The sequence below is a fragment of the Oceanobacter sp. 1_MG-2023 genome (genome assembly GCF_030689025.1).
GTDB lineage: Bacteria > Pseudomonadota > Gammaproteobacteria > Pseudomonadales > Oceanobacteraceae > Oceanobacter.
Map to the genome: position 1 here is coordinate 1 of NZ_JAUYWA010000028.1, position 41,071 is coordinate 41,071.

The window sequence follows — 41,071 nt, forward strand, 5'->3', positions numbered from 1 at the left end:
TGAGTGACTATCTGGCGTTAGTTGATGCAACCGGGCGGATAGCTCGCGGCGATAAACGTGGCGCGATTGATACAAGCGTATCGCCGATCCTCAGCCGAATTGGGCTGGATGACAATCAGTGGCTGACCATTAGTCAGCAATTCGAGCAGTGCTTCACAACCTTTGTTGGTAGCGAATCCAATGTTCGTTCTGCCTGCGAACGACTCGGTTACAAACGACCGACCGGGATAGCACCAGCCAGGAAGCTGTTGGCGGGCTGATCCGAATCACTCACCGCGAATTTCCCAAACCAGGTACGACGATCAGAGACATACTCTGAGGCTTGATCACGTGCAACGATCAAGATTTATCCTTTTTATCACTAGTTCGCCCTGCCAATGACCACCAAAAACAGGCAGATTAGTCTGGCAAAGCCTGAAGTGGGATACCGCAGCTTGAAAATAAAAATGGGTGTCCCAATTTATTCCGGTGTCCCAATTTCAGCCAATTTCACCGGAAAATAAAAGTGGGTGTCCTAGTTACTACTAGTTACTAGTTAAAGTGGGTGTCCTAGTTAAAAAGATGTCCCTGACCAGAGTGGCTCAGGGCAAGCCGGTCATCAGTAGTTTGATCCCGTAGGACATCGAAAAAACGGCGGTAAAACCGATTAAATACAGCAGTAAAAACCATTGCCAGGATTTGAGCCTGGCTACCTTGTTTTTAATAGTGGTTACATTCATTAATAACCCTCCTGATAATCTTCTACCTTGCCGGAAAATACCCGGTAACCCCATAAGGTATAAAGGCAAATCAGCGGGATAAAAATACACACGCCGGGTAATAAAAAGTACAGGCTGCTGTCGGGGGATGCTGCTGCCATAAAGGTTAGCTGGCCCGGTATCAGATAGGGAAACAGACCAACAACCAATCCGGCAAAGCTGAGCAAAAAGATGATGGCGGCACACCAGAAGGGGCGGCTTTCGTGTTGGTGGTTGTGCAGTCCTCGCCAGGCGAATAATGCTGCCAAAAAGGTCAGTATCGGCAGTGGCGACAACAATAAAAAGTGGTTGTCGGTAAACCAGCGATCCCTTATAGCTGGCTGACTGATTACGGTCCATAAACTCACTGCCACCATGGCGAACAGGGTGGTCATCAGCAGGTATTTTCCCAGTTTGGCAGCGTGTTGCTGAATCTGGCCACGACTTTTCATATAGAGATAGCAGGCGGCTAATAAAGCGTAACCTGCCATAACCGCAAAGCCCGTCAATACCGAAAAGGGTGTTAGCCAATGCAGGCTCGACAGGCTGTGACTACCTGCTGGAATACCTTGCACCAGAGAGCCTAGCAGCATGCCCTGGCAAAAAGCGGCAATGGCAGAACCGGCGCTGAAGGCAAAATCCCAATAGGGTCGCGAGGTGTCGGATTTGAAACGATATTCAAACGCCACTCCCCGGAAAATCAGCGCAAACAGCATCAGCATAATCGGCAGGTAAAATACCGTGGTAATCGCGGCATAGGCAGCAGGGAAGGCTGCAAATAGCATGACGCCGCCAAATACCAGCCAGGTTTCATTACCGTCCCAGACGTGTGAGATGGAGCGCATCAGGTGGTCACGTTCGCCATCCTGATCAAACCAGGGGTAGAGAATGCCGATCCCCAGGTCAAAGCCATCCAGCAACACATACATAAAGATGGAAAATCCCAATAACAGAAAATAGAACAAGGCCAAATCCATTATTTTGCTCCTCGTTCTTGTTGGTTCAGGTTTTTGACCCAGGCGAGGGCATAGCCGGGGGCATCCATACCAATCAACTGTTCTTCCAGTGCGTTCATGGTGGGTGGGCCTTTTTTAATCAATTTGCGCATGAAGTAGAGGTAAACACCCAGCAGGGAGGTATAGATCAACACAAACATGATCAGCGTGAACAACACCCGCTCGGCTGGTAGTGGCGATACGATGTCTGCGGTACGCACCAGGTTATAAACAATCCAGGGCTGGCGACCGACTTCCACCACATACCAGCCAGCGAGCACCGCAATCACTCCACTGGGAGTAAACAGCGTTACCAGTGCCAGAAGGGGTTTGCTTTCAAACAAGCGCTCTTTGCGACGTAAAGCCAGCGCCAGCAGGGCAATACAGATCATGCCGAAGCCAATACCGACCATTACCCGGAATGACCAGAACACCAGTGGTACGTTGGGACGATCTGCTGCCGGTACGGCTTTCAGGCCTTGCAGCGCGCCATCCCAGCTATGGGTCAACAGCAGGCTGCCAAGGTTTGGAATCGCAATTTCATAATCGTTGGATTCGGTGGCCATGTTCGGCATGGCAAACAGCAGTAGTGGTACGTTGTTTTCTTCCGCAGGCCAAATGCCCTCAATCGCCGCCAGCTTGGTTGGCTGGTGCTCCTTGACGTTTAAGCCGTGCATATCACCCACCCATGCTTGTAATGGCGTCAAGACCAGAGCGAACCACATGCACATGGACAAGCCTTTGCGGGCGAAGGGAATATGCTGTTTTTTTAATAGGTAGTAAGCACTGATACCGGCGACCACAAAGGTGGCGGTGATCAACGAGGCCATCAGCATATGCATCAGGCGGTAGGGCATGGAGGGGTTGAAGATGACTTCCATCCAGCTGGCCACCTCAAAGTGGCCATCGACAATGATGTAACCGGCAGGGGTTTGCATCCAGGAGTTGGCAACAATAATCCAGAATGCGGAAAACCAGGTGCCGACCATCACCACCGTGGTGGCAAAGAAGTGCAGTTTGCGGCCAACCCGCTGCCAGCCAAATAGCATCACCCCAAGAAAACCGGCTTCCATAAAAAAGGCCGTTAGCACTTCATAAGCCATTAATGGCCCTAATACTGCGCCAGTCATTTCCGAAAACCTGGAAAAATTGGTGCCGAATTCATAGGATAAAACAATACCGGATACGACGCCCATACCAAAGGTAATGGCAAAGGGTTTTATCCAGAATTTGGCCAGTTGCAAGTAATAAGGGTTGTGGGTTTTTAACCATAAACCTTCCCAGATAGCAATTAATGTGGCCAGGCCAATAGTAATGCTGGGGAAGATAATATGAAAGCTCACCGTAAAGGCGAACTGCAATCTGGATAATAGAGCGACGTCGAGATCCATAGCCATTCCAATAGTGTTAAACCAGAGCTTTTATTATTTTATAAAAAACAAAAGCCGTGAATGATAAAATGATTGATCAAGTCGTCCGCTAGTTGGCCTTGTTGCTGGCCAGTGTGCGCATTTTCTGGATGGCCAAAGGAAATAATGCCAAACCAGCAATGCTGAACAGTGCGATGACTTCCGTCATGAAAAATCCAGTATTCATTTTGCTTTCTCCAAAAACAGATAAAATTTTGAGATAGATCAAGAAATATGATTTGCTTACAAGCAATCGATAGGCCAATTTTTATTGGTTTTTATCTTGTTGATTTTTAAGGATAAAAATCAATTTTTGTGTGAACTGTAAAGTAAGTTTACGATTGTTTGCTATGGTGGTGTAAGCGAGGTTGACAGTTTGAAGCTCTCATTGATGTTTGAAATCGCCATGTTGGTCTCCAGTGTTTGCGGTTTTTTGGTCGCGGCCTGGCTACTCTGGCGTGCTCGCAAACAAAGCGACCTGCAAGCCTTGGCTGGTTTTGCCATCATGATGGCGGTGTGGTGTTTTGGCCATGTGGTGCTGTTTCATGGTTATGAACGTATTGGTATTTATATAATTCTGGCCAATCCACTGATGCCTACTTTTTTCCTGCACTTTGCGATTCGGTTTGTAAACTCCGGTGCTGCCAGAGAAGATAAACTTGATCGTCTTTATCAAACGGTTCCCTGGTTTTATGCCACCAGTATTGCCGTGGTATTACAAAGCTGGTGGGTGGGTGCCGGAGATTCTATTGGCACCTTGGATATCCGTTACTTTTTTGTCTTTACCGACGTGGGTGTCTGGAATTTATCTTATACCGTACTGATCGGTATACTGGCACACGCAGTATTATTGTTTGGCTGGTATCGTCATTCGGGTAATAAAAAGCGATCGATTCTGGCGATGTTTGGTGTAGGAGCCTGGGGGCTGCTACTGGCTACCAGCTTTGTTTTTCCTTCTTTTGGCATCAGCTGGTTTCCCTATCCGATGTTGCTGCTGCCTACCTACTTGCTGCTGCTGGTGTATGCCGTGGTGCGTTATCAGATTCTGTCGGTCAATGCTTTTGCCAACCGGGCACTGTTGTGGGTGTCCATGATGTTGGTGATTCTGTGTCTGATTGCGGTGATCGGGGTGGTGTCCGGGCGTATCGGTTTACAGGCATTGGCGAACGTGCCCAGTTGGCAACTGTGGTTGTATTCGTTGCTGGTATTGGTGGTGGCTGCATTTATCTATCAGCCGTTAAGTCGGATGGTATCGCGGTTGATTTATCCGGGGGCTTCGCTGAACGAAACCGTGTTGGAGACTTGGTCAACCCGGTTAAAGGAAGCGGAAGACTGGTCTCAGCTGGTCAGTCTGGGTGAGCAGTTGCTCTCACAACAAATACGCCACAAGGTCGCTATCCAGCTGGATAAGCCGGTTCCGATGGAGCCATCCCACCACACTGCGCTGGCGCTGCGGCTATCACGATCAGCGTCTGGCTGGCATTTTGTGTTGGTGGGTTGGGACGATGCCAGCCCTGGTATGCGTCTGACGGCGGAAGTGTTTGCGTCGCTGTTCTCGACCAGTTGTGGTTTGTTGGAGCATTCGCTGGCGCTGGCGGCGGCGGAGCGTAAACGGCTGGATGAACAGCACCTGGTCGAGCTGGGTAGCCTGTCGGCAGCGATGGCGCATGAGTTGCGTAATCCCCTGAATATCATTGCGATGGCGGCTTATGATGCACCTGTTGCCACCCGCCAGCATATTCAAACCCAGCTTAAGAGAGCAGACCGGCTGGTCAGCGATATGCTGGTGTATTCCGGCGGTCTGACTCTGCAAATCAGCGTTATTCCCTTGCGGGCGTTAGTGGCGAATGTCTTGGCGCAAGCTCCGTCCGACGGAGTGGTGTGTGAGCTGAAAATCGCCGAGACACTTGAGCTGGAAGGGGACCCGCAACGACTGCAGCAGGTGTTTATTAACCTGATCGATAATGCCCTGTCGTTCCTGCGTAATGCGGCCGATGGCCACTTGTGTATCGAGGCTGAGAAAGAGGGGCAATATCTGCTGGTGCGTGTTCACAACAACGGGCCGGAAGTGGATGCCGGACTGCAAGGGGATGCTCTGTTTCAGCCATTTGTCACTCGGCGGGCAGGCGGCAGTGGTCTGGGGTTGGCGATTGTGCGGCGTATTGTCGATGCCCATCAAGGCCAGATTTATCACCGCAAGGATAGCGATTGGCCGGTAACGTTTGAGCTGCGGTTACCGTGCCGCCCGGCAACGGCATCTGCTGTCGAACCGGCTGCCGTGGTTACACAGAATAATGACTTTTTGCCAGAGCAACTTTTATGACACGTGCCAAGACACAACAACGCATATTACTGGTGGATGACGAGCCGGCATTTCGGGAGCTGGCCAGTCGCTGGTTGGCGAATCAGGGTTATCACGTCAAAACTGCCGTCAGCCTGGACGATGCCCGTCAGGCGCTGGTGTCGTTTGAGGCTGACCTGGTGTTACTGGATTTATCCATGCCGCCGCTGTTTGACCCCCAGGTTACCCTGGCGGCGATGGCTGACTTTGACGGTCGGCCAGTGATTATTATCACCGGCCATGCCGATCGTGATCTGGCGCTGCAAGCGGTGGCGCAAGGAGCGTGGGATTTTATCGCCAAGCCGATTGATCCTGACATGCTGGCGGTGGTGGTGCGGCGGGCGCTGATCAAGACGACGCTGGAGCGAGAGCTACAGCAGCTGAAACAGTCCAGCCAGCAGCCATCAGGGGCGGCGGCCTATCTGGGCCTTTCGGCCAGTGCACAAAAAGTGCGGGCCTTGATTGAGCGTATCGCGCCCACGGACGTGCGGGTGCTGGTCACCGGGCCATCAGGAACGGGCAAGGAAGTGATCTCGCGGGCATTACACGACCTGAGTCATCGCTCGGACAAGCCTTTTGTATCGGTGCATTGTGGAGCGATACCGGCCGACTTGCTGGAAAGTGAATTGTTTGGCTACGTCAAAGGCGCGTTTACCGGAGCCGAAAAAGACAAGGCCGGTTTGTTAAGCCTGGCCGATGGCGGCACATTGTTTCTGGATGAAATTGGTGAAATGCCATTGGCAATGCAGGTGAAGTTATTACGCGTGTTGCAGGAAGGCACGTTTTTCCCGGTGGGAGGGCGCGAGCAAAAGCATATCGATATCCGGGTGGTCTCTGCCACCAATGCCGATTTGGCCGAAAAGGTACGCGGTGCTGAATTTCGCGAAGATCTGTATTACCGCATTAAAGGCGTCAATATAGAAACCCGGCCACTGTCGGAGCGACAGGAAGATGTACCGGTATTGCTGCAGGCATTCCTGTCGCGTTTGCAGCAACAGCAAGGTAAAAGCTGGCAGCTCAGCCCGGAGGCGATGCACTGGTTCCGGAGCCAGACCTGGCCTGGTAATGTTCGGGAATTAAGGAATGCCCTCGAAAGCGTGGCGTCCATTTGCCCAGAAGGGCAAATTACCCTGGAGGATATTCAGCTGCTGTATCCTGCGACGGCAGGAGCGGTGGCCGGAAATCCGGCGTCCGCCATCGAGTGTACGGTCGCTGAGGTGCCTCTCAGTGAAGCGAGCCTGGATGAGCAGGTCAGGGCGCTGGAGATCCGACTGATCGGGCAGGCGCTGTTGCAATGTAGCGGCAACCGTACCCGGGCCGCCCGGCAATTGGGTATCTCCCGGCAAGGGTTAATCAAGAAAATAGAACGTTATGGGCTATAGGCCTGCGGCTGGTGACGTTGCCATCAGGCTGACTTGACCTGATCGTGCCAGTCTGATCGGGCAAAAATCACCCCTTCAACGGCGAGGACATTGCCGTTACTGCTATAGACGCCATGGCCTTTTTCCGTGACATGGTTCATCTGGCCGCTGGTATGAAACAGCCGATAGTTCAGTTCAAAGCTGCGGCGCTGTGACAGGGCTTCCTGTACCTGCTGCCAGACGTAGTCGACGTCCGCCGGATGAATCAGCCGGCCATAACTTTTCTGAGTCATTCTGACCAGATCGTCGGCACTGTACCCTGTCAGGGCCAGACAGCCTTCACTGACGTATTCCATGGTCCAGTCGCGGTCGTTACGAGAGCGGTAAATCATTGTTGGCAGGCGCGACACCAGAGCATTGAGGCCACGCTGGGTCGCACGGTTTTGCTGGTCTTCCTGCTCCTGAAGAGAGATATCACACAGGGTGGCAGAATATTGCCGGGTCTTTGGTGATTGTGGCCCCAGGGTTTGCAGGCGTAATTCACACCAGAGTGGCTGCCGGTCCGGGCTGGCGAGGCGTAACTTGAGCGGCGGATACGGACCACTGGCAGTCAGGTCGCTGCTGCCGTTAAGCAGCTGTAGCCAGGCGGCACGATCCTGCGGGTGCAGAAAATCAGCCAGTGGTTGGTTCAGGCTACTCGTAATGGTGTGGCCACTCAGTTGCTGCCAGGCCTGGTTGGCGTAGGTCAGGCGGCCGAGCTGGTCGAGCTGCAAGACGGCATCGCTCAGGCTGTCGAGCAACTGTTGCAGATCGGTCGTCGCAGACTCCGCGTGCCGCAATGATCGGGACTGACGGCGCAGCCAGCTCACAGCGTCAGGCTCACGGCATCCGGATGCTGGTGTACCCAGGCAGCCAGCTCCAGCCGCGAATGCAGATTCAGTTTACGCAGCAGGCTTTTGACATAGACCTTGACGGTGCCGTCGCTGATCCCCAGTTCGCGGGCAATCAGTTTGTTGTTCAGCCCTTGGGCAATCAGGGTCAGAGTCTGGCGCTCTCGTGCTGTCAGATCAACGCCGCCCGGGAGCCGTGTGTCGGATTCGGTGGTGGCAGGGCTGATATCCTGGTCGCCTGGCCCTGGTTGCCGGAAGGCTTGAGCCAGCAGGGTGACGCTGTGATTGTTGAGGGCGACTTCGCCACTTAACACCCCGTCCAGCTGGGACAGCATGTCGTCGGGGGCGGTGTCTTTCATCAGATAGCCATCGGCACCACTGCTGAGGGCTTCAAACAGGTCGCTGTCATGCTCGGAGGCAGTAATCACCACCACCTTGGTATCGATCTCGTGCTGGCGAATCTGACGAAGTAAATCGAGGCCGCTGATTGCTGGCATATTGAGGTCGAGCAGTACCAGTTGTGGCCGATGTTGCGCCAGCACGGCCAGCAGGTCGCCACCGTGTTCGAGGTCGGCGGCAACGCTGAATTGGTCGCTGTCGTTCAGCAGCTGGACAACACCACGGCGAAACAATGGGTGGTCATCAACCACCACCACACGGGCGGCAGCCTGGGGGATGGATGAGTGGCCGGGTGGACTACCAGGTGTCATACCGGATGACGGAGTCATAATGCTATTTCCGAAAGGATGGTTCAGCCAGGCGGTCGTGTCGGGCCTGAGTGAGTGGATGGGTCAGTGGCAGCTGCAAGCGGACACAAGTACCGCTGGGCTGGCGGGAACCGATCGTCAGGCTGGCACCGATACGCTGTGCCCGCTCCTGCATGATCTGTAGCCCGAAGCTGCCATTGTTGGCGGCTGCCTGAATGCCGCGCCCATTATCTTCTATCGCACAAACCAGTGTGCCGTCTGCTTCCTGATAGAGACGAATACGGGCATGACTGGCATGAGCGTGGCGCACCAGATTACACACAGATTCCCGCACAATATAGAGCAACTGGGTGGCCTGGTGGTCATCCAGTGGCAGATTTTCGCAACGATTATCCAGCTCAAACACCAGTGCTGAACGCTCTTCAAATTCTTCTACCAGCTGATTGAGTTCATTACCGAGTTCACTGGCCAACGTTGACAGGCGGGAAGTTGCAATCAGTTCCCGGGTCTGGCGATAGGCAAACAGACATTGCTCGGAGAGGTCCTGGGCTTCAGGTAACAAAGCTGACAGTTCGGCACTGTTATCGCAGCGTTTGGCCAAGCGGGCGCTGCTCATGCGCAGGTATCCCAGTACCTGGGCGACAGAGTCATGTAATTCGGCGGCGTGCCACTGGCGCTCATCTTTCAGTGCTTGTTGCAGCCGTTGTTGATGTTGCTGCCAGCCATTCAGACCACGACACAGTTGCTCGCTGAGCAGCGACAGGCATTGCTCCAGCGATTCCTGGTCTCGGGATTTGATATGTTGTCCGTTCACCAGTAACCAGGCTGTCCCTTGTTTCAGGGTCAGGGATTGCATCCGGTGGCCAGCAGGCAACAGCACATGGACAGGGTCGCTAACCGGAGTGATCTCCGCGCTATTGGCCAGCATGACGCAGCGGTAACCGTTGTCCTGGCTACCGGGTAACCACAGTGCTTGCAGCAGGCTGTCGGGGCGGGTCGGATGAAACTGCTGTTGCAACCAGGATTGTAGTGGCACCAGCAGTGTGGCCAGTTCGGTTGCCGGCTGAGTGCAGCTGGAGATATCACAAGCGAGATCAGGCAGCAGGCGCTGGGTAAATTCCGGTGCATCGGCAGGCACAGGTCGGGGAGTGATGTAACGGCTTTGTTGTGATGAAATCACCCATTCCAACAAGCGCTGCAGTCGGCCAGATATTGGCTGGGCCATGCCATTCGATTGAATCACTGTCATCGAATTTCCCTCCGATTATGGTCCCGGCCGCGACGTGATCGACGACCAGAGAATACCTTTGGGCAAGACAGGTAGCAGGTGCTGTGCCAGTTTCGATATTTTGGCTGATATTTGTCCCGTTATATCCCCCTTGATAAGGAATATTCTCAAGTGAGTATCCCTTCCTGAGTATTGAGACCAACAATCCCTTGAGTAAATATTTTTAACCGAAGGGAAACAGCAACACCCGCTCTGTTTCCACCATTTGTTAACCAGGCTTTGTGTATGTCTGACGGCGAATATGCACCAGAGTGACTCCGGACGGCCGGAATTGCACTGGGTTGACGCACAGAATGACGTGAGAGCCAGCAGGAGTTGTTATGGCGTTTGCTTTGCAACCACAGACTCAATCCCGGATTCCAGACCATTGTCGCCGTTATCGGCTGTGTGGCCAGATGGTGTTGCGATTGCTGTTACGACCAGGGGATACCCTGATACTGAGCGGCAGCGACCCACTGCAAGGCGTCGAGATCATTCGTTGTGATGACGTGTCAGCGCCGGCGCTGACCGCCAACGATAGCACCCTGGCGCTGACACCGGTTGTGGCCGACGGCACCCTGAGTCTGCTGGAGCAGGGCGACAGCCGCTCGCTGCAGGCTCGTCAGCAGTTGCAAGACTGGCAGGTGGCCGGGCATCTGAGTGATGTGCTGAGCATCCCTGCCGAGACCATCATGGCCGGCTGCACCTTGACCGCGCAACGGGAACAGACCCTGGTGGTGGTGGCCCCGGCGGCCCCGATGGCGGTGGACAGCCAGATTGCCCCCGGAGAAGTGGAAATTGGCCACGGCAGCACGCGATTTGCGGGTAACCTGCCGGAACCGTTGGCACCACCGGTACAGGATTTACATATTCCCGACAGCACAGCCCGGGCCTATACCGTCAAGGCCGGGCAATGGATTCAGGTGATTGATGTCGAGGGCAAGCAAAGCTCCGATTTTATCGCCTTTGACCTGGACGCTGTAGAAGCCGCCAGACGTGGTGAAATATCTCCGCATGACATTCCCATGCTGGATGCTGTGGCGACCCGTACCATGATGGGGCACAGCTTGCCGACGCCGGGTCTGCACTCGCGTTTTTATGACCAGAATCTGAAAATCATGCTGGAAGTGGTGCAAGACACCGTCGGTCGCCACGACAGCTTTATGCTGGCCTGTACGCCACGTTTTTATGAAGACGCCGGTTATTTTGGTCATGCCAGCTGTACCGACAATTTCAATACCCAGCTGCGCGACTGGCAGATTGCCCCCCGTGCTGGCTGGCCTGCGATCAATTTCTTTTTTAATACCACTGTCAGTGACTGTGGTGCGGTGTATGGCGAGGAACCCTGGTCGCGGCCGGGGGATTACGTCCTGATGCAGGCACAGCGCGATTTGCTGTGTCTCAGTTCCGCCTGTCCTGATGATGTTGACTCCGCCAATGGCTGGTGCCCGACCGATATTCACGTCCGGGTTTACGATGCCGAGCAAACTTTTCCACGATCTGTCGCCTGGCGGGATATTCCCGAGGAGCTTCCACGTATGACTCAGCAAACCGGTTTCCATTCCCGCACTTCCGCCCTGACCACACACTTCGGTGAGTACAAGGGTTTTTGGCTGGCTGACGAATATTCCGGCTGGGGTGCCACTGCCGAATACCTCGCCTGTCGCGAACGGGTGGCGATGATCGACCTGACCGCGTTACGCAAATTTGAAGTGGTTGGCCCGGATGCCGAACGGCTGTTACAGCTGGCGCTGACCCGTAATGTCCGGCGGCTGTCGGTGGGAGAGATCTCCTACACCGCGCTGTGTCATGTGACCGGTGGCATGATCGATGACGGCACCGTGTTCCGCATGGGGCCGCAGGCATTCCGTCTGGTGACGGGTGATTCGTTTGTCTGCACCTGGCTGAAGCAGCTGGCCAGTGAGCATCAGTTTGCCGTGCGGGTACAAGAATCCACCAGCCAGCTGCATAACGTCGCCGTACAAGGCCCCAATAGCCGTGAGCTGCTCAGCCAACTGATCTGGACGCCGGAGCATCAGCCGGATATTGCCGACCTGGCCTGGTTCCACTTCACCATCGGTCGTCTGGGTGGCGAGAGCGGACAACCGGTCATGGTGTCACGTACCGGTTACACCGGTGAACTGGGTTTTGAAGTCTGGACCCACCCGGACGATGCCCCGGCCATCTGGGACGCCATCTGGGAAGCTGGACAAGCGTTCGATATTGCGCCGATGGGGCTGCTGGCACTGGATATGCTGCGTATCGAAGCCGGGCTGATTTTTGCCGGTTATGAATTTTGCCCACAAACCAGCCCTTACGAAGCCGGTATCGGTTTTACCGTCCCGATGAAAACCAAGGAAGAAGATTTTATCGGCCGGGCGGCGCTGGCGCGTCAGGCACCGGAAAGCCGCCAGAAACTGGTCGGGTTGCTGATCGACAGTACCGAGACCGTCAGCCACGGTGACGAGGTGTATTTCCCACTCGCCAAAGGCGGCCGTTTCCCGGTCGGCGTGGTGACCAGCGCGACCTTCTCGCCGTTGCTGAAACAGCAAATTGCCCTGTGCCGGGTGGCACCAGATGCCGCTGCGCCCGGAACCGACCTGGAGGTCGGCCAGCTTGACGGGGTGCAAAAACGTATTCCGGCGATGGTCACGACCACCCCGTTTTATGACCCTGAGCGCACCCGGGTACGCTCCTGATTGGCTTATTGTGAACGCAGAATAATTAATGACTGTGAGAGTACAACCATGTCAATGACCCACTTTTCACAAGCGATCAAAACGCCGCAAGCGGGAATCAGCCGCCCCGGTATCCATACCTGGTTGCAGGGTGTCAGCCAGTTGGACGATACCGACAAGGCCCGTCTGGACGGCTGCTCGCGTATGGAAAAATCCGATGAGCCGCTGGTTTGTGAATACACCGACCATGAGATGAAAATCATCGTCGAAGGCGGCATGGTCATTAGTGATGAAACCGGTTACCGCGTTGAAGCCAAAGTGGGTGACGTTTTTTATTTTGAAAAAGGCAGCATCATCACCTTTAACCCACCGAGCGATGGCACAGGTTGTTTCTTTGGCCAGCGCCGTGAAGGTGGTGGTTGAGCTGCTGCTCACACCCGCATCCCCGTCGCCGGATAACACTGGCAGGCGGACGTCTGTGAATGAACACTGGAGCCAGCGATGACCCCGACCGAATCGATTGAGCTAGACGAACGAATCAAAAGCCGCCCATCCTATAAACCACTGACCTTGCTCAGTGGCAAACAGTGGCAAATATTTATTGCCCAGAATGAAGACCAGCAAGGCCTGAAACAAATGCATGATGAATGTGTTTCGATCGCCGACCCTGACAATACCGTTCTTTGGGTGGTGGTTGGTGACGACCAGGCGGAGAGCTTCAAACTGTTAGAGGATGCTCCGGTAGCCGCTGCGGTATACGTCGCTGGTGATGAACCCTTCCTCTGGGATTGCCGGAATACCCTGTTGGGGATGGACTTTGCTCCCGACCAGATTCAGTTGATGGCGCCCAGCAGTCATCGCCGTCGCCTGTTTTGCACCCACTGTTACACCCTGATGGAAGACGTCACGCACTCACCGCATACCTGTTCGGGTTGTGGTGAACAGTTGCTGGTACGGGATCATTTCTCGCGCCTGTACGGTGCTTACGTTGGCGTATCGATTAATGCCGAAGATCGCAGCGAGACTTTCGAACCTGAGGAGATGCAGTAATGACAGCCAATACCCCCAGCCATCATCTTATGGTCCGCGTCAGTGATATGAAGCTGGTCGCACCGACCATCAAGGAATTTACCCTGGTTGCCGTCGACGGCGCTTTGTCGCCGTTTTCTCCCGGTTCCCACGTCGTGGTGACCATGTCGGGCACCGATGCCAATGGCAAAGCCAAAAAGTGGAAAAATGCTTACTCGCTACTGAGTGATCCAAGCAACACCGAGGCGTATAAAATTGCCGTCCGCTTGCAGGAAGTCTCCCGAGGTGGCTCCGAATTCATGCACAGCCAGGTACAGATTGGCGACGTACTGGAAATTACCCCGCCTGCGAACCTGTTTGCACCGCTCTGGCGGGCCAAGAAACACCTGCTGATTGCCGGTGGTGTGGGCATCACACCGTTTATGTCCTACTTGCCGGAAATGCAGCGTCAGGGTGCCAATTTTGAATTGCACTACTGCTACCGTGGCAAGCAGACCGGCGCGTATGCCGACCAGCTGCAACAACAGCTGGGTGATGCCTGTGTGCGTTACGACGCCGATGCCGGTAATCGCTGTGATCTGACGGCGTTGCTCAAGCAGCAGCCACGCGGCACCCATATTTACATCTGTGGCCCAGAGCTGCTGATTGAAGGCGTGCGGCAGAACGCTGCCCAGATCGGTTACCCGGCGAGCCTGATTCACTTTGAAGAATTTGCCGCGCCGCAACCTGGTGAACCCTTCAGCGTGACGCTAAAACGCAGCGGTCAAACCATCGATATCGGTGCCGAAGAAAGCTTGCTCGAAGCGCTTGAGGCTGCGGATCTCGAGATCCCCAATATGTGCCGGGGCGGGGTCTGTGGCCAATGCCAGACCAAAGTACTCGAAGGCGATGTTGAGCACCGGGATAATTACCTCGGAGCCGCAGAGAAAGCCGATTGCATCATGCCGTGTGTATCACGAGCCAAAAGCAAAACCCTGGTGTTGGATCTATAGTCCAAGATTGTCATAACCAATCACCAGAACAAGAACAGGGCATTTGCCCATCAGGGCCAATGCCAACCAAGAGGGATACGTAATGCGTGTGACACCGACCAAACTTGAAACTTTCCGGGACGATTTTACTTACACAAACAGTGAATTTGCCATTCAGCGTTTTCCGTTCCCTTTTCCGGAAGATCAATACAACTACACGGTGAATATCGAGCCACATGCTCTGCCGGGAGAGCCGGACAGTGTGTATGAACACCTGTTCGATGTTGATGAACACTACCTGTCAGAAATGCACGAGCGCGGCCTGGTACTGGCTGAAAGCCCAAAACGCTGCTTGGCCATGCCGCATATGGATCTGGCCTGCTGGGATTTGATCGAGCGTGCCATGAACGCCTTGTCGGCGGATTACCCGGACTGGTTCAAACTCAGCAAAGAGGGTGACCAGTGGCACTGGCAGAACACTCTGCTGGACATCGACGATACCTTTACCTTTGGTGACAGCAGCACCTTGCCGATGCCGCCGATGGAATACATCGGCCGTCAGGTTCAGGGTGACCTTGCCTTGATGGATCAACGCGACGGCGACCTGTTTATGGACGCCGGTATAGTCACTTGTCCGGCCGACTGGTCGCTGGCCTTTGATGCGGGCATGAGCTTCAGCGAATGGCATGGCCCGGTTCCCATGGCTCACGAGCTGGGAATTTTTGAACGGGCATTAAAATATCTGACCGCCATGCAGGTTAATCGCCCGGTACGCCGCCTGAATTGGACGTTAACGGTGAATGCCCGTATGGATACCTCTCCTGAGGAATACCCTCACTGGGGTAACGACAGAGCGTCCGTAACCCCGGACAATGTGGGTGAAAAGGTTTACTTGCGAGTCGAACTGCAAGTGATCGACCGGATGCCACGTTCCAACGCCCTGTCGATCAATATCCGGACCTACATGGCCAGCATGAACGACCTGTGTGCCAATCCGGATTGGGCCAGACGGCTGCACCGGGTCATGAAAGATTTGCCAGCGCCACTGATTGAGTACAAGGGGCTGACCCGTTACCACCCGATGTTGGTTGAGTGGTTGTCGCAGTTTGATCGCGAGCAATAAACGGCAGCAGCAAGCGCCAGCGGTTGATCAGGGGATGGCGACAGCTCCCTGACCGCTGGATGATCGTCCTTATTCCATTACCGGTATGTCTGGCCGTGAGCCAGACGCCACATGGATGACAGCTCAGACTGTATCCACACCGAGTTTCAAGCCCGCAAGTTTTACCCGCCGAGAGGCGGGTTTTTTTTGTAATTTTCTGGTATGACTTTCTTTGGCGGATCTCGACGGTAGTCGATCGTTCTGCATCAAGACCTCGTTAAGACCTCGTTTATCAATGGGCCATATTCAGTTATCGATGTGGTCAAATACTTGAATGTTCAATTGAATATTTTTTATTTGGCGTTGTACCATGGACTCATTAACCTGATTCAACGCCCGAGGTAGAGCATCGATGAACGCAAGCAATCCCCTGAACAGAGCCGGACTGGCCGAGACATTACGCCGTATCGAGGCCGGCGAATGCACCGCTGTCGATGTGATCAATGCCTGCTTCGACCGTATTGACGCCCGGGAAGACAAGGTCGGGGCCTGGGAATGCCACTTGTCCCGTGCCGACTATTTGCAGCAATACCATGACCAGCAAGCGTTTTATGAGCAGAGCCTGTTAAAAGGTCTGCCGGTCGGTATCAAGGATATTATTGATACCGCCGATATGCCCACTGAAATGGGTTCTGCGATTCACGCCGGACGCCAACCGATCGAAGATGCCAGCTGTGTGGCACTGGTGAAAGCTGCCGGAGGCATGGTGCTGGGCAAAACCGTCACCACCGAATTTGCTTATTTCCGCCCTGGTAAAACCTGTAACCCCCACGCTCTGGATCGTACCCCGGGTGGCTCTTCCAGTGGTTCTGCTGCTGCCGTGGCTGACGAGATGGTGCCGATGGCGCTGGGTTCCCAAACCGCCGCTTCCGTGATTCGTCCGGCGGCCTATTGTGGCGCGGTGGGTTATGTCGGCAGTCGGGGAGAATTCTCGCTGCGGGGTGGTCAGCCTCTGGCGCAGTCGCTGGATTCACTGGGTCTGTTTGCCCGTCATGTCGAAGATATTCAACTGCTGCGGGCCGTCTTGTTACGACTGCCAGCAGCGGAATTACCCGCCGCCGTCAAACCGCGCCGGATAGTGATGTGTGCCGGCGACAATGTGGGTGACACCGACGCCGATATGAACACCGCCTTGCAGCAGGTGGCCGAGCGCTTGCAAGCGGCCGGGGTTGAAGTGACCTGGCTGGAAGCAGGAACCCTGCTGCAACAAATGGTGATGCATCACAGCCGGATCATGGCCTGGGAAGTGTGTCGTAACCTGGTGATGGAGTCACAACAAGCCGAGTTGCTCAGTCAGCCATTGCAGGCACTGATCAAGGATGGTCTGGCGATGCCGCGTGAAGATTATCTGGCTTCGCTGGATGCGGTTGAGACCAGCCGTCACTGGCTGTGGTCAACCTGTGCGGAAGCCGATGCCATTCTGGCCCCGGCCGCGCCTGGCGTTGCGCCGTTGGGTCTTGATAAGACCGGTGCGCCACATATGAGTCGCCCTTGGCAGGCCATGGGATTCCCCGTGATTTCGATACCGGGTGAAACCGATGGCGATCACTTGCCTCTGGGCCTGCAACTGGTCGGTCGTGCCCGCCAGGATGATGCCTTGCTGCAGGTCGCCGTCTGGGTTGAGCAGAACATCATGAGCTGATTGTGCCTGTCTGCTTGGCGATGGATGGGTCTGGCGATGGATGGGTCTGGTGATGGTTTGCCAGTGCCCATCGATTGGCGGATAGCAGCACGATAGCGGCGGCGGTTATGATGGTGCCATACCGTCGGAGGACTGCCATGACCGCAAAACAGCTACGTGCTTTTCTCGCCGTTGCCCGCACCCTCAGCTTTGCCGAAGCCAGCACCCTGGTGCATCTGTCGCAACCGGCATTGAGTCTGGCGATCAAGAGCCTCGAAGAGTCGTTGGGTGGGCGTTTGCTTAGCCGTACTACCCGTTCTGTCGCATTAACACCGGAAGGTCAGGCGTTACTGCCGATTGCCCAGCGGTTGATGGCCGATTGGGATAACGCCGAAGAACAGTTACAAAAACGTTTTGCCCTGCAACTGGGACAGGTTGCGGTCGCGGCAATGCCGTCTTTTGCCGCCAGCCTGCTGCCGAATGCACTCAAAGTGTATCGTCAGCGCTTTGCCGATATCCGTGTCGAAGTACATGACGTGGTGGCGGAGCAGGTCGTCAGCATGGTGCGCTCCGGCCGTATAGAAGTCGGGGTGTCGTTAAGCCCGGAAGGTGCGCCCGATCTGGTTTTTTTACCTCTGTTTGATGACGAACTGGTGGCGGTCTTGCCACCGGATTCAACCATTCTGAGATCCCTGCCGGTAGCTGGACGGCTGTCCTGGGCGCGTTTGCTGCTGGAAGACTTTATTGCCCTGCAACGGCCGTCGATTGTGCGCCTGATGTTGGAAAGTCGCCTGGCAGCACAGGGCATGGCATTAAATGTTGCTTACGATGCCCATCAGCTGGCCACGGTTGGCCGCATGGTGGCCTGTGGTCTGGGAGTCAGCGCCGTGCCTTCCTTGTGTCGGCAACAAATGGAGGAAATGGGGGCGGTGTGTGTGCCGCTGCAAGATCCAACCATTGGCCGGGAAGTGGGCATTCTGGTGAAAAAAGGCCACGAACTGTCGGTGGCAGCCCAGGCGCTGGTGAACGTGTTGGTCGAGGTGCTGGGACAGGGTGACTGAAGTCACCACTCGGACGGCATCAGGAGACCAGGCGCAGCCTGCCTTATTCCAAGTTCCTGGCAAACTGTAAAATATTGTCATGAATTATTACTGCAAGTGTCAGCAATCTGTCTTGTTCCCTGCTGATACTGCCTCTCCGAAAATTATTATCAGAATGATCAGAGAGGTAGCAAGATGCGTTATCAGAGTATGACCCGTTCCGTTTTATCGGTGGCCATCGCGGCAGTCACTGCCAGTGGTCTCGTTGCTTGTGGGTCAGACGATGACAACTCGTCACCATCGGAAAGTGCATACCAGCCCTATAAAATAGGCCTGTTGCCTGATACTCAAGGTGGTAGCGATAGCGAAGGCCAGTCTCACGTGGCCATGCACCCGATGCGCGAAGTCTTGTCGCACCAGGCCGATGCCGGTGTGGATATGGTGATTGCACTGGGTGACCTGACCGACAAGGGCACCACCGTTGAATGGGCAGAATGGACATCCGTGGCGGAGTCTTATAAAGATCAGGGCATCGAATTCCTGCCAGTGATGGGCAACCACGAAACCAGCTACGCCTATACCGTAGAGTGGATCAAAACCATGCGGGATTACATCCCGGAAGACGCCGTCCATATGCCAGGCTTTGAATGGATCAACTACTACGTGATCCGTGAAAACGTACTGATCGTGGGCCTGGCGTACTACAACCTGCCAATTGCCTTCTCGTGGATTCAGGACGTGATCGAATCCAACGAAGATCAGATCGATCACATTGTTGTTGCCAGCCACGACGGTCTGGTCGGCGCTAAATATGGCCAGACCCGTGAACAAATCGTGGAAGGCACCAAAGACGACGACTGGGTTTACAGCGTTCAGGAAGACATCCGGGACTACTTCTCCCAGCATGATGTGATTTATGTTCAGGGACACGAACATCAGTACCAGCGCTCCCTGATTACCGCCCAAACCGCCTTGACCACCACCTCATCCGGCTCCACCCCGGAAGGTGGAAACTACCGCATGAATGCCTACACCCAGATCATGGCCGGTAATGCTTCGTACAAGGGTTACGAATACCGCTATGGCGAACGTGAGCTGATCCAGATGGTGATCTCGCAGAAGAACAACACACTGAGCAACGGTGCCACCGGCTTTGACGTTAACTCCAGCTGGCTGGCATTCGACAATGACCGGGTGGACTACCAGTCCTACTATTCCGAGCATACCGCCAGCAGCAACGACGCCGACCAGGCTTTCAGTGCCGACTGGAAAATGCTGGATGGTTTCAGTCGTACTACCAACCGCTGTGACAACGTGATTTACCCGACGTCTGTGCCAGAAGATACCCGTCCGGTCCTGGTGTTCCAGACCGACTACCTGAGCGATATCTGTATTGCGGATGACGGCACCGTGGCGCAACTGATTGGTGGTTCCAACGACACCTTTAACCGCACCGACACCCGTACCCGCGATATGGAATACACCCCGGGCTTCAGTCGCGCCGAAACCCTGATGGATCTGACTCGTCTGGCCTACCAGTGGATGTATGTGTACCACGAAAGCTGGACACCCAACCTTAACAGCGCCGCCCGGGCGATTCCGGATGAAGAAGAAAACCTGCTGCTGATCCCTGGCACCACCATTGACCTGAAAGAACACGTCACGCTCAGCTGGACAGGGAAAACCTCTGACACCCGCTCCGATATCCTGATTGTCAGCGGCACTCAGAACCAGACCGGCATATACCAAAGTGCCTACGGTGCTGAGAAAGACATCGAAGCCGATGCGGGTCTGGATCTGTCATCACCGTCTGGTGCCGCAAAAAGTGCTGTGGTCTTGCCGGCTACCGCAACCCAGAGCTGGGACATGGGCACTGCAGTGGCGGATAGCTATGGCGTAGCAATGACCGCGACGGACTCGCTGTCGGGCGACGACGTTGTGCTGGCGAGCAAAACCGATACCGGCTGGGAAGCATTGACATCGGCTGACTGTATTTACCAGGGATTGTGGCTGGAAAGCTACGCCGTCACGGCACCCGCCCGTGATGCTGCCTGCTCTGGAGAGCCTTTGGTCGGTTACGATGCCGATGGTAATCAGTGGTGGACGGTATTGAACAGCGATGCTGAACTGGCGTTGGTGTCTCGTTAAGTATTCTGGCTGTACAGGATTACCCGCCACGGGTGCGGTAATCCTGGGCTGATCTGGAATATCTCTTCTGTTTTGCCATATCTTTCCGGGCGTGCCCGGAATCCACCGGCTCGGACTCGCAACCGTCTGGCTCCTGAATCAGGTTCAGGGTGACGCTTGAGAGGGGAGCCGGTCTTTACTCTTCGACGTAGTTAATAATCGATAGCAGCTGCAGCGGTACTTCGATCAGTTTCTCGGGGCCGTGAGGCGTTTCCGCATCAAAGGTCAGGCTGTCGCCGGGGCCCATTTCATACAAGTGGTTGCCGTGGCGGTACACCAGCTGTCCTTTTAGCAGGTAAATAAATTCTTCGCCGGGGTGGGAGAAGGTCGGGAACACCTCCGACAGATCATCCATGGTAATCAGGAAGGGTTCAAAGTTACGTTTGCCACCCCGCTGATAGGTTAATAGCTGGTAGGTGTGGCCTTTGTCGGTGCCACGGCGAACAACTTCCAGACCTTCGCCAGACGGTGTGAAGTGTGCGCCGCCGTCCGGGCGGTCGTAATCGCTGAACAGTTTGGAGATAGGCAAGCCGATGGCGGTGCACAGGCGGCTGAGGGTTTCCAGGCTGGTGGAGACCTGGGCGTTCTCGATTTTGCTGACCATACCCTGGCTGATGCCAGAAATTCGCGCCACATCGGTAATTTTCAGGCCTTCTTCCAATCTGGCCTTTTTGACTTTCATGGCAATGTACTGGTCCAGATTAAAACGTGTGTCGTTTTCTTCCATGTCCTGATGCTCCACCGGTGCTGTAGATGAACCCTCTTGGTGCGTAAGAATGAATGGACGCACTCTAGCGGTGCTTTATTTCAGTCTATTCAGCCCTGATCGACGAACCAGACGGGTTTCTCTGTGGGAAAATTTATTAACTAACTATAGGTAAATCGGGGCTTTCGGTTCAATATGAAAAAAATATTCCCCTTGGGAAATTATGTGGCATAGGGGTTGCATTCACTTTAGGAAAGTAATTTTCCCAAAGAGAAACAAAGGTTCGGCGAGAAGCTGACCTCGGAATCAGGAGCAAGTGTATGTTGTCCGCGACCCCATCCGCCGCCGAAATCGAAGCTTTCATGTCGGAAAATGATATTCGATACGTTCTGGCCCAGTTTGTTGATATCCACGGTGTGGCCAAGACCAAGTCTGTGCCCGCCAATTGCTTGATGGACGTTGTTGAAAAAGGGGCTGGTTTTGCCGGCTTTGCTGTCTGGGGAATGGGCATGGAACCACATGGCCCGGATTTCCTGGCACGTGGTGACCTGGCCAGCCTGACCACCGTACCCTGGCAGCCAGGGTATGCCCGTATTGCCTGTGACGGTTACGTGAACAACGCGCCGTACTCCCACGACAGCCGCGTGGTACTGAAAAACCAGCTCAAGCGTCTGGATGACAAAGGCTGGACTCTGAACACGGGTCTGGAGCCTGAGTTCTATCTGTTCAAACGTAACGCCGACGGTTCTCTCGGCCCAGTGGATGATACCGATACGCTGACCAAGCCGTGCTACGACTACAAGGGCCTGTCGCGTTCACGTGAATTTCTGGAAACCCTGGTTGAGAGCCTGCAAGCGGTTGGCATGGACGTGTATCAGATCGACCATGAAGACGCCAATGGCCAGTTCGAAATCAACTACACCTACAGCGACGCACTGACTTCGGCTGACCGTTTTACCTTCGTCCGTATGGCGGCCGGTGAAATTGCCAACGACCTCGGCATGGTCTGTTCCTTTATGCCAAAACCATCAGCAGACCGCACCGGTAACGGCATGCATTTCCATCTGTCGATTTGTGATGAAAGCGGCAAGAACCTGTTTGGTGATGACAGCGACAAGCACGGCATGGGTCTGTCGAAAATGGCTTACCACTTCACCGCTGGCCTGCTGCATCACGCCAAGGCGTTGTGTGCTATCGCCGCTCCTACCGTGAACTCTTACAAGCGTCTGGTTGTTGGTGGATCGGCTTCCGGTTCAACCTGGGCACCAGCGTATATCTGCTACGGCGACAACAACCGTTCCGCCATGGTTCGTGTGCCTTACGGCCGCCTGGAATTCCGCCTGCCAGATTCAGGTTGTAACCCGTACCTGGTACACGCGGCACTGATTGCTGCGGGTATGGACGGAATCGAACGTGAGCTGGAAGCCGGTGATCCGAAAAACATCAATATGTATGCCCTGAGCGAAGCAGAACGCAAAGCTGAAGGCGTCGAAATCCTGCCGCAAACCCTGGGCGAAGCCATTGATGAACTGGAAAAAGACACGGTGCTGACGGATGCCATCGGCAAAGAAGTGATGGCTGAGTTTGTCCGCCTCAAACGCGAAGAGTGGATCGACTACTGTCGCCACGTTTCCGACTGGGAAGTACAGCGCTACGGCGAATTCTTCTGAGCCTGAACTAGCTCGGTGCGCCTGGGGCGCACCAGCCGTTATACCCCATTTTTTATGTGCCGCTGCTGTGTTTGGCAGCAGCGGAACGGCTTCGCTTGTGCTGCAACAGGCATAACGAAGCGAATCAAACGAACAAACGACTGTGAATTAACGAGGATAGCGCGATGTGTGGAATCGTAGGTCTGTATCTGAAAAATCCGGCGCTGGAGAGCCAGCTCGGTGCCCTGTTTGAACCCATGCTGATCGCGATGACCGATCGTGGTCCGGACAGTGCCGGCTTTGCTATTTACGGTGACGAAGTCGCCGATGGCATCAAGTTGACCCTGCGTCACGAAGATGTCAATTACGACTGGGAAGCGCTGGCTGAAGCCGCTCGTGCAGAACTGAATGCTGAAGTCAGCTGGTTCCAGAATGCTACGGTTGCTGTCTTCAAGATGCACACGGATGCCGCCACTGCGACTGCCTTTGTTGAGCAACACGCACCGGAAGTGCTGATCCTCAGCGCCGGTCACTCGATCGAAATTCTGAAAGAAGTGGGTCTGCCAGAAGTGATTACCGAAACCTTCAACCTGAAAGGCATGAAGGGTACACACATCATCGGGCACACCCGTATGGCAACTGAATCTGCCGTCACCATGGCTGGTTCGCACCCGTTCTCAACCGGTGAAGATTTGTGTCTGGTACACAACGGTTCGCTGTCTAACCACAACCGTCTGCGTCTGGAACTGGAGCGTGAAGGTATCCGCTTTGAAACTGAAAACGACTCGGAAGTGGCCGCTGGCTATCTGACGCGCCGCCTGCAACTGGGCGACACCCTCAATCAGGCGCTGGAAAACGCGATGAAGGATCTTGATGGTTTCTTCACCTTCACCATCGGAACACGTAACGGTTTTGCGGTTACCCGCGATCCGATCGCTTGCAAGCCTGCCGTCCTGGCCGAGACCGAAGACTACGTTGCCATGGCGTCTGAGTATCAGGCACTGACGACACTGCCTGGCATCGAGAACGCCAAGGTCTGGGAGCCGGAAGCGGCCAAAATTTATGTCTGGGAACGTGCCTGAGCACGCGAGCTGCCAACGGCAAATACGAGGAATCTCATATGAAAACATTTGATCTGGCCACCACCTCGCTGCGCGATATCAATCAGGCGCTGCATGAACAGGCGGTTGAATGCACCGAACGCGAATGGAAAATCACCGGCGCCAAGGGCGATCACAATCTGGTCTGTGGTCTCGACCAGGCGCTGAGTGTGGATATTGAAGGCCATGCTGGCTATTACTGTGCCGGCATGAACAAGAAAGCCCACGTCGTGGTACACGGCAATGTCGGGCAGGGCGTAGCAGAAAACATGATGTCCGGTTCCGTCCGGGTCAAGGGTGAAGCTTCCCAATCCGCTGGCGCAACCGCCCACGGTGGCATGCTGGTGATTGAAGGCAACGCCGGTGCCCGTTGTGGTATCTCCATGAAAGGTGTGGAAATCGTCGTCAAAGGCAGTGTGGGTCACATGAGCTGCTTTATGGGTCAGGCCGGTGCACTGGTTGTTTGTGGTGATGCCGGGGATGCCCTGGGTGATTCATTGTACGAAACCAAAATCTTTGTCAAAGGCAGCGTGGCGTCTCTGGGAGCCGACTGCATTGAGAAAGAAATGCGTCAGGAACATCTCGATTACCTGACCGATTTGCTCAACCGTGCCGGGATCGATGAAGATCCGGCCAGCTTCAAGCGCTACGGCTCAGCCCGTCAGTTGTATAACTTTAAAGTCGATAACGTCAGTGCCTACTGATCACGCAGCCAGGAGAGAGTGATATGAGCGATAAAGATCTGAAAGTGAACCCTGGACTGCGTGAGTCTGCGACGTTTGACGCGTTGACTATGCAGGAAATCCGCCGCGCAGCAGACACCGGTATCTACGATATCCGTGGTTTTGGTGCCAAGCGCAAATTGCCGCATTTTGATGACCTGTTGTTCCTCGGTGCCAGCATGTCCCGCTACCCGCTGGAAGGCTACCGCGAGAAGTGCAACACCCAGGTCACACTGGGCACCCGTTATGCCAAGAAGCCGATCGTGATTGAAACACCGGTCACCATCGCCGGCATGAGCTTTGGCGCACTGTCTGCCAATGCCAAGGAAGCGTTGGGACGGGGTGCTTCTGAAGTCGGTACCACCACCACGACCGGTGACGGCGGCATGACACCGGAAGAGCGCGGTCAGTCCACCAAACTGGTGTATCAGTACCTGCCTTCCCGTTACGGCATGAACCCGGACGACCTGCGTAAAGCCGATGCCATCGAAGTGGTATTGGGCCAGGGCGCCAAGCCTGGCGGCGGCGGTATGTTGCTGGGTCAGAAAATTACCGATCGTGTTGCGAAAATGCGTACCTTGCCGATGGGCGTGGATCAGCGTTCCGCCTGTCGCCACCCGGACTGGACTGGCCCGGACGATCTGGCCATCAAGATTCTGGAACTGCGTGAAATCACCGACTGGCAAGTGCCGATCTACATCAAGGTCGGAGCAACCCGGACTTACTACGACGTCAAACTGGCTGTTAAAGCCGGTGCCGATGTGATCGTGGTCGACGGCATGCAAGGTGGTACGGCGGCGACTCAGGAAGTGTTTATCGAACACGTGGGTATTCCGACCATGGCCGCGATTCCGCAAGCCGTACAGGCACTGCAGGAAATGGGCATGCACCGCAAGGTACAGCTGATTGTTTCCGGTGGTATCCGTAACGGTGCCGACGTCGCCAAGTGTATGGCACTGGGTGCCGATGCGGTGGCGATTGGTACTGCGGCTCTGATTGCCCTGGGTTGTAACCATCCGAAGTGGGACGAAGAGTTCAAGAAAATCGGTTCTGCAGCGGGTTATTACGACGACTATCACGAAGGTAAAGACCCTGCCGGTATTTCTACCCAGGACCCTGAGCTGATGAAGCGTCTGGATCCGGCTACTGCCGGTCATCGTCTGGCTAACTACCTGCGCGTGCTGACGCTGGAAGCCCAGACCCTGGCACGTGCTTGCGGTAAAAGCGATCTGCGTAACCTGGAGCCAGAAGATCTGGTTGCCCTGACGGTAGAATCTGCCGCCATGGCACGGGTGCCACTGGCTGGTACCAGCTGGATTCCTGGACAAGGCTACTAAGGCCATCACCAGCCTGATTACCCAACCCGGCTGGTCTGGTTCGACTGATTGAGCGCACCGACAACAGGGCGCATCGCCGCTAGCGGCGAGCTGGTACGCAGCGGTATCGGGTAGTCACCGCGCGTACCAACACAACCCGCAGCGTCAGGCTCGGATATACTCCGGGCTGCCGCGCGCAGCTGTGTGAATACAACCATTGAATTGATCAGCGAAGCGACTGATTTCGCAGGCTTTGTGCGGCTTGAAACTCCATAAAAGCCATGACTGATACAAGCCAACAGAGGAGCAGAACCATGCCTCGTAACAACGAAAAAATTGAATACGTACTAAAAACCACCTGCCCGGCGGGTAGTGGCATTGTCGCTGCAGTTTCCAGCTTTTTGTCCGGCAATGGCTGCTATCTCAGCGAGCAGTCCCAGTTCGATGACCAGGACAGCGGTAACTTCTTCATGCGCACTCGTTTTCACTTTGAAGGCGATGATCAGTGCGATGCCGTAAGAACCGGTTTTGCTGAAGTGGCCGAGCGTTTTGGCATGACCTGGAGCCTGAACAGTGTGTGTTCACCAATCAGGACGCTGATCATGGTGTCCAAGGCTGACCACTGTCTGAGCGATTTGCTGTACCGCAAAAACAAGGGTGAGCTGAATATGGAAATCACCGCTGTGGTTTCCAATCACCAGGATTTGCGACCAATGGCAGAACGCGAAGGCATTCGCTTTATTCACCTGCCAGTGACGAAAGAGAACAAGCCGCAGCAAGAACAGGCGCTGATCGACATCGTCAACGAAACCAACACCGAGCTGGTAGTACTTGCCCGTTACATGCAAATCCTGTCCAACACCCTGTGTGCGGAGCTGGCCGGTAAAGCGATCAATATTCACCACTCGTTCCTGCCCGGCTTCAAGGGTGCACGGCCGTATTACCAGGCTTATGACCGGGGTGTGAAACTGATTGGTGCGACTGCGCACTATGTAACCTCCGATCTGGACGAAGGCCCGATCATCGAGCAATCCGTACAGCCAGTGGATCACACCATGGGCCCGGAAAAGCTGACTGCCGCTGGACGGGATACCGAAACCGTCGCTCTGGCCCGTGCTGTCAAACTGCACACCGAACACCGTGTGTTTGTTGATGGTAACAAAACTGTCGTTTTCAAATAGGAGCACAACATGGCTACTCGAATCGACGGAAAAGTTATCTCGGCGCAAGTGCTGGACGAGGTCGCCACGGATGCGGCGGCCTTTCTTGAAGACTACGGCATCAAGCCTGGTCTGGCCGTGGTGCTGGTCGGGGAAGACCCGGCCAGTCAGGTCTATGTGCGCAACAAGATTGCCCGTGCGACCGAATCCGGACTGAACTCGATCGAGCATCGTCTGCCGATCGATACCACCCAGGAAACCCTGAACCAGCTGGTGGCCGCATTGAATGTGGACCCGGCGGTACACGGTATTCTGGTACAGCTGCCATTGCCGGCCCATCTGGATGAAGAGCAGATTATTGCTGCGATCAGCCCGGAAAAAGACGTTGACGGGTTTCACCCGGTCAACGTCGGTGCACTCAGTGTGGGCAAGGAATCTCTGGTTCCCTGTACGCCACAGGGCTGCATGATCATGATCGGGAAAGTGCTGGGTGACGATCTCAGTGGCAAGCACGCGGTTGTGGTCGGCCGTTCCAACATTGTTGGCAAGCCGATGGCTGCACTGCTGTTGCAAGCCAACTGCACGGTGACGGTGGTGCATTCACGCACCAACAATCCACAAGCGCTGGCGCAGCAGGCCGATATTCTGGTTGCGGCAGTGGGTCGCCCGGAAATGATCGGTGCCGACTGGGTCAAGCCTGGCGCGACCGTGATCGATGTCGGTATCAACGTGATTGAGCGTAACGGCCAGCGCAAGCTGGTAGGGGATGTCGACTACGCCGCGGTTGAACCGGTGGCTGCTGCCATTACGCCGGTTCCAGGTGGTGTTGGCCCAATGACCATTGCCTGCCTGATGAAAAACACCCTGACAGCCGCCAGACGCCTGATGTCTGACGAACTCTAGTAAACGGGAGCAAGGCCATGCCTTTTGCACTTCTTAAATACGGGCTGAACAACGATTATCCGTTTGAAAAAGACGCGGATTTGCCTGCACCGACTGCCCTCAAGCGTCGTTACGACGTGGTAATTATCGGTGGCGGCGGGCATGGTGTTGCCACGGCTTATTACCTGGCCAAATACCATGGCATTACCAATGTAGCCGTGCTGGAAAAAGGCTATCTGGGGGGAGGGAACACCGCCCGTAACACAGCGGTGATCCGTTCCAACTACCTCACCTCCGACGGGGTGAGGTTTTACAGTGAGTCGGTAAAACTGTTCCAGGAATTATCGAACGAATTCAACTTCAACATCATGTACTCCAAGCGGGGTCAGTTGACGTTGGCACACACCGACTCGGCTATTCGTGGCTTTCGCCAGCGTACCGAAGTCAACAAACACTTTGGCGGCAAGACCGAGCTGATTGATCCACAACAGATCCGTGAGCTGGTGCCTACGCTGAACATGAACCCCGGGCACCAACCGGTGCTGGGGGGCTTGTGGCATATGGATGGCGCGACCGCCCGTCACGATGCCGTGGCCTGGGGCTACGCCAAGGGTGCCACCCAGCGTGGCGTCGAATTGCATCAGCTGACCGAAGTCACCGATGTCATCGTGGATGACGCTTCGGGTACCGTCACCGGCGTCAAGGTCAAGCAGGGCAGCGCTGAGCAGATCATTGAGTGTGGCTGTGCGGTACAGGCCGTTGCAGGGCACAGCTCCTTGCTGGCCGAAAAAGCCGGTTTCCGGTTACCGATTGTGTCTTACCCGCTGCAAGCGATGGTGACCCAGCCGGTCAAGCCTTTCCTCAATCCATTGGTCAGCTCTCCAGCTTTCCACTGCTACGTCCAGCAAACCGGTCGTGGCGAACTGGTCTTTGGTGGTGGATCGGATCCGTACCCGCTCTATAACACCCGTTCCAGTCTGGAACTGAAAGAGCAGCTGCTGGCACACGCTGTCGAGCTGTTTCCTTTTATGGCCAATCTCAAGCTGATGCGACAGTGGGCCGGACTGACGGACATGACCTCAGACTACAGCCCGATCATGGGGTTGAGCCCGGTCAAGAACTACTACCTCGATGCCGGTTGGGGCACCTGGGGCTTCAAGTCCACCCCGATTTGCGGCAAGACCATGGCCGAACTGGTCGCCAGTGGCGGCAAGGTTCCTGACCTGATCAAACCGTTTGGCGTTGAGCGTTTCAGCGAATTCCGCCAGGTGAACGAAATGGGCGCCACCGCTGCCTCACACTAACCACTGTTAGATGGCGTACAACGCACGTGTTTTTAATTCAGCTGCCGCCGAAGGGCAAGATGATCCTGTCTTTCGGTAAAACAGCCAATTCAGTGCCGGTTGCGCCTCTGATAATGAAGATAACGCGGTTGGCTAATACCTGGTATCGGCCAACCGGAAACCGCTTGCAGGGTGCGCATCACGCATCAGATTGTGGATAAAACACAGTCGCCATAACACAGAACTAATCGGCGTCAGACGTCTGACCCCAGGCGTCCGGCAACATAGGTGAGATATGAAAATCATGCCCTGCCCGTTAAACGGGCCACGCAATATCAGCGAATTTGTATATGGCGGCGAAGTCACTCCGCTGCCAAGCGTTGAATCTGCCCCCGACAAGGCCTGGGCAGAACACACCTTTTACGCCTACAACGGCACGGGTGTGGCCCGCGAATGGTGGTATCACACACCATCGGGTTACTGGTTTGTCGCCGAGCGCCATCGTGTGAGCGATGAAATTTTACGTACTTACGATCCATCCGAATTGCCATCGGATGAGTCAACGCCTGACGGGGAGACTTGCTGATGAATTCCGTTGCATCTACACCATCGACTGCCCTCTCACAACGGCTGGCAGCGCCCATGGGGCTGCTGCTGGATCGCAGTGAAACCGTCCAGTTCCGTTTTGAGGGACAGCCCGTTATCGGCTACAAGGGCGACACCATTGGCAGCGCCTTGCTGGGTAATAACTACTGGATGTGGTCGCGCTCGTTCAAGTACCACCGCGCCCGAGGCCCGCTCACCATGTCGGCGCACGATGCCAACAGCCTGGTGCAGATCCAGGGTGAGCCCAATGTGCTGGCTGACAAAATGGCGGCCGCCAACGATTTGCAAGTAACCGGTCAAAACGTCAACGGCACGCTGGCGAAAGACAAGGACGCGATTCTGGGTCACTTCGGCCGCTTTATGCCGGTGGGCTTTTACTATCGGGCGTTCTACAAGCCCAAGGGTGTATGGGACTGGTGGGAAAAACAGATCCGCGAAAAAGCCGGACTGGGTATTGCTGACCTGAAATTCACCCCGGAATATTACGACAAGGCCTACCGCTTCTACGATGTGGTGGTGGTCGGTTCTGGCCCGGCGGGCATGACCGCCGCCCTGACTGCCGCTGACGCGGGTGTCGAGGTGCTGTTGCTGGAAGAACATTCAGTACTGGGCGGCTCGCTGACCTATGCTGACTTCAGTGATCTGGATGACCCGGAAGCACTGCGTCAGCAGCTGATCAGCAAGGTCACGCAGCACGATAAGATCACGGTGATGACCGACTCGGTCTGTAACGCCTGGTTTGTCGACAACTGGCTGCCAGTGCTGCACGGCAAACGCTTGTACAAGATCCGTGCAAAAGAATGCATCATGGCCACTGGCAGCTACGAGCAGCATGTGGTGTTCCGTGGCAATGACTTGCCCGGTGTGGTGATGTGCAGTGCAGCCATGCGGATGATGAAACTCTACGCCATCAAGCCTGGCCAGAGTGCCGTGGTCGTCACCGGCAACGACGATGGTTATCTGACCGCGCTGGCGCTGGTGGCCCAAGGGGTCGAAGTCAAGGCGCTGGTGGATATGCGCGGCGGCGTCGATGACCCGACCGGCACGGATTCGGTCGAAACCAAAAACCTGATTTTCCGCGCCCAGCAGGCCGGTATCGCCCTGCGTTTTGGCCAGACCCTGTATGAAGCCTTTGGTAAAGAACACGTTGAAGCGGTTGAGATTCGCGCTATTCGTGGTCGCGGCAAAGTGGCGGATAACGGCGATCTGTTGCGTTGTGATCTGGTCTGTATGTCGTCGGGTTATATGCCTGCCTATCAGCTGTTATGCCAGGCCGGTGGCCAGCTGAGCTACGATGAAGAGCGTGCCGAGTTCGCGATCCGCCATCTGCCGGAACATCTGCATATTGCCGGTTCTGTCAACGGCAAGCACAGCATTGGTGCGGTGATCAAGGACGCCGAATATGCCGCTGCAACAGCATTGGCGTTATTGGGACAGCCATTGGCAACGGCACCGGAAGCGGTTGAATGCAGTCGCAAGGTTAACTACGACTGGCCGATTTTCCCGCACCCGAAAGGCAAGGACTTTGTTGATTACGACGAAGACCTGCAAAGCAAGGACATCGTCAATGCCACCCGTATGGGTTATCGCGATGTGCAGCTGGTAAAACGCTTTTCAACCGTTGGGATGGGGCCATCCCAGGGGCGTCATTCGGCACTGCCGACCGCCCGACTGGTCGCGCAATCGACCAACCGCAGCATCACCGAAACCGGTGTGACGACGGCCCGGCCGCCGCTGACTCCGGAAAAACTGGCCTACCTGGCCGGGCGGGGTTTTGATCCGTATCGCCAGACCGCCATGCATCATCGTCACCTGGAACTGGGTGCCAAAATGATTCCGGCAGGCGCCTGGGCACGGCCAGCGTTTTATCCGCCGCAAGGCAGTTTGTTGAGCGGCAGTGCGGCCAGCCCGCTGATTCCGCGCAGCCGCAAAATCCGTAACACCGCCATCGAAGCCGAAGCCCTGCACGTTCGTAACCATGTCGGTCTGATTGATGTGTCGACGCTGGGTGGTATCGAGCTGCGCGGCCCGGATGCCGCCGAGCTGATGAACCGGATTTACACTTTTGGCTTCCTCAAGCAACCGGTGGGCAAAACCCGCTATGCGGTACTGACCAGTGATCAGGGTGTGGTAGTGGATGATGGTGTTGCCTGCCGTTTTGCTGACGACTGCTTCTATGTGACAGCCACCACCACCGGGGTTGATGCGGTTTATCGCCTGATGACGTTCTGGAATACCCAGTGGCGTCTGGATGTCGATATCACCAACGTCACTTCTGCCTTTGCGGCCGTTAACCTGGCCGGGCCAGACAGCCGCAAGGTTCTGGAGCAGTTGACCGATCTGGATCTGAGCAAGGAAGGTTTTCCTTACCTGGCGTGCCGGGAAGGTGAAATCCGTATTCCTGTTGATGGCAAGGCTGACCAGACCATTCCGGCCCGCCTGTTGCGCGTCGGTTTTGTTGGCGAACTGGGCTATGAAATCCACGTTCCGAGCCGTTACGGCGAAGTCCTGTGGGATGTCTTGATGCAGGCCGGTGCCGCGTTTGATATCAAGCCGTTCGGGGTCGAAACCCAGCGTCTGCTGCGACTCGAAAAAGGCCATATCATCATCAGTCAGGACACCGATGGCATGAGCCACCCGGGAGAACTGGGGCTGGATTGGGCGGTGAGTAAAAACAAGCCGTACTTCAATGGCTGTCGGGCCGTGGATATCGTGATGAAGCGTCCACAAAGCCGCAAACTGGTGGGCTTCAAGCTGCCGGCCAATTTGGTGGCTGCGGGCAAAAAACCGGAAGAAGGGCACCTGGTTCTGGCGACGTCGGCGACCGAGGCCGATATCACCGGTAACGTCACCTCCTGTGAATACTCGCCCACGGTGGGCGCCATTATAGGTATGGCGTACGCCGGAGTGCATCAGAGTGAAGTCGGTGCGCGTTTGCCGATTCGGGTGAACGGTGAAATCGTCACTGCTGAAGTGGTTGCTCTGCCGTTTTACGATGCCGAGCAAGCCCGCCAGGATATGTAATGGCTGGCCTCACTGGTAATACATGTGGGTAATGGTGGTTGCAGCGGCGTGGGTATCACGCCTGCAACAACCGGCGGGCAGCGTATCTCAGAGCGGCTGCCAGAATCTAATGACCGAGTGGCGTGAAACAGCCGTCACAGGAGAGAACCATGTCTGAACTCTATCAAACTGACATTTCCGCTCATGTTGAATGGGCCGATGCTGAACTGGCGCGCAGTGGCTGTTACCGTCGCAGTGCCGGTGCCCGTCGGGTCGAGACTGCTGCCGGAGCGTCGGTGATCGCACAAGTGGATAACGGCGATGTCCAGCGGGCCGCCAAAGCCGGCGTGCTGGAATTATCAATGCTGCCACGGACAGGCTATCGTGGCACCACGACCACCGATTTGCTGGCGGCTAACAAACTGCCGATTCCCGCGCGTCCGAACACTGCCGCAAGCAGTGCTAATGGCGAATGCGTGCTGCGCCTGAGCCAGAAAGAATACTGGCTGCTGGCTAGCCCGGCAGACCTGGGTGCAGCCGTGATGGCATTGCCGACCACGGGTGCGGAGACTCCGGATCATTGTTATCCGTTGTTCTGTATGGACTCCCATGCCTGGCTGATGCTGACCGGTGAACACCTGTCCAATATCATGTCCAAGCTGAGTGGGGTGGATATGCGTGAGTCGGTATTCCCCGTCGGCAGCATTGCCCAAACCTCTATCGCGCGTATCAACGCCATTATGGTTCGCCAGCAAATCAACGGTTTGCCGGTGATGTCCATTCTTTGCGATACCGCTTCCAGTGACTACCTCTGGACGGCATTGATGGATGCGGTGCAGGAATTTGAGGGCGGCGCCGTCGGCCTCGATGTCTTGCGCTGAATCTGGATGTTTCTGCTGATGACCTGGCTGCGGTGCTTTGTACCGCCGCCGGGTCATTGGTTTTTCAATGATGGCTACAACAGGAGTTGTACACAATGGGTTGGATTTATTTGTTGATCGCTGGTGGCCTTGAATGTTTATGGGCGATTGGACTGAAACAGAGTGACGGGTTTTCAAAGTTGTGGCCATCGGTCATTACCGTGCTGCTGATTATTGCCAGCATGTCGATATTGTCGCTGGCCATGCGCACCATTCCGATGGGCACCGCGTACGCGGTCTGGGCCGGTATTGGTACCGCGTCTATTGCCTTGGTGGGTATTCTGTTTATGAACGAACCCGGCGGCATTTTGCGGCTGGCGTGTATCGGCCTGATTGTGCTGGGCGTGGTTGGATTAAAGCTGGTGGAAGGTAGCGCTGGCTGAGCCGCCTGTATCTGATTCTTGTCTATCGGGTTGAATGGCTGGTTCCGGAGATAATAGCGACCTGATCACTGTGTTTTGCCGGGGCGTCGATTTGGAAGCAGCAGGCTGAGTAGCGTAACTGGGTCTCGAAAACAGGATTCTGTGTCGCACGGACCAAGCAGTCCGATGATTACTGTATCATTATATGCGAGAGGAATATTGATCGAGCAAATGCAGTGTTTACGTATAACTTTAACAGTAATTCATTCTCTATCCTGATTATTGATGATCACCGCATGTTTGCCGAGGCGATGGTCAGCCTGTTCAGTAAGCATTGGCCAAGCGCGACAATCCGTTGTGTTCATTCTGCTGAGCAAGGTTTGGAACAGGTATTGGCATCTTCCTGGCAACTGGTATTGCTGGACCTGGGGTTGCCGGATAGCGATGGGCTGAAGTTGTTGCAACAGCTTCGCCAGCAGGATACTCAGGTTGCGGTACTGGTGTGTACCGGTGAAAGTCGGGGCGCTGTACTGACTCGGGTATTGAATGCCGGTGCCTCGGGTCTGATCACCAAAAACCAGTCTACCGACGATATCTTGCTGGCGGTTCGGAGAGTGCTGCAAGGTGAGCGTTATCTGGCTCCCGAGGTGATGGCCGCATCGACACCTCATCCGGCGGATCTGCTCAGCGAGCGCCAGTTGGCAATTCTGACGCTGATGCAGGCGGGTTATGCGACCCAGCAGATTGCCGAGCAGTTGTTCCTGAGTCCCAATACGGTAAAAACACATATTCGGCTGATGTTTGACAAGCTGGGAGTGAATAACCGTATCGAGTGCCTGCGTGCGGCGCACCAGCATGGATATCTTTAAGCGGTGTCTGTCTCCTGGTGACAGTCGGCGTTTTGCAGGGCCGCTTTCAATTGTGCGGTTTCGATCGGTTTATACAGTAATGGGTAGCCCGTCTGGGTGAGCTGTTTGACCCGTTGTGGGGTGGTGTTGCCGGTCATTATGATAATCGCCGGAGTGTAAGGCAGCTGGTGCCGCAACGTCGCCAGGATCTGTTCAAAATTACCATCATCTGTCAATGAATCATCGCTGATGACGACGTCAGGCAAGCATGCTGGCTGATCCAGTTGTTGCTTCAGGTTCGCCAGGCTCTGGGCGATCCACACATCACAGTCCCAGCTCACCAGCAGCAGGGACAGAGCATCCAGAATGTCTTTCTGATCATCCACTAGCAATATTTTCAGGCCATTCAGGCGGCAATGCGGCGCTTCTTCGGTGTTGGCCTCTGGCGGCTTGAAGAGGGCTGGCCGGGTGCGAGGGAATATCAGGGAAAAACAGCTGCCTTGTCCTTGTCTGGAGTCGAGCTGTAGTGGGACCTGCTGTAATTGACAGAGACGTTTGACAATGGCGAGACCCAGTCCAAGGCCTTTCTGATGAAGGCGGCCAGGGTTGTCCAATTGTACAAACTCTTCAAATATGGTGTGTTGATGCTCGAGAGAAATACCCATACCGGTATCCTCAACGTTGATTTGCACCTGCTGCTCGCGCGCGATAACACGCACAAGAATGCCTCCATCAAGGGTGTACTGCACGGCATTGGCCAATAGATTCTTGAGTATCTGGAAGGTCATAGACCGATCGCACCAGATCGACACTTCAGCATCACATTCGATATCCAGATGCAGGTTTTTGCGTTGTGCCAAGGGCAGAAAGACGATGCGCAGTTCGTCCAGTAACGTGGCTACATCGGTGGCCTGCGGTCGTAATGGCGTCACCCCGGCATCCAGTCTGGAAACATCGAGCAAATGATTGAGCAGTTCATTGGTGGCTTTCAGGCTGGTGCCCAGGCGCTCAAAGAGTGGCTGTTGCTGGGGGGCAAGCCTGGCTGGGTCGATGGTGCTCCAATACAGCGAGGCCGCTTGTAGAGGCTGGCGAATATCGTGACTGGCGGCAGCAAGAAAGCGGGTTTTGGCCTTGTTGGCCTGTTCGATCTTTTGTTTGGACTGCTCTAGCTCCAGCCTGAGCGCCAAGGTATGGATCTGGGTTTTGAACATGGCGTAACTGAAACCGACCAGGGACACCCATACCGCTGGTGCCATGATCTTGTGCAGCCAGGTGCCATCCAGCTCCATTGTCGCCAGGTGCAGGCCAAATGCTCCCAGTACCGGGGTCAGAAAGGTGATGTACACATCCGGGTACAGCCCCATGGTCATGGACGGGGTGGCGGAGACAATGGTGACCAGCAACAGCATCGAAAAGATTTGCACCAGTGAAGCATCGGCCAAGAACAACAAGGGCAAGGCCGCCCATTGGAAGCCCCATAGCAGTGCCAGATACAGGTTCGCCATATGCCATCGGTGGATCGAACGCCGTTGCTGTTGTTGGTTCGGGTCGGGCCGATGGCCGATACGGGTTTTATGGTAGTGGCGGATAATCAGCCAGGAGTTCAGTCCTGCCAACAGGTTCATACCGAACCAGGTGCACAACTCTGTGGTACTGGCGGACTGCATGAACAGCAGGCCAACCACCACCGCGGCGACCAGGGTGGCCGCCATTCTTGGGCCGACTTCGCGCATAAACAGGTGATGGCGTTCCCATTGTATTTTGTCGGCGAGGGGGTGGTGGGCAAACCCGAGATGGCTCAGTTTTTCGAACAGGGCTGAGAGGTACTCTGATAAGGCGTTACTCATGCTGGGTTCCTGTATCCATGGCGTTTACAGAATATCTCAGGCCGTTGGCGGTTGATAAAAAGCCCGCGGTCCGGTCATTGGAGCCAGACGGTGCTGGTGATTATTTTACAGCGACATCCACATCATACTGATACCGCTGACCGAAGCATGGACAGTACACATTAAATGCCAGATTCGGCAGGGCTGGGAGGGCCGGTAGCCTGCCAGAGCAGGTTACCGGTTGAGGAGGATTACTCCGTTGGGTCGAACTCGATCAGCTTGCCTTCGTCTGTGGCGTCGTGACACCAGAGGGTCGGGTTACTGCCGCTGATGCTACCGGTGATGGCACCCTTACAGAACTGCTGGTCGCCGGAGTTATGGAGACGTTCTGAGGTTTTGGTGTCGGTGGTAGGATCGAAGACGACTTCGTACAGCCCCATGGTGGCCGAGGTCAGGTACAGGTGGTAAGCCGTTTCGGACTCTTTCCATATGTGTATGTCCGCGACATCCCAGCTACCGTCATTGCCTGTGAAGTAGTTGATCGGCGAGATGTTCAGGTCAACACTGCTACCGCCACCGTAGTACATACGCAGGTAGTTGTACGTGTCGCTGCCATTGTTCTCGAACATGGCAAAGAAGCGGTAGGAGTATGAAGTGATGGACGACAGCTCCACCGCTTTGTACTCCTGGGTGCCGAACATGAGGCGATATAGCGGCGTGGCCAGGGTTTTGCTCATGGCTGTGCTGGCATCTGCTGCATTGAGATCATAGCTGTATTCAAACACCGCGATCTGATGGTAATCATCGGTGTCCATCTTGCCAGCACCGCTGACTCCCAGTTTGATCTGGAAGGTATCGTCGGTGGCATTGTAACTGACATCGGCAACCGACAGATCATCACAGGCGCTCAGGCTCCATGCCATGCCTTCTTGCAGGGCAGAAGCGCGTCCTGCGAGATTCGCACTGACGGTATCCGACAGTTCCAGGCTGCTAACAGCCGTTGGGTCAGAGGCCAGGCGAGCGGTGATCCTGGCGGGCTGGGTAGCGGTATCGCAGCTGAAAATAAGCTGTTCGCTGGTGCTTCCCTGTTCCAGCAGAGCAACCGCAAGGCCTTCGTACGTGCTGCTGCTCAATGCTTGCAGTGTCGCCAATTCACGATCCGCCGAGCCGGGCGTGACGTTCATCAGGCTGCTGGTTGTGCTGCTGTTTTTCAGCAGGTACAGCTCACTGCCATTGGTATCCAGATTGACTGGCAATGCCAGGGCGTTCACCTTGTCCTGACCCAGGTTCCAGCTGAGATCCATGATCGGATCTGTCTGGCTGGATGCGGCGGTTTGGGTCGTAGAGGTAAAGGTAGCGCTGACCGAACCGTAACCTTCTTGCGTGGACACTGTGGTGACCGTATCCGTGTCGTACAGGTTAGAGCTGGTGTGCACCACTGTAATAGTATCGTTTGGCCATACCGACAGCGAGGTCAGATCCTGGCCGGGATAGCGACTGGAGCGGACGACACCATTGGTTACCTGAATGCGGGTGGAGTCTTCCAGACCGCTGAACGAGATTGGTGCGCTGACCACTTCGACACCGGGTTCTACCTCGGTTACCGAGGCAAAGCTGAAAGGATCGGGTGTGGTAATGGCAGCACGGGTGCCGGCGATAAACATGGCGGAGCCATTACTGAACTCAACGACCGCATTCGCGTTCCAGCCAAAGTTCGTATACGTGGTGACGGACAGCTGGATGCTGTCACCACTGGCAACCACGGCTGAGGTACCCATATCGGTACCGTTAACGATCAGGCTGCCAACGCCATTGCGCAGGGTGAATGTCTGGGGTGTATCAAAGCCGCTGACGGTGACGGCGTTACTGATGGCTACGACACCGGGTTCAAGATCTTCTTGCTGCTCGAAGGTGAACGGATCAACGTCGGCGCTTTCGGCACGGGTGGTGGTTTCGAAACTGGTTGAGAAATCACCTATGGTTACGGTGCTGACCACCGTGGTTTCAAAATCGGCAGAAGACTGCTGAACGACACTGATCTGGTCACCGACGGAGACCGTGGCTGAGGTACCAGACAAGGTGCCGTTTATACGCAACTCACCATGGGTGACTGTGATCTCGGGTGAACCTTCGAAGCCGCTCAGGGTGACGGTGTCGGTTTCGTAGCAGGTATCCGGCTCGGCATTACTCAGATTGACCAGATTAAAGCTGTCTGGTGTGGTATCGCCGGTACGGGTAACGGTGCTGAAGGTGTAGCTGTTGCCGTTGATGGTCACCGTGGTGTCTGTTGTGGTGCCAAAACTGTCTGGCACATTCTGAAGCAGACGCAGGGTATCTCCCTCGCGGATAGTACCTGACGTAAGCCAGGCACCACCATTGATCTGGAATTGGCCATTGGTGATGCTGATCGTCGCGTCTTCATCAAAACCCGTGACGGTTACAACGTTACTGAATATCTCTTCACCCGGAGTGACATTGACTAGGGAGTCAAATGAGATGGCGTCCGGCGTGTTGTCGATGGCGCGGGTGGTGACGGCAAAAGTGGTGCTGTAATCGCCCAGAGTAATGGTGCTGGTGACTGTCGCACCATAATCACCGCTGCTGGTCAGGCGGAAATAGACCGTGTCACCGGCTGTCACCATCACACCACTGCTGTAAATTGCACCGTTCACGACCACGTAACCCTGATCAAATGCCAGCGCCAGCTGGCCTTCGAAACCCGTCAGGGTGATTTGGTCGGTGCTGACTTGTGTTGCAGGTGCCACATCGGTCACGGCGGGCAAGGTAAAGCTGACTGGGCTGGTATCCGCTGTCCGGGTAGTCACTTCGAAGGTAGTACTGTAATCGCCCAGGGTGATGGTGCTGATGCCGGTGCTGCCAAAATCGTTGGGGGCTTGTTGCTGGATGGCGAGCTGGTCGCCAGCGGAGACGGAGGCGCTTTCACCGACGGATTGGCTGTTAACAATCAGGGTGCCATTGGTAACGGTCAGGGTCAGGCTGCCATCAAAGCCCGACAGGGTAACCGTGGCACTTTGCGAGGTGCTGTTGGGTGCACGGTTGTCCTGGGCCGGGAATGAGAAGCTGTCGGGTGTGGTGTCTGGCTCTGTGTCTGTACCGCTGCCAGCGTCGGGGTCTGTACCTGTGTCAGGATCGGTACCAAATTCAGCATCTTCATCGAAGTCGTAATCCTGCTCGTCGACATCGACCTCAAAGCTGCCTTCATCCATATCAAAGACGATACGCACATCGTCCAGTACCGCATCAAAGCCGGTGCGGTTGGCACGGAAGGCATTATTAAACAGGTCGTAGGTTTGCGGGTCGAGCGCGCGCTCTTCAAACTGGTCAGCGAAGTTGGCCAGAATGACATCTTCTGCTGCTGCCAGTGCGGTTTCATCAAAGCTTTCTGCTTCGTCATCCCAGGCGCTGACCAGAGCGGCCAGGCTTTGCTGGTCGTTGGCCAGGAACAGGGCCAGGGTGGTCAGAGGAGTAACGTTGACCGTAATATCGGCGGCTTCAGCAAAGGAATATTGAATCGCTGTGCTGGTATCATCCGGACGGGCTTCCAGCATGAATGGTGGCGTCATGCCGTCGACGTTAACGCTGAAGCTGCCGTCGTCTTCGATGATCACATTGGTCTGGCGGCCATCCGCGTCATACACAAAGACCGTGCCGTCGATGGCCAGGCCAGTGGCGGCGGTACCAGTCAGAACCGGGCTGTCGGTATCACCGCTGTCAGTATCACCGCTGTCGGTATCACCGCTGTCGGTATCACCGCTGTCAGTATCACCGCTGTCAGTATCACCGCTGTCAGTATCCTGGCTTTGGTCCTGGTTATCACTTGAGCCTGAGCTTGAATTGCCGCCACAGGCGGTCAGAGTAAGGGTTGAAGCCGCCATAATGGCTAGCATCAGTTTGCTTATTTCCATTGTATTTATTCCATGTTATCGGGCGATTCATGTGGCCCGTAAGCCGAAAATTCGGGCATTAAGGAAAATATTTGCGCGTCTTGTTCTAAAAACGTCAGCAGACTAGGGAAGAAAAAGCGGTTTTCCTTCACCAAATCGGGTGAATTTTCAGTTTTTGTGGTCTTTTGTTCGTCTGTGTCAGTAACTGTTGTTTTTCAAATGACGGTCTGCCTGGGCAGGCGTATGGCTTGGGGGAAGTGCTGGGGGAAGTGCTGGGGGAAGTGCTGGGGGAAGTGCTGGGGCAAGAGCTGGGGCACTAGCTGTGGGACGGGCTCGTGCACTTGCTCTCTCACTGGCGGGGGGGGGGGGGGGGGGGGGGGGGGGGGGG

At 55.3% G+C, this 41,071-nt stretch carries 31 protein-coding genes and 1 pseudogene; 23 read left to right on the plus strand and 9 right to left on the minus strand.

Annotation, left to right across the window (positions count from 1 at the left end; translation table 11 throughout):
- Window positions 1–260: pseudogene (locus Q8W22_RS14730) on the plus strand (transposase); the annotation flags it as partial.
- A 321-nt stretch (window positions 261–581) separates the two neighbouring features.
- On the opposite strand, the gene Q8W22_RS14735 reads toward Q8W22_RS14730, so the two are convergent.
- From Q8W22_RS14735 to Q8W22_RS14745, 3 genes are read right to left on the minus strand one after another with little or no spacing between them, the layout of a single operon-like run.
- Window positions 582–719 (minus strand): hypothetical protein, encoded by a 138-nt coding sequence (locus Q8W22_RS14735; RefSeq protein WP_305452858.1) that lies wholly within the window; start codon window positions 717–719, stop codon window positions 582–584.
- Window positions 719–1,714: a cytochrome d ubiquinol oxidase subunit II gene (gene cydB / locus Q8W22_RS14740; RefSeq protein WP_305414346.1), complete on the minus strand. Its 996-nt coding sequence runs from the start codon at window positions 1,712–1,714 to the stop codon at window positions 719–721. The genes Q8W22_RS14735 and cydB overlap by 1 nt, the downstream gene beginning before the upstream one ends.
- Entirely contained in the window at window positions 1,714–3,123 is a 1,410-nt protein-coding gene (locus tag Q8W22_RS14745; protein ID WP_305452859.1) for a cytochrome ubiquinol oxidase subunit I, read from the minus strand. The genes cydB and Q8W22_RS14745 overlap by 1 nt, the downstream gene beginning before the upstream one ends.
- A gap of 394 nt (window positions 3,124–3,517) precedes the next feature.
- Here Q8W22_RS14745 and Q8W22_RS14750 point away from each other — a divergent pair, with 394 nt between their 5' ends.
- Window positions 3,518–5,464 carry a sensor histidine kinase gene (locus tag Q8W22_RS14750; protein WP_305452860.1) on the plus strand — a complete coding sequence of 649 codons (1,947 nt, stop codon included), beginning with the start codon at window positions 3,518–3,520 and terminating at the stop codon, window positions 5,462–5,464.
- Window positions 5,461–6,864 (plus strand): sigma-54 dependent transcriptional regulator, encoded by a 1,404-nt coding sequence (locus Q8W22_RS14755; protein WP_305452861.1) that lies wholly within the window; start codon window positions 5,461–5,463, stop codon window positions 6,862–6,864. Before Q8W22_RS14750 ends, Q8W22_RS14755 begins: the two co-directional genes overlap by 4 nt.
- 23 nt (window positions 6,865–6,887) lie before the next feature.
- Here the strand turns inward: Q8W22_RS14755 and Q8W22_RS14760 are convergent, their stop codons facing one another.
- Genes Q8W22_RS14760 through Q8W22_RS14770 form a run of 3 tightly spaced genes read right to left on the minus strand, consistent with a single transcriptional unit; the run spans window position 6,888 to window position 9,689 of the window.
- Window positions 6,888–7,712: a PAS domain-containing protein gene (locus Q8W22_RS14760; RefSeq protein ID WP_303432833.1), complete on the minus strand. Its 825-nt coding sequence runs from the start codon at window positions 7,710–7,712 to the stop codon at window positions 6,888–6,890.
- Window positions 7,709–8,461 carry a response regulator gene (locus tag Q8W22_RS14765; protein WP_303432834.1) on the minus strand — a complete coding sequence of 251 codons (753 nt, stop codon included), beginning with the start codon at window positions 8,459–8,461 and terminating at the stop codon, window positions 7,709–7,711. The genes Q8W22_RS14760 and Q8W22_RS14765 overlap by 4 nt, the downstream gene beginning before the upstream one ends.
- 4 nt (window positions 8,462–8,465) lie before the next feature.
- Window positions 8,466–9,689, minus strand: a complete 1,224-nt coding sequence (locus tag Q8W22_RS14770) for a sensor histidine kinase (protein WP_305452862.1) — start codon at window positions 9,687–9,689, stop codon at window positions 8,466–8,468.
- A 359-nt stretch (window positions 9,690–10,048) separates the two neighbouring features.
- On the opposite strand from Q8W22_RS14770, the gene Q8W22_RS14775 reads away from it, so the two are divergent.
- The 8 genes from Q8W22_RS14775 (at window position 10,049) to Q8W22_RS14810 (ending at window position 20,356) form a co-directional block, all read left to right on the plus strand.
- Entirely contained in the window at window positions 10,049–12,406 is a 2,358-nt protein-coding gene (locus Q8W22_RS14775) for a DUF1989 domain-containing protein (RefSeq protein ID WP_305452863.1), read from the plus strand.
- Window positions 12,407–12,454: 48 nt separating this feature from the next.
- Window positions 12,455–12,808 (plus strand): cupin domain-containing protein, encoded by a 354-nt coding sequence (locus tag Q8W22_RS14780; protein WP_303432839.1) that lies wholly within the window; start codon window positions 12,455–12,457, stop codon window positions 12,806–12,808.
- A 78-nt stretch (window positions 12,809–12,886) separates the two neighbouring features.
- Complete coding sequence (locus Q8W22_RS14785) at window positions 12,887–13,435, plus strand: dimethylamine monooxygenase subunit DmmA family protein (RefSeq protein WP_303432840.1); 549 nt, start codon at window positions 12,887–12,889, stop codon at window positions 13,433–13,435.
- Window positions 13,435–14,406, plus strand: coding sequence for a PDR/VanB family oxidoreductase (locus tag Q8W22_RS14790; protein WP_303432841.1), 972 nt, complete (start codon window positions 13,435–13,437; stop codon window positions 14,404–14,406). Before Q8W22_RS14785 ends, Q8W22_RS14790 begins: the two co-directional genes overlap by 1 nt.
- Before the next feature lie 82 nt (window positions 14,407–14,488).
- Window positions 14,489–15,508, plus strand: coding sequence for a DUF3445 domain-containing protein (locus tag Q8W22_RS14795; protein ID WP_305452864.1), 1,020 nt, complete (start codon window positions 14,489–14,491; stop codon window positions 15,506–15,508).
- Window positions 15,509–15,899: 391 nt separating this feature from the next.
- Window positions 15,900–17,189 carry an amidase gene (locus Q8W22_RS14800; protein WP_305452865.1) on the plus strand — a complete coding sequence of 430 codons (1,290 nt, stop codon included), beginning with the start codon at window positions 15,900–15,902 and terminating at the stop codon, window positions 17,187–17,189.
- A 137-nt stretch (window positions 17,190–17,326) separates the two neighbouring features.
- Window positions 17,327–18,229 (plus strand): LysR family transcriptional regulator, encoded by a 903-nt coding sequence (locus Q8W22_RS14805; protein ID WP_303432847.1) that lies wholly within the window; start codon window positions 17,327–17,329, stop codon window positions 18,227–18,229.
- Between the two features lie 174 nt (window positions 18,230–18,403).
- On the plus strand, window positions 18,404–20,356 hold the full coding sequence (locus Q8W22_RS14810) for a metallophosphoesterase (RefSeq protein WP_305452871.1): 1,953 nt from the start codon (window positions 18,404–18,406) through the stop codon (window positions 20,354–20,356).
- A 175-nt stretch (window positions 20,357–20,531) separates the two neighbouring features.
- Here Q8W22_RS14810 and Q8W22_RS14815 read toward each other — a convergent pair whose 3' ends face one another.
- Window positions 20,532–21,122, minus strand: coding sequence for an XRE family transcriptional regulator (locus Q8W22_RS14815; RefSeq protein WP_303432849.1), 591 nt, complete (start codon window positions 21,120–21,122; stop codon window positions 20,532–20,534).
- Between the two features lie 299 nt (window positions 21,123–21,421).
- Between Q8W22_RS14815 and glnT the strand changes: the two genes are divergently transcribed.
- The 12 genes from glnT (at window position 21,422) to Q8W22_RS14875 (ending at window position 34,973) form a co-directional block, all read left to right on the plus strand.
- Complete coding sequence (gene glnT, locus Q8W22_RS14820; RefSeq protein WP_303432850.1) at window positions 21,422–22,771, plus strand: type III glutamate--ammonia ligase; 1,350 nt, start codon at window positions 21,422–21,424, stop codon at window positions 22,769–22,771.
- Window positions 22,772–22,935: 164 nt separating this feature from the next.
- A complete protein-coding gene (locus Q8W22_RS14825; RefSeq protein WP_303432851.1) occupies window positions 22,936–23,832 on the plus strand; it encodes a glutamine amidotransferase family protein in 897 nt (298 codons plus the stop codon).
- 38 nt (window positions 23,833–23,870) lie between these two features.
- Complete coding sequence (locus tag Q8W22_RS14830) at window positions 23,871–24,554, plus strand: protein glxC (RefSeq protein WP_303432852.1); 684 nt, start codon at window positions 23,871–23,873, stop codon at window positions 24,552–24,554.
- A gap of 23 nt (window positions 24,555–24,577) precedes the next feature.
- Window positions 24,578–25,909 carry an FMN-binding glutamate synthase family protein gene (locus Q8W22_RS14835; protein ID WP_305452872.1) on the plus strand — a complete coding sequence of 444 codons (1,332 nt, stop codon included), beginning with the start codon at window positions 24,578–24,580 and terminating at the stop codon, window positions 25,907–25,909.
- Window positions 25,910–26,202: 293 nt separating this feature from the next.
- Complete coding sequence (purU, locus tag Q8W22_RS14840; protein WP_305414331.1) at window positions 26,203–27,069, plus strand: formyltetrahydrofolate deformylase; 867 nt, start codon at window positions 26,203–26,205, stop codon at window positions 27,067–27,069.
- A 9-nt stretch (window positions 27,070–27,078) separates the two neighbouring features.
- A complete protein-coding gene (locus Q8W22_RS14845; RefSeq protein WP_303432855.1) occupies window positions 27,079–27,951 on the plus strand; it encodes a bifunctional 5,10-methylenetetrahydrofolate dehydrogenase/5,10-methenyltetrahydrofolate cyclohydrolase in 873 nt (290 codons plus the stop codon).
- A gap of 17 nt (window positions 27,952–27,968) precedes the next feature.
- On the plus strand, window positions 27,969–29,234 hold the full coding sequence (locus Q8W22_RS14850) for an FAD-dependent oxidoreductase (protein WP_305414330.1): 1,266 nt from the start codon (window positions 27,969–27,971) through the stop codon (window positions 29,232–29,234).
- Between the two features lie 274 nt (window positions 29,235–29,508).
- Complete coding sequence (locus tag Q8W22_RS14855; protein ID WP_303432857.1) at window positions 29,509–29,799, plus strand: sarcosine oxidase subunit delta; 291 nt, start codon at window positions 29,509–29,511, stop codon at window positions 29,797–29,799.
- Entirely contained in the window at window positions 29,799–32,843 is a 3,045-nt protein-coding gene (locus Q8W22_RS14860) for a 2Fe-2S iron-sulfur cluster-binding protein (protein ID WP_305414327.1), read from the plus strand. The genes Q8W22_RS14855 and Q8W22_RS14860 overlap by 1 nt, the downstream gene beginning before the upstream one ends.
- Before the next feature lie 149 nt (window positions 32,844–32,992).
- The gene (locus Q8W22_RS14865) at window positions 32,993–33,703 is read left to right on the plus strand and encodes a hypothetical protein (RefSeq protein WP_305452873.1); all 711 of its coding nucleotides are present in this window, start codon (window positions 32,993–32,995) and stop codon (window positions 33,701–33,703) included.
- Between the two features lie 95 nt (window positions 33,704–33,798).
- Window positions 33,799–34,125: a multidrug efflux SMR transporter gene (locus Q8W22_RS14870; protein ID WP_303432860.1), complete on the plus strand. Its 327-nt coding sequence runs from the start codon at window positions 33,799–33,801 to the stop codon at window positions 34,123–34,125.
- A gap of 215 nt (window positions 34,126–34,340) precedes the next feature.
- The gene (locus Q8W22_RS14875) at window positions 34,341–34,973 is read left to right on the plus strand and encodes a response regulator transcription factor (RefSeq protein ID WP_303432861.1); all 633 of its coding nucleotides are present in this window, start codon (window positions 34,341–34,343) and stop codon (window positions 34,971–34,973) included.
- Here Q8W22_RS14875 and Q8W22_RS14880 read toward each other — a convergent pair.
- Entirely contained in the window at window positions 34,970–36,799 is a 1,830-nt protein-coding gene (locus Q8W22_RS14880; RefSeq protein ID WP_305452874.1) for a hybrid sensor histidine kinase/response regulator, read from the minus strand. The two genes, Q8W22_RS14875 and Q8W22_RS14880, sit on opposite strands and share 4 nt — an antisense overlap.
- Window positions 36,800–37,029: 230 nt before the next feature.
- Complete coding sequence (locus Q8W22_RS14885; protein WP_305452875.1) at window positions 37,030–40,704, minus strand: hypothetical protein; 3,675 nt, start codon at window positions 40,702–40,704, stop codon at window positions 37,030–37,032.
- Window positions 40,705–41,071 lie beyond the last annotated feature (367 nt).

Bases quoted from the DNA above. Each gene is read 5' to 3' on its own strand.
- Q8W22_RS14745 (WP_305452859.1), bottom strand. From the start codon at position 3,123: ATGGATCTCGACGTCGCTCTATTATCCAGATTGCAGTTCGCCTTTACG.
- Q8W22_RS14850 (WP_305414330.1), top strand. From the start codon at position 27,969: ATGCCTTTTGCACTTCTTAAATACGGGCTGAACAACGATTATCCGTTT.
- Q8W22_RS14815 (WP_303432849.1), bottom strand. From the start codon at position 21,122: ATGGAAGAAAACGACACACGTTTTAATCTGGACCAGTACATTGCCATG.
- Q8W22_RS14765 (WP_303432834.1), bottom strand. From the start codon at position 8,461: ATGACTCCGTCATCCGGTATGACACCTGGTAGTCCACCCGGCCACTCA.
- Q8W22_RS14800 (WP_305452865.1), top strand. From the start codon at position 15,900: ATGAACGCAAGCAATCCCCTGAACAGAGCCGGACTGGCCGAGACATTA.
- Q8W22_RS14785 (WP_303432840.1), top strand. From the start codon at position 12,887: ATGACCCCGACCGAATCGATTGAGCTAGACGAACGAATCAAAAGCCGC.
- Q8W22_RS14770 (WP_305452862.1), bottom strand. From the start codon at position 9,689: ATGACAGTGATTCAATCGAATGGCATGGCCCAGCCAATATCTGGCCGA.
- Q8W22_RS14860 (WP_305414327.1), top strand. From the start codon at position 29,799: ATGAATTCCGTTGCATCTACACCATCGACTGCCCTCTCACAACGGCTG.
- Q8W22_RS14790 (WP_303432841.1), top strand. From the start codon at position 13,435: ATGACAGCCAATACCCCCAGCCATCATCTTATGGTCCGCGTCAGTGAT.
- Q8W22_RS14805 (WP_303432847.1), top strand. From the start codon at position 17,327: ATGACCGCAAAACAGCTACGTGCTTTTCTCGCCGTTGCCCGCACCCTC.
- Q8W22_RS14880 (WP_305452874.1), bottom strand. From the start codon at position 36,799: ATGAGTAACGCCTTATCAGAGTACCTCTCAGCCCTGTTCGAAAAACTG.
- Q8W22_RS14835 (WP_305452872.1), top strand. From the start codon at position 24,578: ATGAGCGATAAAGATCTGAAAGTGAACCCTGGACTGCGTGAGTCTGCG.
- Q8W22_RS14755 (WP_305452861.1), top strand. From the start codon at position 5,461: ATGACACGTGCCAAGACACAACAACGCATATTACTGGTGGATGACGAG.
- Q8W22_RS14795 (WP_305452864.1), top strand. From the start codon at position 14,489: ATGCGTGTGACACCGACCAAACTTGAAACTTTCCGGGACGATTTTACT.
- Q8W22_RS14845 (WP_303432855.1), top strand. From the start codon at position 27,079: ATGGCTACTCGAATCGACGGAAAAGTTATCTCGGCGCAAGTGCTGGAC.
- Q8W22_RS14810 (WP_305452871.1), top strand. From the start codon at position 18,404: ATGCGTTATCAGAGTATGACCCGTTCCGTTTTATCGGTGGCCATCGCG.
- glnT (WP_303432850.1), top strand. From the start codon at position 21,422: ATGTTGTCCGCGACCCCATCCGCCGCCGAAATCGAAGCTTTCATGTCG.
- Q8W22_RS14870 (WP_303432860.1), top strand. From the start codon at position 33,799: ATGGGTTGGATTTATTTGTTGATCGCTGGTGGCCTTGAATGTTTATGG.
- purU (WP_305414331.1), top strand. From the start codon at position 26,203: ATGCCTCGTAACAACGAAAAAATTGAATACGTACTAAAAACCACCTGC.
- Q8W22_RS14855 (WP_303432857.1), top strand. From the start codon at position 29,509: ATGAAAATCATGCCCTGCCCGTTAAACGGGCCACGCAATATCAGCGAA.
- Q8W22_RS14780 (WP_303432839.1), top strand. From the start codon at position 12,455: ATGTCAATGACCCACTTTTCACAAGCGATCAAAACGCCGCAAGCGGGA.
- cydB (WP_305414346.1), bottom strand. From the start codon at position 1,714: ATGGATTTGGCCTTGTTCTATTTTCTGTTATTGGGATTTTCCATCTTT.
- Q8W22_RS14865 (WP_305452873.1), top strand. From the start codon at position 32,993: ATGTCTGAACTCTATCAAACTGACATTTCCGCTCATGTTGAATGGGCC.
- Q8W22_RS14830 (WP_303432852.1), top strand. From the start codon at position 23,871: ATGAAAACATTTGATCTGGCCACCACCTCGCTGCGCGATATCAATCAG.
- Q8W22_RS14735 (WP_305452858.1), bottom strand. From the start codon at position 719: ATGAATGTAACCACTATTAAAAACAAGGTAGCCAGGCTCAAATCCTGG.
- Q8W22_RS14775 (WP_305452863.1), top strand. From the start codon at position 10,049: ATGGCGTTTGCTTTGCAACCACAGACTCAATCCCGGATTCCAGACCAT.
- Q8W22_RS14885 (WP_305452875.1), bottom strand. From the start codon at position 40,704: ATGGAAATAAGCAAACTGATGCTAGCCATTATGGCGGCTTCAACCCTT.
- Q8W22_RS14825 (WP_303432851.1), top strand. From the start codon at position 22,936: ATGTGTGGAATCGTAGGTCTGTATCTGAAAAATCCGGCGCTGGAGAGC.